This window comes from Mesorhizobium sp. WSM4821 (genome assembly GCF_055901555.1).
The window spans coordinates 1253673-1308663 of record NZ_CM148371.1; the positions used below are offsets into that span (position 1 = coordinate 1253673).

General features: G+C 63.7%; 55 protein-coding genes, 1 tRNA gene and 3 pseudogenes (2 of these 59 only partly in view). 30 read left to right on the forward strand and 29 right to left on the reverse strand.

Annotated elements, in window-relative coordinates; all coding sequences use genetic code 11:
- The 3 genes from AC0NID_RS05800 to AC0NID_RS05810 all read right to left on the reverse strand — a co-directional run.
- Positions 1-652, reverse strand: the 5' portion of a protein-coding gene (locus tag AC0NID_RS05800; protein ID WP_473451730.1) for a glutathione S-transferase family protein. Its footprint begins 2 nt before the window's first position; 652 of the gene's 654 nt are visible here — the first part of the coding sequence; the start codon lies at positions 650-652; its stop codon straddles the left edge of the window (only 1 of its three bases is visible, at position 1).
- A 73-nt stretch (positions 653-725) separates the two neighbouring features.
- Complete coding sequence (locus AC0NID_RS05805) at positions 726-1709, reverse strand: threonine/serine dehydratase (RefSeq protein WP_473451732.1); 984 nt, start codon at positions 1707-1709, stop codon at positions 726-728.
- A gap of 213 nt (positions 1710-1922) precedes the next feature.
- Entirely contained in the window at positions 1923-2246 is a 324-nt protein-coding gene (locus AC0NID_RS05810) for a hypothetical protein (RefSeq protein WP_473451734.1), read from the reverse strand.
- A 178-nt stretch (positions 2247-2424) separates the two neighbouring features.
- On the opposite strand from AC0NID_RS05810, the gene mbfA reads away from it, so the two are divergent.
- Positions 2425-3414 (forward strand): iron exporter MbfA, encoded by a 990-nt coding sequence (gene mbfA, locus AC0NID_RS05815; protein WP_473451735.1) that lies wholly within the window; start codon positions 2425-2427, stop codon positions 3412-3414.
- Positions 3415-3420: 6 nt separating this feature from the next.
- Here the strand turns inward: mbfA and AC0NID_RS05820 are convergent, their stop codons facing one another.
- The 3 genes from AC0NID_RS05820 to AC0NID_RS05830 form a co-directional block, all read right to left on the reverse strand.
- Positions 3421-3765: an antibiotic biosynthesis monooxygenase family protein gene (locus AC0NID_RS05820; protein ID WP_473451737.1), complete on the reverse strand. Its 345-nt coding sequence runs from the start codon at positions 3763-3765 to the stop codon at positions 3421-3423.
- Positions 3762-4094 carry an NIPSNAP family protein gene (locus AC0NID_RS05825; RefSeq protein WP_473451739.1) on the reverse strand — a complete coding sequence of 111 codons (333 nt, stop codon included), beginning with the start codon at positions 4092-4094 and terminating at the stop codon, positions 3762-3764. The genes AC0NID_RS05820 and AC0NID_RS05825 overlap by 4 nt, the downstream gene beginning before the upstream one ends.
- Before the next feature lie 92 nt (positions 4095-4186).
- Entirely contained in the window at positions 4187-4414 is a 228-nt protein-coding gene (locus tag AC0NID_RS05830) for a DUF1127 domain-containing protein (protein WP_473451741.1), read from the reverse strand.
- Between the two features lie 68 nt (positions 4415-4482).
- Here AC0NID_RS05830 and AC0NID_RS05835 point away from each other — a divergent pair, with 68 nt between their 5' ends.
- A complete protein-coding gene (locus AC0NID_RS05835; protein ID WP_473451743.1) occupies positions 4483-5157 on the forward strand; it encodes an ArsR/SmtB family transcription factor in 675 nt (224 codons plus the stop codon).
- Between the two features lie 3 nt (positions 5158-5160).
- On the opposite strand, the gene ligD is transcribed toward AC0NID_RS05835, so the two are convergent.
- Complete coding sequence (ligD, locus tag AC0NID_RS05840; RefSeq protein ID WP_473451744.1) at positions 5161-7695, reverse strand: DNA ligase D; 2535 nt, start codon at positions 7693-7695, stop codon at positions 5161-5163.
- Positions 7696-7827: 132 nt separating this feature from the next.
- On the reverse strand, positions 7828-8334 hold the full coding sequence (locus AC0NID_RS05845) for a YciE/YciF ferroxidase family protein (RefSeq protein ID WP_473451747.1): 507 nt from the start codon (positions 8332-8334) through the stop codon (positions 7828-7830).
- Between the two features lie 406 nt (positions 8335-8740).
- Here AC0NID_RS05845 and AC0NID_RS05850 point away from each other — a divergent pair, with 406 nt between their 5' ends.
- Both AC0NID_RS05850 and AC0NID_RS05855 read left to right on the forward strand, forming a co-directional pair.
- Complete coding sequence (locus AC0NID_RS05850; RefSeq protein ID WP_145721910.1) at positions 8741-8887, forward strand: hypothetical protein; 147 nt, start codon at positions 8741-8743, stop codon at positions 8885-8887.
- A 249-nt stretch (positions 8888-9136) separates the two neighbouring features.
- A complete protein-coding gene (locus AC0NID_RS05855) occupies positions 9137-9523 on the forward strand; it encodes a thiol-disulfide oxidoreductase DCC family protein (protein ID WP_473451749.1) in 387 nt (128 codons plus the stop codon).
- Between the two features lie 35 nt (positions 9524-9558).
- On the opposite strand, the gene AC0NID_RS05860 is transcribed toward AC0NID_RS05855, so the two are convergent.
- From AC0NID_RS05860 to AC0NID_RS05870, 3 genes are all read right to left on the reverse strand, one after another.
- Entirely contained in the window at positions 9559-9945 is a 387-nt protein-coding gene (locus AC0NID_RS05860; protein ID WP_473451751.1) for a DUF1850 domain-containing protein, read from the reverse strand.
- On the reverse strand, positions 9942-12050 hold the full coding sequence (locus AC0NID_RS05865) for a TRAP transporter permease (protein ID WP_473451753.1): 2109 nt from the start codon (positions 12048-12050) through the stop codon (positions 9942-9944). The genes AC0NID_RS05860 and AC0NID_RS05865 overlap by 4 nt, the downstream gene beginning before the upstream one ends.
- Positions 12051-12212: 162 nt before the next feature.
- Positions 12213-13172 carry a TAXI family TRAP transporter solute-binding subunit gene (locus AC0NID_RS05870; RefSeq protein WP_473452631.1) on the reverse strand — a complete coding sequence of 320 codons (960 nt, stop codon included), beginning with the start codon at positions 13170-13172 and terminating at the stop codon, positions 12213-12215.
- A gap of 258 nt (positions 13173-13430) precedes the next feature.
- Between AC0NID_RS05870 and AC0NID_RS05875 the strand changes: the two genes are divergently transcribed.
- Positions 13431-13784, forward strand: coding sequence for a YciI family protein (locus AC0NID_RS05875; protein ID WP_473451755.1), 354 nt, complete (start codon positions 13431-13433; stop codon positions 13782-13784).
- A complete protein-coding gene (locus AC0NID_RS05880; protein WP_473451757.1) occupies positions 13781-15040 on the forward strand; it encodes an RNA polymerase sigma factor in 1260 nt (419 codons plus the stop codon). Before AC0NID_RS05875 ends, AC0NID_RS05880 begins: the two co-directional genes overlap by 4 nt.
- A gap of 14 nt (positions 15041-15054) precedes the next feature.
- Here the strand turns inward: AC0NID_RS05880 and AC0NID_RS05885 are convergent, their stop codons facing one another.
- The 5 genes from AC0NID_RS05885 to hrcA all read right to left on the reverse strand — a co-directional run bounded on the left by AC0NID_RS05885 (position 15055) and on the right by hrcA (position 19249).
- Positions 15055-15681 (reverse strand): glutathione S-transferase family protein, encoded by a 627-nt coding sequence (locus AC0NID_RS05885; RefSeq protein WP_473451759.1) that lies wholly within the window; start codon positions 15679-15681, stop codon positions 15055-15057.
- Positions 15682-15943: 262 nt separating this feature from the next.
- Entirely contained in the window at positions 15944-16924 is a 981-nt protein-coding gene (cysK, locus tag AC0NID_RS05890; protein WP_473451761.1) for a cysteine synthase A, read from the reverse strand.
- Between the two features lie 210 nt (positions 16925-17134).
- Entirely contained in the window at positions 17135-17752 is a 618-nt protein-coding gene (locus tag AC0NID_RS05895) for a LysE family translocator (protein WP_473451763.1), read from the reverse strand.
- A 150-nt stretch (positions 17753-17902) separates the two neighbouring features.
- On the reverse strand, positions 17903-18100 hold the full coding sequence (locus AC0NID_RS05900; RefSeq protein WP_126036330.1) for a hypothetical protein: 198 nt from the start codon (positions 18098-18100) through the stop codon (positions 17903-17905).
- A gap of 63 nt (positions 18101-18163) precedes the next feature.
- On the reverse strand, positions 18164-19249 hold the full coding sequence (hrcA, locus tag AC0NID_RS05905; RefSeq protein WP_473451765.1) for a heat-inducible transcriptional repressor HrcA: 1086 nt from the start codon (positions 19247-19249) through the stop codon (positions 18164-18166).
- 134 nt (positions 19250-19383) lie between these two features.
- Here hrcA and rph point away from each other — a divergent pair, with 134 nt between their 5' ends.
- From rph to AC0NID_RS05930, 5 genes and pseudogenes are all read left to right on the forward strand, one after another.
- The gene (gene rph, locus AC0NID_RS05910) at positions 19384-20100 is read left to right on the forward strand and encodes a ribonuclease PH (protein WP_473451767.1); all 717 of its coding nucleotides are present in this window, start codon (positions 19384-19386) and stop codon (positions 20098-20100) included.
- A 13-nt stretch (positions 20101-20113) separates the two neighbouring features.
- Positions 20114-20524 (forward strand): VOC family protein, encoded by a 411-nt coding sequence (locus AC0NID_RS05915; RefSeq protein WP_473451769.1) that lies wholly within the window; start codon positions 20114-20116, stop codon positions 20522-20524.
- Positions 20524-21186, forward strand: coding sequence for an RdgB/HAM1 family non-canonical purine NTP pyrophosphatase (rdgB, locus tag AC0NID_RS05920; protein WP_473451771.1), 663 nt, complete (start codon positions 20524-20526; stop codon positions 21184-21186). The genes AC0NID_RS05915 and rdgB overlap by 1 nt, the downstream gene beginning before the upstream one ends.
- Positions 21183-22346, forward strand: coding sequence for a radical SAM family heme chaperone HemW (gene hemW, locus AC0NID_RS05925; protein WP_473451773.1), 1164 nt, complete (start codon positions 21183-21185; stop codon positions 22344-22346). Before rdgB ends, hemW begins: the two co-directional genes overlap by 4 nt.
- Positions 22347-22348: 2 nt before the next feature.
- A pseudogene (locus tag AC0NID_RS05930) lies at positions 22349-22582 on the forward strand (low molecular weight protein tyrosine phosphatase family protein); the annotation flags it as partial.
- Between the two features lie 114 nt (positions 22583-22696).
- Here AC0NID_RS05930 and AC0NID_RS05935 read toward each other — a convergent pair.
- Together AC0NID_RS05935 and AC0NID_RS05940 are read right to left on the reverse strand one after the other, a co-directional pair.
- On the reverse strand, positions 22697-22885 hold the full coding sequence (locus AC0NID_RS05935; RefSeq protein ID WP_473451775.1) for a hypothetical protein: 189 nt from the start codon (positions 22883-22885) through the stop codon (positions 22697-22699).
- 7 nt (positions 22886-22892) lie between these two features.
- A complete protein-coding gene (locus AC0NID_RS05940) occupies positions 22893-23090 on the reverse strand; it encodes a hypothetical protein (RefSeq protein ID WP_473451777.1) in 198 nt (65 codons plus the stop codon).
- A 203-nt stretch (positions 23091-23293) separates the two neighbouring features.
- Between AC0NID_RS05940 and rsmI the strand changes: the two genes are divergently transcribed.
- Complete coding sequence (gene rsmI / locus AC0NID_RS05945) at positions 23294-24241, forward strand: 16S rRNA (cytidine(1402)-2'-O)-methyltransferase (RefSeq protein WP_473451779.1); 948 nt, start codon at positions 23294-23296, stop codon at positions 24239-24241.
- Positions 24234-24610: pseudogene (locus AC0NID_RS05950) on the forward strand (YraN family protein). Before rsmI ends, AC0NID_RS05950 begins: the two are co-directional and overlap by 8 nt.
- 32 nt (positions 24611-24642) lie before the next feature.
- Here the strand turns inward: AC0NID_RS05950 and AC0NID_RS05955 are convergent.
- The gene (locus AC0NID_RS05955; RefSeq protein ID WP_473451781.1) at positions 24643-25449 is read right to left on the reverse strand and encodes an undecaprenyl-diphosphate phosphatase; all 807 of its coding nucleotides are present in this window, start codon (positions 25447-25449) and stop codon (positions 24643-24645) included.
- A 162-nt stretch (positions 25450-25611) separates the two neighbouring features.
- Between AC0NID_RS05955 and AC0NID_RS05960 the strand changes: the two genes are divergently transcribed.
- From AC0NID_RS05960 to AC0NID_RS06020, 13 genes are all read left to right on the forward strand, one after another.
- Positions 25612-26304 (forward strand): glutathione S-transferase family protein, encoded by a 693-nt coding sequence (locus AC0NID_RS05960; protein WP_126036306.1) that lies wholly within the window; start codon positions 25612-25614, stop codon positions 26302-26304.
- Entirely contained in the window at positions 26285-27445 is a 1161-nt protein-coding gene (gene queG / locus AC0NID_RS05965; protein ID WP_473451783.1) for a tRNA epoxyqueuosine(34) reductase QueG, read from the forward strand. Before AC0NID_RS05960 ends, queG begins: the two co-directional genes overlap by 20 nt.
- Positions 27442-28347 (forward strand): SDR family oxidoreductase, encoded by a 906-nt coding sequence (locus AC0NID_RS05970; protein WP_473451785.1) that lies wholly within the window; start codon positions 27442-27444, stop codon positions 28345-28347. The genes queG and AC0NID_RS05970 overlap by 4 nt, the downstream gene beginning before the upstream one ends.
- A gap of 80 nt (positions 28348-28427) precedes the next feature.
- A complete protein-coding gene (gene mepA, locus AC0NID_RS05975) occupies positions 28428-29579 on the forward strand; it encodes a penicillin-insensitive murein endopeptidase (RefSeq protein WP_473451787.1) in 1152 nt (383 codons plus the stop codon).
- A gap of 261 nt (positions 29580-29840) precedes the next feature.
- On the forward strand, positions 29841-30860 hold the full coding sequence (locus AC0NID_RS05980; RefSeq protein ID WP_473451789.1) for a glucokinase: 1020 nt from the start codon (positions 29841-29843) through the stop codon (positions 30858-30860).
- Between the two features lie 113 nt (positions 30861-30973).
- Positions 30974-32839: an ABC transporter ATP-binding protein gene (locus tag AC0NID_RS05985; RefSeq protein ID WP_473451790.1), complete on the forward strand. Its 1866-nt coding sequence runs from the start codon at positions 30974-30976 to the stop codon at positions 32837-32839.
- Entirely contained in the window at positions 32836-33672 is an 837-nt protein-coding gene (gene dapB / locus AC0NID_RS05990; protein WP_473451792.1) for a 4-hydroxy-tetrahydrodipicolinate reductase, read from the forward strand. The genes AC0NID_RS05985 and dapB overlap by 4 nt, the downstream gene beginning before the upstream one ends.
- Positions 33673-33704: 32 nt before the next feature.
- Positions 33705-34325 (forward strand): 2,3-bisphosphoglycerate-dependent phosphoglycerate mutase, encoded by a 621-nt coding sequence (locus tag AC0NID_RS05995; RefSeq protein ID WP_473451794.1) that lies wholly within the window; start codon positions 33705-33707, stop codon positions 34323-34325.
- Between the two features lie 172 nt (positions 34326-34497).
- Positions 34498-34582, forward strand: a tRNA-Leu gene (locus AC0NID_RS06000).
- 388 nt (positions 34583-34970) lie between these two features.
- A complete protein-coding gene (locus AC0NID_RS06005) occupies positions 34971-35903 on the forward strand; it encodes an ABC transporter substrate-binding protein (RefSeq protein ID WP_473451796.1) in 933 nt (310 codons plus the stop codon).
- A gap of 11 nt (positions 35904-35914) precedes the next feature.
- Positions 35915-36592 carry a L,D-transpeptidase gene (locus AC0NID_RS06010; RefSeq protein WP_473451798.1) on the forward strand — a complete coding sequence of 226 codons (678 nt, stop codon included), beginning with the start codon at positions 35915-35917 and terminating at the stop codon, positions 36590-36592.
- 136 nt (positions 36593-36728) lie between these two features.
- Entirely contained in the window at positions 36729-36947 is a 219-nt protein-coding gene (locus AC0NID_RS06015; RefSeq protein ID WP_473451800.1) for a hypothetical protein, read from the forward strand.
- 252 nt (positions 36948-37199) lie between these two features.
- Entirely contained in the window at positions 37200-37439 is a 240-nt protein-coding gene (locus tag AC0NID_RS06020; RefSeq protein ID WP_095485099.1) for a hypothetical protein, read from the forward strand.
- 128 nt (positions 37440-37567) lie between these two features.
- On the opposite strand, the gene AC0NID_RS06025 is transcribed toward AC0NID_RS06020, so the two are convergent.
- Positions 37568-39610, reverse strand: coding sequence for a BTAD domain-containing putative transcriptional regulator (locus tag AC0NID_RS06025; RefSeq protein WP_474033417.1), 2043 nt, complete (start codon positions 39608-39610; stop codon positions 37568-37570).
- Positions 39611-39824: 214 nt separating this feature from the next.
- Here AC0NID_RS06025 and AC0NID_RS06030 point away from each other — a divergent pair, with 214 nt between their 5' ends.
- Both AC0NID_RS06030 and AC0NID_RS06035 read left to right on the forward strand, forming a co-directional pair.
- On the forward strand, positions 39825-40913 hold the full coding sequence (locus AC0NID_RS06030) for a PLP-dependent cysteine synthase family protein (protein ID WP_473451804.1): 1089 nt from the start codon (positions 39825-39827) through the stop codon (positions 40911-40913).
- Positions 40914-40935: 22 nt separating this feature from the next.
- Positions 40936-42420, forward strand: a complete 1485-nt coding sequence (locus tag AC0NID_RS06035) for a pyridoxal phosphate-dependent decarboxylase family protein (RefSeq protein ID WP_473451806.1) — start codon at positions 40936-40938, stop codon at positions 42418-42420.
- A 52-nt stretch (positions 42421-42472) separates the two neighbouring features.
- On the opposite strand, the gene AC0NID_RS06040 is transcribed toward AC0NID_RS06035, so the two are convergent.
- From AC0NID_RS06040 to AC0NID_RS06080, 9 genes and pseudogenes are all read right to left on the reverse strand, one after another.
- A complete protein-coding gene (locus AC0NID_RS06040) occupies positions 42473-44116 on the reverse strand; it encodes an ABC transporter substrate-binding protein (protein ID WP_473451808.1) in 1644 nt (547 codons plus the stop codon).
- A 180-nt stretch (positions 44117-44296) separates the two neighbouring features.
- On the reverse strand, positions 44297-45292 hold the full coding sequence (locus AC0NID_RS06045) for an alpha/beta hydrolase (protein WP_473451810.1): 996 nt from the start codon (positions 45290-45292) through the stop codon (positions 44297-44299).
- A gap of 25 nt (positions 45293-45317) precedes the next feature.
- Positions 45318-45998 carry an isochorismatase family protein gene (locus AC0NID_RS06050; protein WP_473451812.1) on the reverse strand — a complete coding sequence of 227 codons (681 nt, stop codon included), beginning with the start codon at positions 45996-45998 and terminating at the stop codon, positions 45318-45320.
- A complete protein-coding gene (locus AC0NID_RS06055) occupies positions 45999-47303 on the reverse strand; it encodes a M24 family metallopeptidase (RefSeq protein ID WP_473451814.1) in 1305 nt (434 codons plus the stop codon).
- A gap of 311 nt (positions 47304-47614) precedes the next feature.
- On the reverse strand, positions 47615-48592 hold the full coding sequence (locus tag AC0NID_RS06060; protein ID WP_473451817.1) for a GlxA family transcriptional regulator: 978 nt from the start codon (positions 48590-48592) through the stop codon (positions 47615-47617).
- Positions 48593-48768: 176 nt separating this feature from the next.
- Positions 48769-49950 (reverse strand): cystathionine gamma-synthase, encoded by a 1182-nt coding sequence (locus tag AC0NID_RS06065; protein WP_473451819.1) that lies wholly within the window; start codon positions 49948-49950, stop codon positions 48769-48771.
- Positions 49947-51389, reverse strand: coding sequence for a pyridoxal-phosphate dependent enzyme (locus AC0NID_RS06070; RefSeq protein ID WP_473451821.1), 1443 nt, complete (start codon positions 51387-51389; stop codon positions 49947-49949). The genes AC0NID_RS06065 and AC0NID_RS06070 overlap by 4 nt, the downstream gene beginning before the upstream one ends.
- A gap of 185 nt (positions 51390-51574) precedes the next feature.
- Positions 51575-52508 (reverse strand): annotated as a pseudogene (locus AC0NID_RS06075) (FAD/NAD(P)-binding protein); the annotation flags it as partial.
- A 193-nt stretch (positions 52509-52701) separates the two neighbouring features.
- Positions 52702-52884 carry a hypothetical protein gene (locus AC0NID_RS06080; protein WP_473451823.1) on the reverse strand — a complete coding sequence of 61 codons (183 nt, stop codon included), beginning with the start codon at positions 52882-52884 and terminating at the stop codon, positions 52702-52704.
- 308 nt (positions 52885-53192) lie between these two features.
- Here AC0NID_RS06080 and AC0NID_RS06085 point away from each other — a divergent pair, with 308 nt between their 5' ends.
- Both AC0NID_RS06085 and AC0NID_RS06090 read left to right on the forward strand, forming a co-directional pair.
- Complete coding sequence (locus AC0NID_RS06085) at positions 53193-53552, forward strand: septal ring lytic transglycosylase RlpA family protein (RefSeq protein WP_473451824.1); 360 nt, start codon at positions 53193-53195, stop codon at positions 53550-53552.
- Between the two features lie 270 nt (positions 53553-53822).
- A protein-coding gene (locus tag AC0NID_RS06090) for a polyhydroxyalkanoate depolymerase (protein WP_473451826.1) crosses the window boundary here: on the forward strand, positions 53823-54991 show its 5' portion. 109 nt of this gene lie beyond the right edge of the window; 1169 of the gene's 1278 nt are visible here — the first part of the coding sequence; its start codon is at positions 53823-53825; its stop codon lies off the right edge, out of view.

Sequence of the window (54991 nt, forward strand, 5' to 3'; positions counted from 1 at the left end):
ACGCGGGGTTGGCCTGACTCGGGACCGGCGGCAATTCAGGCGCAGCCAATCCTTTGAAGGGCGCGCGCCAGGCATCGATTTCTTCAAGCCGACGATACCAGCGGCTGACGGAAGGATAGTCATCGAGCGGCAACCTGGCGATATCGTTGAAGGGTAGAAACGTCGCCATTCGAAAGTCGGCATAGGAAACCGAATTCTCGACCAGCCATTCTCGTTCGGAAAGCTCGGCTTCAAGTGTTGCAGCGGCGGCGCGGAAGTCCCGCAGCCCCTCCTCAACCCGGTCCTCATCTATCGGGCCGAGCCCATACCGCTGTTTGGTCCCGCGTTCGAAATGCACGACGTCGCAAGCTCTTGCGAAGTTCTCTTTGCCCCAACTGAGCCATCGGATCATTTCGGGTTCGTCGTCACCGGTGCGCCAGAAGTCCGAATGCGCGTCGCGTGCAAGCCGGCAGGCTATGGCGTCCGCCTCCCAGAGGCTCTTTCCCGAGCCGACAAGTATGGGCAATGACAGATTGGGATTTAGCGGGCGAAATCGCTCAGCCTGCCCCGGAGCGAAGGGGGAGGCGAATTCAAACTCGACCTTCGCGTTGAGATAACGTGCCGCCGCGACCGCGAGGCGAGGATTGGGATTGCGGCTGAAGAGCAGTTTCATTCCATGATCGACTGGACGCGCACGGCGCGCTTTAGCACATTGCATCGACGCGTGATCCGGAACTGGTCGCCACCTAAGCCGCCGCCATGATCTCGGCATAGGTGCCGAAATCAACATTGCCGCCGGATAGCACTACGGCGACGCACTTGCCTGATAGTTCGATCTCGCCTGACGACAGCGCCGCCAGCGCGACGCTGCCGCCGGGTTCGACCACCAGCTTGAGATGGGCCATGGCGTCACGCATCGCCTGTGCCGCGGCCCTGTCGGAAACGGCAATGCCGCCGGCGAGGTTCTTGCGGTTGATCTCGAAGGTGATCGCGCCCGGCTCGGCGGTTAGAAGCGCGTCGCAGATCGAAGTGTGACCGGGTTCGATCGAAACCCGGACACCTCTGGCCAGGGAACGACAGGTGTCGTCGAAATGCTCGGGTTCCACCGCCCAGACGGCCGTGTCCGGCGAGGCATCCTTCACCGCTATGGAAATGCCGCTGCTCAGGCCGCCGCCGCCGCAGGGAACGACGACCGCATCGAGCCTCACCCCGAGCGCTTTGACCTGCGCCATCAGTTCGAGGCCGATCGTGCCCTGGCCGGCGATGATGGCCGGATCGTCGAATGGCGGGACCAGGACCATGCCCCTTTCGACGTAAGGGCGAACGACCGTCATGCGGTCATCGCGGAAACGGTCGAACGGAACCACTTCCGCTCCCATCTTCCTGACATTGCCGACCTTCATCGCCGGCGCGTCAGTCGGCATGGCGATGACCGCCTTGACGCCGAACATCGCTGCCGACGCGGCGACGCCTTGCGCATGGTTGCCCGATGAAAAGGCGACGACACCGCGGCTGCGCTCCTCGTCGCTCAGCGAAGACAGTTTGTTATAGGCGCCGCGGAACTTGAAGGAGCCGGTGCGCTGCAGCGTTTCCGGCTTGAACAGGATCCTGGCGCCGAAGCGCTTGTTCAGCTCAGGCGATTCGATCAGCGGCGTTTCGACGATCAGGCCGGACAACCGCTCCGCAGCACGGCGGATGTCGGCGATGCCGGGAGGCGTGGTGGCGGTCATGAAGGGGTCCCGTGGCAAGACATGTTGCGTTCATGATGCCCGGAAAGGGAGGCGGCGCACCAATGAAAAAATGTGACCGTTACAAATTCCCGTTGGTAGGAAGAGGGGCGGTGCGCCTGTCATCGACCGCCCCGGCCCTTCGCTATGGCTCCGGGCGTTCGTCGCTTAATCGACAAATCGTTGTCGATTGATCGGCCTGCGGCCGACCGCGCCTCACCCCAAAAGCGTCCGTTGCCGTTTGGCGCCGCCCATCTTACGCCAGGTGTTGAAGCGGTGGGTGGCAGCGGCGAAGGAGATCTTCATCTGCTGGGCAACCGAATAGCGCGATTTGCCCTCGTCGAACATGCGGTAGCAGCACTCGACGCCCTCCTCGGTCAGCTTGCCGTCGGGGGCCTTGTTGTGCGGATTGGCCGGATCGAATTTTTCGACCTGCTGCTCGACCAGGCCTCTGAGGCGCTGCAGATCGGCCTCGATGCTGGCGATAAGGTCTAGAACGGGTTTTGGGTCGAATGCATGGGTGGGCTGTTTTGCCGGCATACACGGGTTCCTTTCTCTCGGCTTAGGTTCAGCTATATAGGTGAACATCCAGCAATAGTTAAGAGGCGACGGAGAATTCCCGGTGCCAATAAATTTGAACGTCCGGGCGACGGGCGCGATTGACCAACGGCGCACCAAACCATAGTTTAGAACTATTCTAAACTTGGGTGAATTTCTCATGCTTTCCCGGGTATTTGGCTTCGGCTTTGGCCGCCGTCCCTTCGAATCGCTCTCGGAGCAAGAGATCCTGGCGCTCGCCATCTCGTCCGAGGAAGATGACGGGCGTATCTACCGTGCCTATGCCGACGGTCTCGCGGATAGCTTTCCGCATTCGGCCAAGGTCTTCGAGGAGATGGCCGAGGAGGAGGACGGCCATCGCGACTCGCTGATCGAGCTTCACCGCAAGCGTTTCGGCGAACGCATTCCGCTGATCCGGCGCGAGCACGTGAAGGGCTACTACGAGCGCAAGCCCGACTGGCTGGTCAGGCCGCTCGGCATCGAGCATGTGCGCAGCCAGGCCGAGGCGATGGAGCGGCAAGCCTATCTATTCTATGTCGAGGCGGCGAAACGCACCAGCGATGCCTCGACGCGAAAGCTGCTCGACGATCTGGCTGTGGCCGAACAGGGCCACGAGACTCTGGCGCAGCGGCTGGAGCAAAAGCATGTGCCGGGCACGGTGAAGGACGAGGAAGCCGCGGCCGAGCAGCGCCAGTTCATCCTGACCTATGTACAGCCCGGACTGGCCGGGCTGATGGACGGGTCGGTGTCGACGCTGGCGCCGATCTTTGCCGCCGCCTTTGCCACGCACGACACGTTCCAGACCTTCCTGGTCGGGCTTGCCGCCTCGATTGGCGCCGGCATCTCGATGGGCTTCACCGAGGTCGCCTCCGACGACGGCAAGCTGTCGGGCCGCGGCTCACCGGTGAAACGTGGCATCACCACAGGCGTCATGACGGCGCTGGGCGGCCTCGGCCATGCACTGCCTTACCTCATCCCGTATTTCTGGACGGCGACGATTGTCGCGGCGGTGGTGGTGTTCTTCGAATTATGGGCGATCGCCTTCGTGCAGAACCGCTACATGCAGACGCCATTCTGGCGCGCCGCCTTCCAGGTGGTGCTGGGCGGCGCGCTCGTTTTTGCGGCGGGGGTGCTGATCGGGAATGCCTAACAATCCCTAACCATTAACTACCCGACTGTCCTGTGGCGCCTCGGCACGTTCTGTCAGACCATAGTCGCGCACAACATGGGCGATGCGCAACCGATAGTCGGCAAAGACACCGCCACGGCCGGCCTTCTGAGCCCGCCTATGTTCCTCCGTGTTGCGCCAGGCTTTCACCGCTTCTTCGTCGCGCCAGAACGACAGCGACAGGATGCGGTTTTCGTCGACAAGGCTCTGGAAGCGTTCGATCGACAGGAAGCCGTCTATGCCGTCGAGCAGCGGGCGCAGGTCGGCTGCGATGCCGAGATAGGCGTCGCGCTTACCCGCCGCCGGTTCGACTTCGAAAATGACGGCGATCATGGCAGCACCAGCGGTGCGTGCGGCCCCGAGGCCGGCTTCAGGAACATGCGATCCTCCTTGAGGATGAATTTCTCACGCCGCGCGAATTCGTAATTCGCCTTGCCGGCCGGATCGGCGGCGAGCCTGATGCGATAGGCTTCGTAGGCCGCAAGGCTGTCGATGTTGTAGGCGGCATAGGCCGTCGTGGCCGAGCCTTCATGCGGCGCAAAATAGCCGATCAGATCAGCACCGCAGCGCGGGATCGCCTGGCCCCAGTTGCGGGCATATTCCTCGAACGCCGTCTTGCCGAACGGATCGATCTCGTAGCGGATGAAGCAGGTAATGGTCATTTTCGTCTCCAGTTGGATGCTTTCTTTCGGCGACAGTTCGAGCAGCATCAAAACGTTCCGCGGTCCGATGTGCTAGGCGATTTCTCCGGTGGTCATGCTTGCCAGAAGGATTTCGCGCATTCGCGGCGAACGTCTTCTGGCGTCAGGCCAAGATCGCGCAAAAGGTGCTCGTCAATCTCGGCGAGGTCGAGGCGCTGCAGATGGCGGTCGTACCACCGCGTCGGGAGCCGCAGCCGCAACCGGCGCAATGTTAAGAACGGGAACGGTAGGCGGCCGAACCGGCTTTCGGATACGGCGTTGGGGGCGGTTCTTGCGGTCATCATCGTCTCCTTGATCTGAGCCGAGAATAATGGTTATCTGACAAGAATGCTTCGATGAGGGACGAACTATGCGCGAAGGACCCGACATAGCCCGTATCGCCAGCCTGGTCGGCGATCCGGCGCGGGCAAACATGCTGACCGCGCTGATGGGCGGCACGGCACTCACGGCGAGCGAACTGGCGCTCGAGGCCGGCGTGTCGCTGCCGACCGCCAGCTCGCATCTGTCGAAACTGATGGAGGGCGGGCTGCTGACGCTGGCAAGCCAGGGGCGCCATCGCTACTACGGGCTCGCCGGGCCGCAGGTGGCTGGCATGATCGAGGCCATCACCGGCGTCGCCGCAGCGGTCGGGCCGCAGCGGGTGCGGCCGGGTCCCCGGGACGCGGCGATGCGCGTGGCGCGGGTCTGCTACGATCACCTCGCTGGAGAACAAGCAGTGGCGATGCTGGATCGCCTTGTCGACAAAAAAGTCCTCATACGCGACGACAAGGAGATCCGGCTTGGGCAGTCGGCCGCCTCGCATTTCGCCGCGCTCGGCATCGAAGTCGAGAGCAAGCCCCGGCGGCCGGTGTGCCGGGCCTGCCTCGACTGGAGCGAGCGGCGCTCGCATCTGGCCGGCACGCTGGGCGCCGCCATCCTCGACAAGATCCTTCTGGAAAAATGGGCGCGGCGCGAGAGAGACAGCCGCGCGGTAGTCTTTTCGCCGATGGGCAAGCAGGCGTTCGAGAGGACGTTTCTCGCCTGATTGTCAGCCGCGCTCGAGCGGCTTGCCTTGCTTGAAAAAATCCGCCCAGGGATCGGCTTCCGCCAACCGCTTCAGCGTCGTCTTGTCGCCGATCGGAAAGGCGTTCGGCGCCAGTCCGGCCTCGATCTCCCCCCAGGTCACCGGCATCGACACGGTGGCGCCTTTCTTGGCGCGCGACGAATAGGGCGCGACCGTGGTCGAGCCGCGGCCGTTGCGCAGATAGTCGACGAAGATTTTTCCGGCGCGGGCCTTCTTCGACAGCGTCGCCGTGTAGCGATCGGGTGCGGCCTGTTCCAGCGCCCGGGCGAAATCATGGGCGAAGCCTTTCACCTCATCCCAATCGGCCGACGGTTTCAGCGGCACGACGACATGGTAGCCCTTGCCACCCGACGTCTTGACGAAATTCGACAGGGACAACTCATCGAGCTGGCCGCGAATTTCGAGCGCCGCCGCACGCACCGCCTTCACGTCGACACCCTCATCCGGATCGAGATCGAAGATGATCTGGTCGGGCTTGTCCAGTTCATCGATGGTGCAGCCCCAGATATGGATCTCGACCACGCCGAGCTGGACCAAGGCAGCGACACCGTCGAAATCGCGAACAAACAAAATCTCCTCGCCGTCTGTCGGATCTTTCATCATGGCAATTTTTTCGTGCATGCCGGCAGACGCATGCTTCTGGAAGAAGCGCTGGCCGCCGATGCCGTCCGGCGCGCGCACCAGGCTCAGCGGCCGATTGACGACGAACTGCTGCATGCGCGGCCAGACCAAAGCGTAGTGATCGAGCAGACTCTGCTTCGAGACCTTCTCCTGCGGCCACAGAAGCTTGTCGGGATTGGAAAGCTTTACCGCGGTTTTTGCCGCCCCGGTGGACTTGACCTTGGTCTGGGCCTTGCCCCCGGCGGGCTTTGCCTTGGTGTCGTCCTTGCCTGCGGGTGCCTTCGGCTTTTCCTGCACGACTTCCTCCGCCGGCTTGTCCTCGCGCAATCCCTGGAACGAGGCGTGGCGTATTATACGGTCCGACGTCCAGCTGCGGAACTCCACTTCGCCGACAAGTTCGGGTTTCACCCAAATCACTCCTTTGCCCAGTCCCTTGCCTTTCGGCACAGCCGTGTCGAAGGGCGACGTCTTCGCCCTCAGGGCGTCGAGTTTTTTCTTCAGGTCAGCGGCGGTATCGATCGAAAACCCGGTGCCGACACCGCCGGCATAGTGCAGCTTGCCACCTTCGAGGTAGCCGACCAGCAAGGAACGCACTCCACGCCTGGCCTTCTCCGACGGCAGATAGCCGCCGATGACGAATTCCTGGCGCAGCGTGCATTTCGACTTCACCCAGGACATGCCGCGGCCGCTGCGATAGGGCGCGTCGGCGCGCTTGGAGACGATGCCTTCCAGCCCCATGCGGCAGGCGTGCTCCAGCATGACCTTGCCGGGCTCGGCAAAATGGTCGCTGAAGCGGACTGCCGGGTTGCCTGGCTGCTTGCCAAGCAGGTCCTGCAAAGCCTGCTTGCGCTCGACTAGCGGCTCCGTGCGCAGGTCTTCGCCGTCGAGACGCATCAGATCGAAGACGTAATAGAGAAACCGGTCCGTGCGACGCGCCGACAGGTCCGCCTGCAGCAGTGCAAAGGACGACACGCCGCTGTCCGCCAACACGACGACCTCACCATCGATGATGGCATCGGTGCATCTCAGACGCCCGAGTTCCGCGACAATCTCGGTGCCGAATTTGTCCGTCCAGTCGAGGCCGGTGCGAGTCAGGAGCCGCGCCTCGGTGCCGGCAAGCTGGGCCTGCATGCGATAGCCATCGAACTTCACCTCATGCAGCCATTCCTTGCCGGGAGGGGCATCCCTCTGCAGGGTGGCGAAACACGGTTGGATGAATTCAAGCCGTTTCGCCGCCCTGGCCTTCTTGCCGGCGACCGGCCTGTTGGAATGCCAGACCCTCGCCTTCTTGCCGTCGGCGGTCTTGCCTTCGGCGACCTCCTCGATCGTCAGGCCGGACTTCACCGATTCGGGCGCCTCCCGCAGAATGTCCTCGCCCGGCCGCGCGGCGGCATCGTCGGACTTGATCAGCAGCCAGTTGTCACGCTTTTCGCCGTGGCGCGGCTTCAGCCGCACCAGATGCCAAATGCCGTGCAATTTATGGCCGTTGAGCTCGAAGCTGATATGGCCCTTCTTCATCGCCTGGGCCGGATCCGTCTCCGGTGTCCATGTGCCCTCGTCCCAGACGATGACCGAGCCGCCGCCATATTCGCCCTTGGGAATGGTACCTTCGAAGGGCGCATAGTCGATCGGGTGGTCCTCAACATGGATGGCAAGCCGCTTTTCGTGCGGGTCGAGGCTCGGACCTCGCGTCACCGCCCAGCTCCATAGTACGCCGCCATGCTCGAGGCGAAGGTCGTAGTGCAGCCTTGTGGCGGCATGCTTGTGAATGACGAAGATGCCACCGGCTTGGACCCTCTTGCCACGAGAGACCTTGCCAACCGGCTCGCCGGTCTTCTTGAAATCGCGCTTGGCGTGATATTGTTCGAGACTGGCCATCGCGCGCGATCCTATGCCGATTTGACATGGCGTCGAAGACTCCGCGACGCCGGCGCATTTGAACGGATAGAAACCGTTTCAGTTCCGGCCCGCGAGAAAGCGAGGCAAGGCCGGGTTTGCCCGGCGTTCGACCTATTCGGCGGCCTGAAGATTGACCTTGGCTTCCGCGATCTCGGTAAGCTTTCGGTCAGTCGCCTGCTCTTCCTTGATGTTGTTGGCCAGGACGTTGGCGCAGTCGCTGCGGCCAAGCTGCTTGGCCCAGGCGATCAACGTGCCGTAACGCGTTATCTCATAGTGCTCGACCGCTTGCGCGGACGCAATCAAGGCGGCGTCGAGAACGTCCTTGTCGTCGATGTCGCCGCTGACTTCGTCGGCCTCCTCGAGGATGCCGTCGATGGCGGGACAGTTCACCGTCTTGGCCTTCACGCCATGCAGTTCGAACACTTTCTCGACCCGCTCGATATGGCCTTTGGTCTGGCCGAGGTGCTTCTCCAGGCCGGCTTTCAATTGCGGATTGGTCGCCTTGTCGATCATCTTCGGCAGCGACTTCTCGATCTGTTTTTCGGCGTAATAGATGTCGCGCAGCGTGTGGACGAAGAGGTCGTCCAGCGTCTTGATGTCTTTCGAAAAGAAACCCATGGCTTTTGCCTTTCCATTGCTCTTGCTGTGTCGAGGTTGCGACGGGCAGTTCCCGCAGAAGCCGCCCGCCGGCTGGGCCGGTTGGCTCCGGCTCCTGCGGTCAACGTGCTTGTGCGGGGAGGGGTTCCTGACTTTCCCACGAGCACGGAAATTTCGCGGCACCGGCCAAGGCTGAAACAGAAGCGCGCCGGAGCGACATCCAAACGAAACATATGTGATGCAAAAGTCACATCGACCGAAATGTCGACGAACTGCATGGAAAGACCCCGAATCAGCCGCATTCCGGCCACGAACCAAGGCATTTTCGACCAGATATTAACATCGCGTTCACCGACTATTCACGCCTCGACGCTATGGTCCTCGCAATTCGGAAGGGACATCCGAAATCGGGACAGGGACAGGTAAAATGAACTTCTGGAATCACATCGCCGGCTATGCTGCCGCCATCCGCGAATTCGTCGCGCCGACCTACCGGCCGGAGCGCTATTACATGCGCGGTCCCGGCCCCGCTTGCGCGCGCCGCGGCAACACGCTTGGTATCAGCGCGCACTGATGACGCCCAGGGAAAGCCGCCACGACAGCCGAATCTGCAGGCCGGCCGCCGATCACCGTGCGACCACCTATCGTGCGGAGCGCCCTGCCCTCGCCGACAGGCGGCGTGCGACAACGCCAACGTCCTGAGGTTCTGGATTTTTGATCTCGCCGCCAACCGGCTTGGCGTCTTTTTGACATTGGACGGCCGGGGCTTGCGTGACTACCCAGCCGGATCCATCCTCCAGAACCCGTCGATACAAGTCATCCGTTGATCTTGTTCGACAGCGTCGGCGTGCTGAACTCGGCCTTCGTGCGCATGCTAGTGAGGCTCGACCCTGCGGGCCGCTTCCATTTTGCCACGGCGCAGTCGCCGCTCGGCGAAGCGCTGTTTCGAAAATACGGGCTGCGGACGGACAGCTACGAGAACAATCCGGTCCTCATCGACGGCATCGCCTTCACCCGCCTGGACAGTTTCGTTGCCGTCATGTCGAACTGGGCTGGCCGCGGCGGGTGGCGAGATCGCTGCTGCTCTTGCCAAGGCCTGTTCGCGACTGGCTCTACGATCGCATTGCAAAAGATCCGCTACGCTTTGCTCGGCAGGAAGGACAGCTGCGAGATCCCTTCCGCCGAATTGAAAGCGCCGCTGATTGGCTAGCCGCCGGACCAGCATGAGGCCGGGACAATCGTCCACTACCGCGGCTGGCTGGAACCTTCCGGCCCGCACGGTTCCAGCACGATCGTGCCGCCTGCCGCCTTGCCCAGTTCGCGGCAGTCTTCAACCGTGCACAGTGTCCAGCCTTCACCGGTGGCGCCGGATGCGGCGAGCACGAGGCGTGGCTGAAGCTTGATCGCGGGCCTATAGACCCACCAGCCGTCCCGCAGCACGGCGCCCTCGGGCGGCTCCATGCCGGCGCCCGAGCCCTTGATCCGTGCCTCGAGGATTTGCAAACCGGAAGGCAGCACCTTCCACTCTTCCTGCCAATGCGTCTTTTCCACCGAATGCGTCCAGGCGAGCGTGAAGGCGGCGACAGTGAGCGTCACCGTCTTGCCGGCGGCGGCCAGGATACAGAGGCTCATGCGGCGCCGATGGTGGGTGCCTGCCGCGCGCGCCAGCAGTGCCAGCCGACCCAGACAAGAGAGAGCGCCCAGCCGGCCTCGTCGGTGAGCGGCAGCGCGGCAACCAGCAGCGCGCCGGCAGCGAAAGCGACGAGGCGTTCCCCCCAGGCCATGCGCCGGGCGAGGAACCCGACAGCGGCCGCGCCCCACAGGACGATGCCCATGCCAGCCTTGGCCACGATATAGGCGACCTCGACGGGATAGCCGAACTGGGCGGCGATCGGCCCGGCGTCCTGCAACATCAGCGCCGGGGTGTAGACCGCCATAAACGGCACGACGAAGCCGGCGACGGCAAGCTTGGTGGCCTGGATGCCGATCTTTAGGCCGCTCTCCTTGGCCATGGGCGCGGCGGCAAAGGCGGCCAGGGCCACCGGCGGGGTGAGGTCGGCCATGATGCCGAAATAGAAAACGAACATATGGCTGACCACCAGCGGCACGCCGAGCGACAGCAGTGCCGGCCCGGCCAGCGACGAGGTGATGATGTAGTTGGGGATCGTCGGTATGCCCATGCCGAGCACCAGGCAGGTGAGCATGGTCAGCACCAGCGACAGGAACAGGTTGTTCTCGCCGATGGATATGATCCAGCCGATGAAGGTGGAGGCGATGCCAGTGAGCGTCAACGTGCCGATGACGATGCCGACGATGGCGCAGGCGATGCCGACCGGCAGCGCGTTCTTTGCTCCCTCGGCAAGCGAATCTATGCATATCTGCAGCGTCTCGCGGCCGCCCTTGAAGGTGAAACAGGCGACAATGAGTGCAGCAATCACAAGACTGAGAATGTTGACGCCGAACTCCATGAACGAGGCGGCGGCGAGCCCCAGCGCCAGCCAGAAGACGACGCGGAAGGCAAGCGGCCCGATCAACGCCGCAAGCGGCGTGCCGAGGATGAGCACGATGGTCAGCGCCAAACCCATGGTGCCGGCGAAGATCGGCGTATAGCCGGCAAACAGCAGATAGATGAGCGCGGCCAGCGGCAGCACCAGCGGCCAGTGCCTTCTCACCGCGTCCCACGGATTGGGCAGCCCGGCCTTGGCCATGCCCCGCAGGCCGGCCTTGCCGGCTTCCAGGTACACCTGCCAGAAGCAGGCGCCGAAATAGAGCAGCGCCGGGATGATCGCCGCCTTGACCACCTCGGCATAGGGAATGTTCAGCGTCTCGGCCATGATGAAGGCGACCGCGCCCATCACCGGCGGCATGATCTGACCGCCCATCGAAGAGGTCGCCTCGACGGCGCCGGCGAAGGCCGAACGGAAGCCGAAGCGCTTCATCAGTGGAATGGTGAACTGGCCCGAGGCCACCACATTGGCGACGCCGGAGCCGGAAATGGTGCCCATCAGCGCCGAGGACAGAACGCAGACCTGGGCCGGGCCGCCGCGCCACGAGCCGACCAGGCCAAGCGCGAAATCGTTGAACAGTGCGATCATGCCGGCGCGTTCGAGAAAGGCGGCGAAGACGACGAAGATGAAGATGTAGGCGGCCGAGACGTAGACCGGCGTGCCGTATATGCCTTCGGTGCCAAAGGCGAAAGTGTCGACGAGCTGGGCGAAATCATAGCCGCGATGGATGAAGGGCGGCGGCAAGTGATTGCCGAAGAATGCGTAGGCGAGGAAGATCAAGGCGATCAGGGCAAGCGGCAGGCCCATCAGCCGGCGCGCAGCCTCGAAAACCAGCACGACCAGCACCGCGCCGATGATCAGGTCCGGCGTGGTGAGGAAGCCGGAGCGCCGGATGAGGTCGGCATAGAACACCCAATTGTAGAGACCGGTGGCGAAACCGAGCACGCCGAACCCCCAGAACGCGGCTTTCGCCGGCCTGCTTTTGGCGCGCAGATTGGCGATCAGGGCAAAGCCGAGCAGCAGCAGGAAACCGACATGCATGGCGCGCACCACCTGGCTCGGAAGGCTGCCATAGGCGGCGATGTAGATCTGGAAGACGGAAAAGGCGATGGCGATGAGGAAGGCCGCCTTGCCGGCAATGCCTTCGCCGAAGCCCGGCGGCAGGCCTTCGATCGCGACTTCGGCGGTGGGGGAAAGAACGGTCGTGGTTTCGGGATGGGCGTCGGTCATTGGCGGGTTCCTGACGGGCGGTTCCCCTCCCGCTTGAAGGGAGGGCGGACAGCCGCCGAAGGCGGATAGACGGATGGGGTTCGTTGCGGCAGTGCGCGGCCTGAACCGACCCCACCCGCCTCGCTCGCTCAGCACCCCCTCAAGGGGAAGGGAAACAGCGCCTTACTTCACCAGCCCCTTCTCCTTGTAATACCGCTCGGCGCCGGGATGCAGCGGCACCGGCATGCCGTCGAGCGCCTTGGCCAGGTCGATCGCCTTGGCGGCGGCGTGGGCGGCGGCGACCTGGTCGAGATTTTCGAACAGCAGCCTGGTCATCTGATAGGCGGTCTCGTCGGAAACGTCGGCGTGGGTGATGAGAAAATTGCCGACGGCAGCGGTCGCGACATCCTCGGTCTGGCCCTCATAGGTTCCCTTGGGAATGGCCACTGAAAAGTATGGCGAGCCGATCTTGGCGACGTCCTCCGCCGGGACGGCGACGACGTTGATCGGCACCGACGTGGCGAGGTCGCGGATCGAGGCGACGCCGAGGCCGGCCGATTGCAGCGTGGCGTCAAGCTGGCGGTTCTTGATGAGCTCGACCGATTCGGCGAAGGGCAGATACTCGACCCGTCCGAGATCCTCGTATTTCAGCCCGGCGGCGGCGAAGATGGCGCGGGCGTTGAGCTCGGTGCCAGAGGCCGGCGCGCCGACCGACAGGCTCTTGCCCTTGAGGTCGGCGAGCGTCTCGATGCCGGACTCCTTGCTGGCGACGATCTGGATGTAGTTGGGATAGATGGCGGCAATGCCGCGCAGCTTGTCGAGCTTGCCCGGGTAGCCGGCTTCGGTGTTGCCCTCGGCGGCCAGTTTGACGGCATCGCCGAGCGCGAAGGCGATCTCGCCCTTGCCCTGCTGCAACAGGTTGAGGTTCTCGACCGAAGCTTTCGTCGCCTGCACCTGGGTGCGGGCGCCTTCGATGCCCTTGCCGTAAAGTTCCGACAGCGCGACGCCGAGCGGATAGTAGACGCCGGAGGTGCCGCCGGTCAGCACGTTGATGAATTCCTGCGCCTTGGCCGACACCGCGCCAAGACCCAGCGACAGCGCCAGCGCGCCGGCGGCAACAGACTTCGTCCTGAAATTGAGCATCATGATTTCCTCCCTGAATATTTGCCGCCGCACTGTCACTTCAGCACGACCCGAGGCGAGTTTAGACAGCGGGCGGGAAATGCCAACCCGCAATTGCCCTGATTAGACCAACGGTTGAGTGGGCGCGAATCATATGCCCGCTTGCACAAGACACCACCGCGGACGAAAGATTTTTCCAACGGATGTCGAAATCGAACGAGGCCACACGACATACGTCCGGCTCGCAACGACGCAGCCTTCGAGATATGGGAGAAGATCATGCGATACATGCTTTTGATCTACGGAAACGAAGCTGGGATGGCAGCGGCGCCAGCGGATGCGGTGACCCAGATGTCGAGCGCCTATGTCAGCTACACGGAAGCGTTGAAGAAATCCGGCGCCTGGCTCGCGGGCGACCGGTTGAAACCGACGCAATCCGCCACATCGGTGCGGATAACCGATGGCAAGACCAACGTGCTCGACGGCCCTTATGCCGACACCAAGGAACAGCTTGCCGGTTTCTACATGATCGAGGCGGAGGACGTCGACGCGGCGATTGCCTGGGCAGCGCGCTGCCCGGGTGCCAGCACCGGCACGGTCGAGGTTCGACCGGTCTGGGAATTGACCATGTGACCGGGCAAGAGTCCGACACAGCGCGGGCGGCGGCGGCGGCGGCTGCCCGCCGGAGTTACGGCAAGCTGGTCGCCTATCTTGCCGCGCGCACACGTGACGTGGCCGGCGCCGAGGACGCGCTGGCTGACGCCTTTGCGGCGGCGCTGGAGCGCTGGCCGCTAAACGGCGTGCCCGAGAAGCCGGAAGCCTGGCTGCTGGCGGTGGCGCGCAAACGCCGCGTCGACGCCGTCAGACGGCGGCTGACCGGCGAAGCGGCCCGCGACCATCTCAGGCTGATCGCCGAGGAGATGGAGGCCGGCATGGTCGATGAAGACCTACCCGACGAGCGGCTCAGGCTGATGTTTGCCTGCGCCCATCCAACAATCGAGGCGGGGGTGCGCGCGCCGTTGATCCTGCAGACCATTTTAGGCTTCGACGCTGCAACGATCGCCTCGGCTTTCCTGGTGTCGCCGGCGACGATGGGTCAGCGCCTGGTACGCGCCAAGGCCCGTATCCGCGAGACCGGCATTCCGTTGCGCGTGCCTGAAAGAGCCGAGCTCGGCGAGCGGTTGGATGCGGTGCTGGAAGCGATCTACGCCGCGTTCGCCGAAGGCTGGTCCGACCCGGCCGGCACCGAAACCCGGCGCCGCAATCTCGCGACCGAAGGCATCTGGCTCGGCCGGCTGGTGGCCTCGCTGATGCCGGATGAGCCGGAAGCGCTTGGCCTGCTGGCCCTGATGCTGTTTGCCGAGGCGCGGCGCGCGGCGCGGCGCAATGCCGCCGGAGACTATGTGCCATTGGCCGAGCAGGAGCTTGCGCTGTGGGACGGCGCTTTGATCGACGAAGCCGAGACATTGCTGAGGCGCGCCGCGACCAAGGGCCTTGTCGCCCGCTACCAGCTCGAGGCAGCCGTGCAATCCGCCCATACGGCGCGGCGGCTCACCGGCCGGACCGACTGGGCCGCGATCAGACAACTCTACGACGCGCTGTCGGTGATTGCCGGCTCGCCGGTGGTATCGGTCAACCGCGCGGTAGCCATTGCCGAGGCCGAGGGTGCGGCGGCAGGTTTGAGTGCACTTGATGGGCTTGGCGATGACAAACGGCTGCATGATTATCAGCCTTATTGGGCCGCCCGCGCGGGTCTTCTGGCCAGGCTCGGCAAAACTCAGGAGGCTACCGAGGCCTATGACCGGGCGATCGGCCTCGAACGCGATCCGGCCGTGCGCCGGTTTCTGCAGGAACGACGGGCGGGGCTCGGCCGCGCGGAGAAAGCCTGAGACAGGCGATCGGTTCAGGCCGGCCACATATTGTGGGAGGCGTTCAGTTTCCTCATCACCTGATGCTCCCGCAATCCGGCCCACAGGCGTTCGATGTTTGGCCAGGCGCTGGGGACCTTTTCAATCTCGGGATGCCAGGCCACTAACATGACGAGGTAGATGTCGGCCAGCGAGAGCCGGTCGCCGACCAGCCAGTCCCGGCCTTCGAGGGCGGTATCGAGAATGGCAAAACCGCGATCCATTTCGGCGACCGCGGCCTTCTTCACCGCTTCCATGCCGTTGGGTTCGGCCGTGTAGCGATGGGCGTAATAGAACCGCAGGTCGGCCGCATAGATGACCGCCGACATGAAGGCCAGCCAACGCAGGAAGCCGGCGCGGGCGGGTGAACTCGCCGCCGGGGCCAAACCCGCCTCTGGATGGCGCTCGGCAAGCAGGATGCAGATTGCCGCCGATTCGGTCATCGAGCTTCCGTCCGGCAAGATCAGGACCGGGACTTGATTCAACGGGCTGATGTCGAGAAAGGCCTGATCAGGCGAGGCCGACTTCGGAACGTCGATCTGGTCGAAAGGCACGCCCGCCAAAGCGAGGGCCGCCTCGACGACAAAGCCGCCGGTGTTGGGGCGCGTATAGAGCTTGTACATGAAATCCTCCGCCAGCCTGCAAGGTCGGTGACGATCTGAACCGCAAACGCCGCTCTGCTCAAGCACGTGGCGGCCCGCCACAGGTGTTTTTCCAGCAGTCCAGCGCTGTCATCCAGGTCCGCGGCGCACAAGTTGGAGCCTGTCGCGCCATAGGGGACTCGCGCAAACCTTCGAGATTGGCTGAAGCTACCCGCCTTCGTGCTCCAGGGCGGAGCAGGAACGAAGCGTAGCGCAGACCCTGCGATGACGAAGTGTCGAGAACCTAAGCCCCCAGCCCTTCGAACAGGATCGTCGACAGATAGCGCTCGGCGAAGGACGGGATGATCACCACCAGGTTCTTGCCCTTGTTCTCCGGCCGCGAGCCGACGACGATCGCCGCCTGCAGGGCAGCGCCCGACGAGATGCCGACCGGCACGCCTTCGAGGCGGGCGACGAGCCGCGCATTGGCGACCGAATCCTCGTTGGAGACCTTGACGATCTCGTCGTAGATCGTCGTGTCGAGGATTTTTGGCGCGAAGCCGGCGCCAATGCCCTGGATCTTGTGCGGCCCGGGCTGGCCGCCCGACAGCACCGGCGAGGCTTCCGGCTCGACGGCGACGACATGCACGGAAGGCTTGCGCTGCTTCAGCACCTGGCCGACGCCGGTGATGGTGCCGCCGGTGCCGATGCCGGCGACGAAGATGTCGACTTCGCCATGGGTGTCGTTCCAGATTTCCTCAGCCGTGGTGCGGCGGTGGATTTCCGGGTTGGCCGGATTCTCGAACTGCTGCGGAATGACGGCGTCGGGTAGCGTCGCCGCCAGTTCGTCGGCCTTGGCGATGGCGCCCTTCATGCCCTTCGGCCCTTCGGTCAGCACCAGCTCGGCGCCGAGCAGCGCCAGCATTTTCCTGCGTTCGACCGACATGGTTTCCGGCATGGTCAGGATCAATTTATAGCCCTTGGCCGCGGCGGCGAAAGCGAGCGCGATGCCGGTGTTGCCCGAGGTCGGCTCGATCAGCGTGGTCCTGCCGGGTGCAATCCTGCCCGATGCCTCCAGCGCCTCGATCATGGAGACGCCGATGCGATCCTTAACCGAGGCGATCGGGTTGAAGAATTCGAGCTTGGCCAGCAGGTTGGCAACGACGCCTTTTTCTCCGGCGAACTTGTCGAGCCGGACCAGCGGCGTGTCGCCGATCGTCTCGGTGATCGAATTGTAGATTCGGCCGCGGCCGGGCGTGTGCGCGGTGGTGGCGGGCTTGTTCATTGGTTTCGCTCCCCAGAGGTCAGATAGGCCAGAGTCAGATAGGGCATAGTCCGTCAGCCAAAGTCAGGCGGCATAAGATAGGGCCGTCCGCCGCGCAAGATAGTCTGTCGGTTGAAAATATCCGAGTGGGGCGCATGCTGAAAACAGCTTCGCCCCGGAAAAGCATTTCAGGCAGTAGCCTGTTTTCAGAATGGCTTGGCCGCGAAATGCCTATTGCCGGGCGGCGATTGCAGCCGCCGCTCCCACCATGAAGCCGGCGGCGGTGCGGTTCAGCGCCCTCAGCGCGCGCGGCGACTTCAGAAGCCCGCGCGCCTTGGCCGCCAGCGCCAGATAGGGCACCAGCACCATCAGGAGCACGACCAGCGTCAGCGCGACGAGGATGCCGTAGTCGGCCAGCTTGATGGTCTTCAGATCGACGATGGTCGGCGTGATGGCGAGATAGAAGATCATCGTCTTCGGATTGCCGAGCGTGACGGCGAGGCCGGCAATAAAGCTCGAAACCAGCCCGCCCTTGCCTTTCTTCGCCTCGACCGTTTCCGGCGTGATGCCGCTGGTCCAGAAACGCCAGCCAAGGAAGGCGAGATAAGTGACACCCAGCCATTTGATCACCAGGAAAACCATGCCGAAGGTCTGCGCGACGAATGCGAGGCCGAGCAGCACGGCGGTGAGATAGGTGAGATCGCCAACCATCAGCCCGAAGGACATGGCAAGGGCCGCGCGAAAGCCGGAACCAAGCGCTCGCGCAATAAGCGCGGTGAGCCCTGGGCCAGGGATGGCGACGGCGATACCGAGGGCCGCGCTATAGGCGAGGAATCCGGTGAGGGTCATGATTTCGGCCTTGGCGCATGACCCCGAAAATTCGGAATCGGCTTATAAGACTGCATCTTGTCGCACGGAGGCGGGCAGGCGTGTACCCCCCTGAAGCCGGATTCGATTGCACCAGCGCGGCGCCGGGTGAACCCGCTCCGTTTCCGGGGCTTAGTTCCCGGCCGCGTAAAAATCGTCGTCGAGGCGCTTTTCCAGTTCGACGAGATCGGCCGGCAGCGGCAGCCCCATGGCGCGCATTTCCCTCAGCTTCTCGCGGAGCTGTTCCTGCACTTCATGCTGATCCTCGGGCTGGTTGATCATCTGCTCGAGCAACAGGCTGATCTGAGCCTTGAATGATTCCAGCGCCATCTTCTTCTCCTTGATGTGCATCTCGTTATCCCAAAACCGCTGCGCAGTTCGGGCGACATGCATTTACCGCAGCATGCGGGAAATCAGCTGCGCGGTATAGTCGACCATCGGCACGATGCGAGCGTAGTTCAGCCGAGTCGGGCCGATGACGCCGAGCGCGCCGACGACGCGGGCATCCTTGTCGCGATAGGGCGCCACGACCAGCGACGAGCCCGAAAGCGAAAACAGCTTGTTTTCGGAGCCGATGAAGATGCGCACGCCGGGCCCTTCCTCGGCAAGGTCGAGAAGCTGGATCAGCCCGTCCTGCGTCTCCAGATCCTCGAACAAGTGCCGCAATAGCTCAATGTCGGCCTGGGCGGTGACGTTTTCCAGCAGATTGGCGCGGCCGCGCACGATGAGACGCGCCGGCAAGCCACTTTCGGCGCCCGCCCAGACCGCGAGACCCTTCTCGACCAGCTCCTGCGACAGTGTGTCGAGGGCCGCCCTGGTCTCTTCCTTGATGCGAGCGATCTCGATCCGCGCCTCGGCCAGCGTGCGGTTGCGGATGTGGGCATTGAGAAAGTTCGAGGCTTCGTGCAATTGCGAGACGGTGACGCCGGCGGGCAGATCGATGACGCGATTTTCGACGTCGCCGTTCTGCGACACCAGCACGGCCAGCGCTTTGGTCGGCTCGAGTTGGATGAATTCGATGTGCTTGAGCGCCGCCTCGTTCTTGGCGGCGAGCACGAGGCCTGCGCCGCGCGACATGCCGGACAGCATCTGGCTGGCTTCGGTGAGCATGTGTTCCAGCGTTGCGCCCGAGCCGGACGCGCGCACCTGCGCCTCGATGATACGGCGCTCCTCGTCGGAGAGGTCGCCAAGCTCCATGAAGGCGTCGACGAAGAAGCGCAGGCCGGCCTGGGTCGGCAGCCTGCCGGCCGAGATATGCGGAGCGTAGATCAGGCCGAGATGCTCGAGATCGCTCATCACGTTGCGGATGGTGGCTGGCGACAACGACGACGGCAGGATGCGCGACAGGCTGCGTGAGCCGACCGGTTCGCCGTCCTTAAGGTAGGAATCAACGATGCGTCGAAAGATGTCGCGCGAACGCATGTCGAGCGACTGGAGCGCGGACGACTGCGGACTGGGATCAGCGACTGCTTTGGTCATGCGGGCCAAAAACCTCCGGCCCAAAGATATAGACTTCGGCCGCGCCCGCGCAACCGGCCATTTTCCTTTGCGCCATGCGCTCCATACCGCTACAAGCCGGCCACGATTCCGAGAAAGATAGGAAAAAAGCCTGAATGCGCCCTTCCAAACGCCAATTCGACGAAATGCGCGCCATCTCCTTCGAGCGTGGCGTCTCCAAGCACGCGGAAGGCTCGTGCCTGGTGAAGTTCGGCGACACGCACGTGCTGTGTACGGCCAGCCTCGAAGAGAAAGTGCCGGGCTGGATGCGCAATTCCGGCAAGGGCTGGGTGACGGCGGAATACGGCATGCTGCCGCGCTCGACCGGCGAGCGCATGCGCCGCGAGGCTTCGGCCGGCAAGCAAGGCGGCCGCACGCTGGAAATCCAGCGGCTGATCGGCCGTTCCCTGCGTGCCGTGGTCGATCTGCAGGCGCTCGGCGAGCAGCAGATCACCGTCGACTGCGACGTGATCCAGGCCGATGGCGGCACGCGTACCGCCTCGATCACCGGCGGCTGGGTGGCGCTTTACGATTGCCTGCGCTGGATGGAAGCCCGGCAGATGGCCAGCGTCACCAAGGTGTTGAAGGACCATGTCGCGGCTATTTCCTGTGGCATCCATGACGGCCAGCCGGTCATCGACCTCGACTATCTCGAGGATTCCTCGGCCGGCACCGACGCCAATTTCGTTATGACCGGTAAGGGCGGCATCGTCGAGATCCAAGGCACGGCCGAGGGCGAGCCTTTCTCGGAGGAGCAGTTCACGGCGCTGATGGAATTGGCCAAGAAGGGCATCCAGCGACTGGTCAGCCTGCAGCAGATGGCTGTAGGGTAACCTGCGGTCTGCCATGACACCCTCAGCTATCCTCGAATCAGCCCTCTACGTGACCGACCTCGATGCCGCGCAAGACTTCTATTCCGGCGTCCTCGGGCTCGATCTGCTGGGCAAGGTCGAGGGCAGGCATCTTTTCTTCCGCTGCGGAGGCGGCGTGCTGCTCATCTTCAACGCCGAGGCGACCAAGATGCCGCCGGCGTCCGATGCCAGTCTGAAAGTGCCCCCGCACGGGACCGTTGGCAACGGCCATCTGTGCTTTGCGGCAGGCGCAGACGAGATCGTGCGCTGGAGAGCGCATCTGGAAGCGAGTAAAATCGTCATCGAAAGCGAGTTCGAATGGCCGCAGGGCGGCCGCTCGATCTATATTCGCGACCCCTCCGGCAATTCGATTGAATTCGCCGAGCCACGAATCTGGGGCATCTGATGCATTCGCTTGATGGACACGAGATTGTCGTCGCCAGCCACAATGCCGGCAAATTGCGCGAATTTGCCGATCTGATGGCGCCATTCGGCATAGAAGCGAAGTCGGCTAGGGAATACGGGCTGCCGGAGCCGGACGAGACCGGCACCACCTTCGAGGAGAACGCCTACATCAAGGCTTTTACCGCCGCCAAGGCGACAGGCCTGCCGGCATTGTCGGATGATTCCGGCCTGTGTGTCGATGCGCTGGGCGGAGCGCCCGGAGTCTACACCGCCAACTGGGCCGAGGCGCCGGACGGTTCGCGCGACTTCGGGATGGCGATGCAGCGGACGGAAGCGTCGCTGCAGGATGTCGGCGCGGTCGCGCCTGCGCAACGCAAGGGCCGCTTCGTCGCCGTCATCTGCCTGGCCTTTCCCGACGGCGCGGCCGAATTTTTCCGCGGCGAGGTCGAGGGCAAGCTGATATGGCCGCCCCGCGGCGAACTCGGCTTCGGCTACGACCCGGTGTTCGTGCCGGACGGTTTCCAAAAGACCTTCGGCGAGATGACTGCAGAGGAAAAACATGGCTGGAAGCCCGGCCAGCCGACGGCATTGTCACACCGCGCCCGCGCCTTCCAGAAATTTGCACAGGCCAGACTGGATCTGTCACGATCGGGCTCGGCATGACCGTGCTGCTCGAGCGCAGCCCCGGCTTCGGTGTCTACATCCACTGGCCGTTCTGCGCGGCCAAGTGCCCCTATTGCGACTTCAACAGCCATGTCCGCCACCAGCCGGTCGACCAGGAGCGTTTTGCGCGCGCCTTCGAGACCGAGCTCGCGACGATGCGCGGCCGTACCGGACCGCGCGAGGTGACCAGCATTTTTCTCGGCGGCGGGACACCGTCACTGATGAAGCCGCAAACCGTGGCGACTGTGCTGGAGGCGGTGGCGAAGAACTGGACGGTGCCTGCCGGCATCGAGGTGACGCTGGAAGCCAACCCCTCCTCGGTCGAGGCCGAGCGCTTTCGCGGCTATCGCGCGGCGGGCGTCAACCGCGTGTCGCTGGGCGTGCAGGCGCTGAACGACAAGGACCTGCGCTTCCTGGGCCGCTTGCACAATGTCGATGAGGCGCTGCATGCGATCGGACTCGCGCGTGAGATCTTCCCACGCCTCTCCTTCGACCTGATCTACGCGCGACCTGGCCAGACGCCGGAAGCATGGCAGGCGGAGCTCGAGCAGGCGATCAGCCACGCCGCCGACCATCTGTCGCTCTACCAGCTGACCATCGAGGAAGGCACGCCGTTCCATGCGCTGCATGCGGCCAAGAAATTCAGCGTTCCCGACAACGACCACGCCGCCGATCTCTACGCATTGACGCAGGAGATTACCGCGGCGCGCGGTTTGCCGGCTTACGAGATTTCCAACCACGCCAGGGCCGGTGCCGAAAGCCGGCACAACCTCACCTATTGGCGCTATGGCGAATATGTCGGCGTCGGTCCGGGCGCACATGGCCGTTTCGTCGAAAACGGCCGCCGCACAGTGACGATCGCAGAGAGAATGCCGGAAATCTGGGCCAATCTGGTCGAGGCCAAGGGCCATGGCATCACCGGCGGTGAAACCCTGACGCGCTCGGAAGAGGCGGACGAGTTCCTCTTAATGGGGCTGCGGCTGGCCGAGGGCATCGATCTTTCGCGCTACGAAGCGTTTTCCGGGCGAGGCCTGTCGACAGCACGGCTGTCGGTGCTGCAGGGCGAGGGGCTGGTGGCGCCGATCGGCAATGCCCGCCTGCGCGCCACGCCGGCCGGCATGATCGTGCTCGATGCCGTGGTGGCGGACCTTGCGCGGTAGGCGCATCGGCCGACACCAACCATGATGCCAACGACCCGTTGACGCACGAACTCGTCTCTTGGGCGGACATAAGCTTCGTCATGGAAAAAGCGCACCGCGCCAAGCTGCAGAAGACATTCAAGGCAAGCCTGAAGAATGCTCGCGTGATCTGCCTCGATATTTCGGACAATTATGAATTCATGGATCCGGAGCTGGTTCGCCTTCTGGAGACACGTGTTTCGAAGTATCTGCGTTGAAGTGGCGGACCTTCCGCGCCCTCGTCCTGGCGTCTGCGCTGCGTCGCTTGGCTCCTTGCTTCGCCTGAGATGGCGAAGGGAGAGCCGTCTCGGCCAGCTGCGAAGGTGCGCTAATCAAGCGTCGTGCTTGTGACGGCGCTTGGCGTGGTCTTTCTCGGCGATCACCCCACCGGAGCGAGCCGGCTTGGCATCGCCCTTGGCGCGGCGGACGCGGTGCTGATCGCTTGTAGGGTACGATGGTGCGCCATTGCGGGCGCTTTTCGTTTCAAGGCGGGTGATGAAAATGTCGAAGCGATTGGGCATCGTCTGGTCAGTGCTCCATCGTGCTGCCGGTGTCTGTCGAGCGTTCGATTTCCAGATTGGTCGCCTTTGATGGACGACGCTTTGGCGGCTTTTTCGCCAAGCTGACCTCGGTGTCTGCAGGCCGGCTCATATCCTTCCGCGCGGCGAAGCGCCTGCGGCCGGCATAATACGGTTCAAAGACGTCCTGTATCTTAAGGCTGTCCATCCTGCTCCTCCCGAGATCAGGGATAAAACCCGCCGGGCATGGTTTCGTTCCGTACTATGGCAAGGGCATGGCGGCCATCTCACTTTGGCATGGGGGTTTTGCAACCCGGCACGAGCCGTGCCAAACAGGGGTCGAACGCATTCAAAATGTTAGAACGTCCCTCGCGCGTCCATAAACGCTCGGCGCTCTAACGAGGGACATCAGTGACCGGTGAGTTGGCAAAACGTAGCTATGTGATCGGCCAGACCGAGATATCAGCCCGGCCGCTCGCGCCGGCGCTCTATCTGGTGGCGACGCCGATCGGCAATCTCGCCGACATCACGCTACGAGCGCTGGAAACGCTCGCCGCCGCCGATATCGTCGCCTGCGAAGACACGCGCGTCTCCCGCGTGCTGCTCGACCGCTACGGCATACGCCGCCGCACCACCGCTTACCACGAGCACAATGCCGGCGAGGCAGGGCCGAAGCTGACCGCGGCTTTGCTCGCCGGACAGAGCGTCGCGCTGATCTCGGACGCCGGCACGCCGCTCATCTCCGATCCCGGCTACCGGCTGGTCGGAGAAGCCCTCGACCAGGGCATTCGCGTCGTGCCGATCCCCGGCCCATCGGCTCCACTTGCCGCGCTGACGGCGTCCGGCCTGCCCTCCGACGCCTTCCTGTTCGCAGGCTTCCTGCCGGTAAAGACCGGGCAGCGGCTGACACGGCTGGAAGCGCTGAAACCCGTGCCGGCGACGCTGATCTTCTTCGAGTCACCGCGCCGGCTGTCAGAGACGCTCAGGGCCATGGTCGAGGCGCTGGGCGGCGTGCGCAAGGCGGCGATCGGCCGCGAGCTGACCAAGACCTTCGAGGAGATGCGGGCCGGTACCTTGCAGTCGCTTGCCGATCACTACGCGGCGGCCGATACGCCGAAGGGCGAAATCGTCATCTGCGTCGGTCCGTCGGAAGCAACGGCCAACGAGCCGGCGGACATCGATCGGCTGTTGCTTTCGCTTGCCGCCGAAATGCCGGCCTCCAAGGCGGCGGCGGAAGCCGCCAAGATGACCGGTGGCCAGAAGCAGACGCTTTACCGGCGATTGCTCGAACTCAAGGATAGTGGGAAGAATCGCGATGCCGGGAAGGATGGCGACACCGGGAAACACGACGATGGCTGAGCGCCCGGTCGCCAGCCGCCAGCAGGCCTATCGGCGCGGCCACCGCAGCGAGTGGCTGGCGGCTGCGGCATTGATGGTGAAAGGCTACCGGATCCTGGCGCGCCGCCACCGAACGCGGTTCGGCGAGATCGACCTGATCGCGCGGCGCGGCGACCTGGTGCTGATCGTCGAGGTGAAGGCGCGGCGCACGCTGATGGAAGCGATGGAGGCTATCGCCTATGAATCGGAGCGCCGCATCGAAGCGCCGCCGATCTCTGGCTGTCGCGCCAGTCCGACTATGGACGATTGTCGGTAAGCTTCGACATGATCACGGTTCTGCCGTGGCGCTGGCCAGTGCATGTCGAGAATGTTTTCTACGGGCGAAACTGAACGGCAACCCCGCAGTCAGACCTGCCCCGCAATCACCCCCAGATGAACAGCGCCGCCAGACCGACGGTGCCGATGACCAGCCGCCACCAGCCGAACAGCGAATAGCCGTGGCGCGAGACGTAGTTGAGCAGGAAGCGCACGACGATAATCGCGGCGACGAAGGCGGCGATGAAACCGGCGGCGATGACCGGCAGATCAGCGCTGGTCAGCACATTGCGGTTCTTGAAGAGGTCGAAGGCAAAGGCGCCGACCATCGTCGGCATGGCGAGGAAGAAGGAGAATTCCGCGGCCGCCCGTTTGTCGACGCCCAGTAGCAGCGCGCCGACGATCGTCGAGCCGGAGCGCGAAGTGCCGGGGATCAGTGAAAGGCATTGGAACAGTCCGATCTGCAGATAGAGCCTGAGCGGAAACCGCTCGACATCGTGGTAGAGCGGCTTCGGCTTGAGGCGATCCACCCACAGCAGGACCACGCCACCGATGATCAGCATGATGCAGATCAGTCTCGGTGATTCAAACAGCACCGTCTTGATGAAACCATGCGCCAGCGCGCCGATGACGGCCGCCGGCAGAAAGGCGATGAGTATGCCGAGGACGAAATGCTGAGTCCCCCGATCACGCGGCAGATCGATCAGCATCTGCCACAAACGATGGAAATAGACACTGAGGATCGCCAGTATGGCGCCGAGTTGGATCAGGATCTCGAAGGCCTTGCCGGTCGAGTGGAAGCCGAGAAAATGGCCGGCAAGCAGGATATGGCCGGTCGACGAGACCGGAATGAATTCGGTCAGGCCCTCGATCATGCCGAGCAGCAGCGCTTCGACGATGGTCTGGGTTTCCATGGCAACCTCGGCGTTCGAGTGAAGGCTTGCAGAACGGCTTGCTTGTCATGGCGCGGAACTCCTCTTATAGGTCGCAGCACCCTGACGGCCCAGTGGATCGGGGCGGTCAAGACTTACCGGCGCAGCCGGCGATTTGCCAGTGCGCTCTATTATCGCGGGACCATGCTGACGCTTTTCCACCACCCGATGTTCGCCTCCTGCCGGTTCGTGCGCCTCGCTTTCGGCGAATATGGCGAGGAGTTGGCGCTGATCGAGGAAAAACCGTGGATGCGGCGCAAGGAGTTCCTGGCCCTGAACCCGGCCGGCACGCTGCCGATCCTGCTTGCCGAAGGGGACGTGCCGATCGTCGGCGCCATGGTCATCGCCGAATATCTCGACGAGACGCGCGGCGTCCTCAAGCGAGACAAGCGGCTGTTCGCCGAGGACCCGATGGGGCGCGCCGAAATCCGCCGGCTGACCGACTGGTATCTCAACAAGGCCGATAGCGAGGTGACGCGGCACCTCGTGCGCGAGCGCGTGCTGAAGCCGGTCATGCCGGAAACGGCGGGCGGCGGTTCGCCCGATTCGGCGGCGATCCGCGCCGCGCGCGCCAATATCCGCCAGCACATGAAATACACCAACTGGCTGGCTGGCACCCGCCATTGGCTGGCCGGCAACAAGGTCACCTATGCCGACCTCGCGGCAGCGGCTGCGCTGTCGGTGCTCGACTATCTCGGCGAGATCGACTGGCGCGAACACGCTGCCGCGCGCGAATGGTATGCAAGGGTGAAATCACGGCCATCGTTCCGGCCGCTTTTGTCCGACCGGGTGCGCGGCCTGTCGCCGGTGTCACATTATGCGGACCTCGATTTCTAGAGCGGAAAACCTGCGCGCGCTGATCGACCGCGAGGCGCAGCGCGCCGGTTTCGATGCCATTGCCGTCACCACGCCCGATGCCATCCCGCAGGCGCCGGCCCGGCTTGCCGAATTCGTCGCCGACGGCTTTCATGGCTCGATGGGCTGGATCGCCGAGACGCTCGAACGCCGGGGCGAGCCGACAGCACTTTGGCCTGAGGTTCGCTCCGTCATCGTGCTGGCCATGAACTACGGCCCCGACCACGACCCGAGCGCCGTGCTGGCAAAGCGCGACCGCGGCGCGATCTCCGTTTACGCGCAGAACCGCGATTACCACGATGTGATGAAAGGCCGGCTGAAAGAGATCGCCGGCAAGATCGTGGCGCGATCGGGGAGCGACGTAAAAGTGTTCGTCGACACCGCCCCGGTGATGGAAAAGCCGCTGGCCGAGGCCGCCGGCCTCGGCTGGCAAGGCAAGCACACCAATTTGGTCAGCCGCGAGCACGGCTCCTGGCTGTTCCTCGGCACTATTTTCACGACGGCCGAGCTTGCACCCGATACGGCCGAGGACGACCATTGCGGTTCGTGCCGCGCCTGTCTCGACGTTTGTCCGACCGACGCCTTTCCCGCACCTTACCGGCTCGATGCACGGCGCTGCATCTCCTATCTCACCATCGAGAACAAGGGGCCGATCCCGCATGAGTTCCGGGAAAAGATCGGCAACCGCATCTATGGCTGCGACGACTGCCTCGCCGCCTGCCCGTGGAACAAGTTTGCCCAGGTTGCGTCCGAGGTGAAGCTTGCCGCGCGCGACGATTTGCGCGAACCGCGCCTCGCCGGTCTCTTGGCGCTGGACGACAATGCTTTCCGATCCTTCTTTAGCGGTTCGCCGATCAAGCGCATCGGCCGCGACCGCTTTGTCCGTAATGTGCTGATCGCCGCCGGCAATTCCGGCGATTCCTCGCTCGACAATGCCGTGCGCGCGCTGCTCAGCGATGCCTCGCCCCTGGTGCGCGGGGCGGCGGTATGGGCGCTGTCCCGGCTTGTGCCCGCTTCGGAATTTGCCAAACGTGCCGCCGCCGCGGTCAAAGCGGAAAGTGACGAGGCCGTGCAACGTGAATGGCGCCTGGCGCTGGCAAAGCAAATCGAGGCGCACGCATGAGCGAGAAGCAGATCTTCATTTTCGGCGCCGGCTATTCGGGCAAGGCGTTTGCCCGCGCCAACGAGGATGCCGGCACAATCCTTGGCACGACACGCGCGCCGGAGAAATTCGAAGCGCTGCGGCAGGCCGGAATCACGCCGCTGCTTTTCGATGACGCGCTGACGCCCGAAATCGGCGATGCGCTCGAGAAAACAACCCATCTCGTCGTCTCAGTGGCGCCGCACGAGGCGGGCGACCCGGTGCTGAATGCAGCGCGTGGAACAATCGCGGCGAAGATGCCGGCGCTCGAATGGATCGGCTATCTCTCCACAGTCGGCGTCTATGGCGACCATGGCGGCGGCTGGGTGGACGAGACCTCCGAATGCCGGCCGGTGTCGAAGCGCTCGGCGATGCGTGTCGCCGCCGAGCAGGACTGGCTGAAACTGGGTCGGGAGATCGGCCGGCCGGTAGCGATCCTGCGGCTGTCCGGGATTTACGGACCGGGACGCAATGCCCTGGTCAATCTGGAAAACGGCACCGCCCGGCGGCTGGTCAAGCCGGACCAGGTATTCAACCGCATCCATTGCGACGACATTGCGGGGGCGCTCTTGCATCTGGCCAGAGTCAATCGCGGCGGCATCTTCAACGTCACCGACGATCTGCCAGCACCGCCGCAGGATGTCGTCGCCTACGCCGCAGGGCTGATGGGCGTCACGCCGCCGCCCGAGATTCCGTTCGAAACCGCCCAACTTTCGCCCATGGCGCGGTCCTTCTATGGCGAGAACAAGCGTGTCGCCAATACCGCGATCAAGGCGGCCGGCTATCGTTTTCGCTTTCCCGACTACCGGTCGGCCTTAGATCGAATGTGGGCTGACGACAACTGGCGTGACGGCGAGCCGCGCAGCCCGATGAAGCGGTCGTGATCGAAACCTTGAGCCGGGCGTGATATGATTCGACTTAAATCGCAGAGGGGTTCTGCTTCATGAAAACGTTGAAGCAATCAATGCCCGGCAGAGCAATGCTGCTAAAGCGCGTCGCGACGCGCTTTAAATTTCTGTTTAGGCATGTCGTTGTCCCAAAACCGCTGCGCACTTTTGGGCGACATCCATTAGCAGCGCTCGTCGTCCTCACCCTGGCGGGGCTTGCGGCGCAACCTACAGCGGCCGAGGAACTGGCGAAAAACCTGTTCGGCGCCAAAAAGCTGCCGGCCGTGGCCGCGCCGCAATCCATCGGCTTTTATTCCAAGGGCTGTTTTGCGGGTGGCGTCGCCATTCCCCTGGACGGCCCGAAATGGGAGGTGATGCGGCCTTCGCGCAATCGCCGCTGGGGCCATCCGACGATGATCGCGCTGATCGAAAAACTGTCGCGCGACGCCGCGGCCGACGGTTGGCCCGGCCTGCTGGTTGGCGACATTTCGCAGCCGCGCGGCGGGCCGATGCTGACCGGCCACGCCTCGCATCAGATCGGCCTCGACGCCGACATCTGGCTGACGCCGATGCCCGACCGCAAGCTTTCGATCAACCAGCGCGAAAACATGAGCGCCACCCTGCTTGTCGACGAAAAGACCCATTTGGTGAAGGATGCGTTCTGGGTACCGGCACATATGCGGCTCCTGAGGCGGGCGGCAAGCTATCCCGACGTCGAGCGTATCCTGGTCAATCCCGGCATCAAGAAGAAGCTCTGCGATACGGTGAAAGGCGACCGCGCATGGCTGCGCAAGGTCAGGCCGTTCTGGGGCCACGACTATCACTTCCACATCCGCATTGGCTGTCAGCCCGGCTCGCCCAACTGCAAGCGACAGGACGCCACGGCGCCCGGCGAGGGCTGCGACAAATCGCTGGCCTGGTGGTTCACCGAGGAACCATGGCGCCCCAACAAGAACCCGGACAGGCCGAAAGCGCGCGACGTGATGACGATGGCGAGCCTGCCCGCCGAATGCCAGGCGGTGCTCGACGGGCCAGATCCGGCTTCGGCTGAGGTGGTCACCTATTATGGCGACGGCGTGCCGGTCGCGGCTGCACCCGTTCTCGAGACGGCGCCGGCGCCGGCACGGGCAACCGCAAGCGGCGCGATAACGCTTCCGGCCTCCGTCAACGCCTTCGCGGCAACGCCCGAGATGGGCATTCCGCTACCACGACCGCGACCGGGGAACTGACGCGATATCTTGGAAAGGCGGACGATCGAGCCTATGGCCCTGCCTGCGGCAGGTCCACGCCGCGAGGGACGGTTGTGCTGCCGTGCCGTTGCAGTGGTCGGGAAGCGCAGCGATCTAGCGGTTGCCTGCGCGCCCGTATGCGCCACATCTGACCTCCCCTCGCTCCGCTCTGTATGTCGAAAACCGATTTCCCTTTCCAAGGTCATGCGGTAGTCAACAAAAAACGGCGGAACGCAACTGGGAACCGGGACGGACAAGAGCATGCCAGGCGACGACGACACCGTGTTGCGGTTTCCGATCCTGATCGGCGACATAGGCGGCACCAATGCGCGCTTCTCGGTCGTGCTCGACGCGAACTCGGAACCAACCGAACCGCAGATCGTCCAGACAGCCAATTTCAACACCATTGACGAGGCGATCCAGGCGGCGGCGCTGGACCGTTCGTCGGCCCGGCCCAACTCCGCCGTGCTGGCGGTGGCCGGCCCGGTCGACAGCGACGAGATCCCGCTCACCAACTGCCCGTGGATCGTCAAGCCGAAAAAGATGTTTGCGAGCCTCGGCCTCAGCGACATCGTGGTGCTCAATGATTTCGAGGCGCAGGCGCTGGCCGTCGTGGCGCTCGGCGAAGAGCATATGGAAAAGATCGGCGGCGATGCGCCCGAGCCCAATGCGGGACGGGTGGTGCTCGGTCCCGGAACCGGACTTGGCGTCGCCGGCCTGGTCTATGCGCTGAACCACTGGATACCGGTGCCGGGCGAGGGAGGGCACATGGACATCGGGCCGCGCTCGCCGCGCGATTTCCAGGTCTTCCCGCATATCGAGAAGCTCGAGGGCAGAATCTCCGGCGAACAGATTTTGTCCGGGCGCGGCCTTGTCAATACGTACCGGGCGGTGGCCAAGGCGGACGGCAAGCCGGCGCCTTTCACCACGCCGGCCGAGGTTACCGCCGCGGCGCTGGCGAAGTCGGAGCCGGTGGCCGAGGAAGCGCTCGAGATGTTCGTCACCTGCCTGGGGCGCACCGCCGGCGACCTCGCGATGGTGTTCATGAGCCGCGGCGGCGTCTTCCTGACCGGCGGCATCGCCCAGAAGATCCTGCCGGCGCTGAAAGCGGGCAATTTCCGCGCTGCGTTCGAGGACAAGGCGCCGCACAGCGAGCTGATGCGCACCATGCCCGTCTATGTGATCACCCATCCGCTGGCAGCGCTGTCCGGCCTTGCGGCCTATGCCAGAAACCCTTCGCTGTTCGGCGTCCAGACGGCGGGGCGGCGCTGGCGGGCCTGATCCCATGAAGTTTTGCCGGCCTCGGCCATAGGCAAGCCGCCACCGGAGCGCTAAGAGGATTGCCGAGTTAGCCCGGCCGCGAGGCCGAACCGACATCACGGAACGATCCCGGCTTGAAACCGTCGCCCAACCACCAAGCGAAAGCCCGGCCCGGCGAGATCGTGGCGGTGATCCGCCGCATCCTCGCCGAGAACGGCCGCGAATACCGCTGGTATTATGTTCTGGCGGTTCTGTGCCTGGTTACGGTCGCGGCTACGACCGCCTTCACCGCCTGGATCATGAAGGATGTCGTCGACCAGATCTTCTACGAGCAGCGCGGCGATCTCATTGCGCTGATCTGTGTATCGATCCTGGGCGCCTTCATGCTGCGCGGGCTGGCCAGCTACGGTCAGGCGGTGACGCTGGCCAGGATCGGCAACAATCTGGTGGCGCGTTACCAGCGCCGCATCTTCGCTCATCTGATGAAGCTCGGCGTCGGTTTCTTCAACGACACGCGCTCGGGGCGGCTGGCTGCTCAGATCAACGAGAACGTCAACGGCATCCGCGACCTGCTCTCGATGACGCTGACATCCCTGGCACGCGACGCCGTATCGCTGCTCGCGCTGATCGGCGTCATGGTCTGGCAAGATCCGGCGCTTTCCTTGATGTCACTGCTGATCGGGCCGCCGCTGATCTACACGGTCGTCTATCTGAGCCGCAGAATAAGACGCGCCACACGCGAAGCGGTGCAGATCAACTCGCGGCTGATCGGCGCCATGCAGGAAGCCACCCAAGGCATCGCCATCGTCAAGGCTTTTACGCTTGAGGACGAGCTGTCGCGCCGTATCAGCGATCTTGTCGTCAGCGCCGAGCGGCGGGCAAACCGCATCGCCCGCGTGTCGGAACGATTGACGCCGATCTCCGAAATTCTGGCCGGCTTCGCCGTCGCCGGCGTCATCGCCTATTCCGGCTACCGGGCAACCGTGGGCGGCCAGCCGCCTGGCGCCGTCTTTGCCTTTATCACCGCACTGCTGCTCGCCTACGATCCGGCCCGCCGGCTGGCGCGCATGCAGGTCGGCATGGAACGCGCGCTGGTCAACGCACGCATGATCTACGAACTGCTCGACCTCGAGCCGCAGCAAGGCGACGCACCTGGAGCGGCCGAAGCGAAGATCACCAAGGGCGAGGTGCGCTTCAACAATGTGTCGTTCGGCTATGTCGCCGACGCGCCGGTCCTGCAGGACCTCAGCTTCGTTGCAGCAGCCGGCAAGATGACGGCCATCGTCGGCGCCTCGGGCGCCGGCAAGTCGACGCTGGTGGCGCTGCTGCAGCGTTTCCATGATGTCGAGGCGGGCAGCATCGAGGTCGACGGTCAGGACATTTCGAACGTCACCAAGCGGTCGCTGCGCAGTTCCATCGCCTATGTCTCGCAGCAGCCCTACCTGTTCGAAGGCACCATTCGCGACAACATCCGCTATGGGCGACTCTCCGCCAGCGACGCCGAGATCGAACTGGCCGCGCAACAGGCCGAGGCCGACAGCTTCATCCGCCGGCAGCCGCAAGGCTATGACACACCTGTCGGTGAAGGCGGCGTGACGCTGTCGGGCGGCCAGCGCCAGCGCGTGTCGATCGCCCGCGCCATCGTTCGGCAGGCGCCGATCTTGCTGCTCGACGAGGCGACCTCGGCGCTCGACAACGAGGCGGAAGCGCGTGTCCAGCAAGCACTGACCCATGTGATGGACGGGCGCACGACCATCGTCATCGCGCACCGGCTGTCGACGGTGGTCAACGCCGACCACATCGTCGTGCTGGAACAGGGGCGGCTGGTCGAACAAGGCACGCATGCCTCGCTGATGGCCGACCCGCACAGCGTCTATGCCCGTTTCCATCGGGTGCAGGGCAACAAGGGGCTGGGACTTGTCGACGACGGCAAGCCAATCCAAACTCCAGTGCGGAAACCGGTGCGACGCACAAAGAAGGCGGTTGGGAGAATCTTATGAGCGGCATGTCTCCTAATGATACAAACGATATGAGCCTGGTGGTGGTGGGTGCGGCCGGCCGCATGGGCCAGGCGCTGATCCGCGCCGTCCACACGATACCGGGCGCACGCGTCGCCGGCGCGATCGAGCGGGCCGGTTCGCCGCATCTCGGCAAGGACGCCGGGGAGCTTGCCGGCATAGGCAATATCGACGTGTCGATTGGCGACGACCCGCTACCGGCCTTCGCCAAGGCCGACGGCGTGCTTGATTTCACGAGCCCGGCAGCGACAGTCGAGTTCGCCGGCTATGCCGCGCAGGCGCGCATCGCCCATGTCATCGGCACCACTGGCTGCTCGACGGACGACAATGCGAAGATCCTGGCTGCGGCGCGCCACGCGACTGTGGTCAAGTCAGGCAATATGAGCCTCGGCGTCAATCTGCTGGCGGTTCTGGTGGAGCAGGCGGCGCGCGCGCTCGACGCCGACGATTTCGACATCGAGATCCTGGAAATGCATCACCGGCACAAGGTCGACGCACCCTCGGGTACGGCGCTGCTGCTCGGCGAAGCCGCGGCCGTCGGACGCGGCATCGATCTTGACGGGAACAGCGTGCGGGTGCGCGACGGCCACACCGGCGTGCGAAAAACCGGCTCGATCGGCTTTGCCACGCTGCGCGGCGGCTCGGTGGTCGGCGACCATTCCGTGGTGCTTGCCGGCACCGGCGAGCGCATCACGCTCACCCACCATGCCGAGGACCGGGCGATCTTCGCCCGCGGCGCGGTCAAGGCCGCACTTTGGGCGCGCGGCAGGAAGCCGGGGCTATATTCAATGCGGGACGTGCTCGGATTGAGCTGAGGCGATCCTATTCACAAGCTGAAGGAGCAAAAATGTCGGGAACTCTCGTGCTCGTGCGCCATGGCCAGAGCGAATGGAACCTGAAGAACCTTTTCACCGGCTGGCGCGACGTCGATCTGACCGAACTGGGCCACGCCGAGGCCAAGGAGGCGGGCGCGAAGCTGAAGGCGCGCGGCATGAAATTCGACATCGCCTTCACTTCGTCGCTGATCAGGGCGCAGAAGACCTGCCAGCATATTCTCGACGCGGTCGGCCAGGGCGATCTCGAGACTATCCGCGACCAGGCGCTGAACGAGCGCGACTATGGCGACCTCTCCGGCCTCAACAAGGATGACGCGCGCCAGAAATGGGGCGAGGAGCAGGTGCATATCTGGCGCCGCTCCTATGACGTGCCGCCGCCCGGCGGCGAAAGCCTGAAAGACACCGGCGCGCGCGTCTGGCCCTACTACCTGCACGACATGCAGCCGCATGTGCTGCGCGGCGGCACCGTGCTGGTGGCGGCGCACGGCAACTCGCTGCGCGCGCTGATCATGGCGCTGGACGGCAAGTCGGGCGAGGAGATCGTCAGACTGGAGCTCGGCACCGGCGTGCCGGTCATCTACAAGCTCAACGCCGATTCGACCGTGGCATCCAAGGAAGTGCTGGAGGGCTGAGACGGCGAGCGGGAATGTGTTTCTTTATTGAGCATGATCTTTTCCGAACCGCAGGTCCGCGAAAGCAAAATCCGGTTCCCACTTTTCTCTGACGTGGACCTTCGGTTCGGGATCATGCTCTCAAAAAAGCGCGTTGACACTCACCCTTTGCCCGCCTAAAGAGCCCGCACCAGCCCAGATGGCGGAATTGGTAGACGCGCACGGTTCAGGTCCGTGTTCCGCAAGGAGTGGAGGTTCGAGTCCTCTTCTGGGCACCAAATCCCTTTGTAAATTCTTGATTTCCCGGAAACCTGAGGTTTCCGGGGCATCGGCTGTGCGTGGCCTTGCGAATGACCTCACTGCAAGGTGTTCTAGCTAATGCGGCCCCCACAGGTCGTAGGGCGTGTGCCCGCGAACATTTGAAAGTGGGCGCGGCGGTCGCGTTGCGAGCATCTTCCCAGACGGAGTGTCATCGGGTAGCGTGCAGGGCGGCACGGCGCTTCTTTGCCGAATGCGCAGCCGCACCTTCAGCAGCTGCCGTCAGGAGATGGCACTGGTGTCACAACCCGGTGCTTGCCGCGACGGATTGTTCCCGTCCCGGTTCATTTAAGCACCGACGCGAGGGGAAAGAAAATGCACAACCGATTTCAGCAGTGTCTGCGGAAAATGTCGCTGGCGGCATTGACGATGCTGGCGGTCCCGGCCCACGCGACTGATCTCGTCATTGCAATGCCGAACTGGCCGTCGGGCCAGGCTACGGCAAACATTCTCAAGGTCAGCCTGAAGGAACAGTTCGGGCTGGATGCCGATGTGCGCGAGATGGGGACGCTTATCGCCTTTGCCGGCCTCGATTCGGGCGAGGTGGATATTCATCCCGAAATCTGGCTGCCCAACCTGGACAATCTGGTGAAGAAGTATGTCGACGGTGCCGGCACGGTAGCCATCAGCCCCATCGGGGTGCCGGCATGGCAAGGCATATGCGCTACCCGCGAAACTGCCGACAAATTTGACATTCGTGACATTTCGGATCTCACCGACCCGCGCAAAACTGCCGCGTTGGATACTGATCGGGACGGACATGGGGAACTCTGGATTGGCGCTGAGGGTTGGTCCTCAACAGCTATCGAGCGTGTCCGCGCCAACAGCTATGGCTATGCCAAGACAATGACATTGCTGGAGACGCCGGAGGATGTCGGAATGGCGGCTGTCGATGCCGCGGTCGCCACGGATCATCCGATGGTGTTTGCTTGCTACGCACCGCATCACGTGTTTGAACTGCACGACATTGTCCGGCTTACCGAACCGCCCTTTGACCCGGCAAAGTGGAAGATCGTGCTGCCTTCCGAGGATCCGCTCTGGGTCTCGAAGTCCAGCGCACCAGTGTCATGGGATACCGCACATTTTCATATCGCCTACGCCAGTTCACTGCGCAAAAGATATCCGAAGGTGGTCGAGTTCCTGGAACAGGTCGACCTCAAGCCCGAGGACGCCACGAAGATGAGTTATGCGCTCCAAGTGGAGCGTCAGGATCCTTACGAGTACGCCAAACAATGGGTTGCCGCGCAGGGCGCCCGGGTGCACGGGTGGGCAAGCCCATGAGCGGAAAGCTGATGACCGTAAGACGCGCCACTCTCCAGCGGCGCTCCTTTACTGCAATTGTCGCGGTAGCGCTCGGTCTTGTCGCGGTGGCGGCGCTGGCTGCGGGGACACAGGTTTTCGATCCGAAATCCCGCAAATGGGTGGACTACGACCGCACCAAGGCGCGCAAATACTATGCCGCGCACAATGAAGTACCCGAGGCGTTTCGCCCGCAGATGGTCAAGTTCCGCACCGCGGAAGTGCCCGGTACGATCATCATCGATGGCAACCAGCATTTTCTCTACCTTGTGCAGCCGGGTCAGCGGGCCATGCGCTACGGTATCGGCGTGGGCCGCGAAGGGTTTGGATGGGCCGGAATCGTGCGCGTCGGCCGCATGGCGGAATGGCCTACCTGGACACCTCCGGCAGAAATGATCGCTCGTGATCCGAATGCGGTCAAACATGCGGGAGGCATGCCGGGAGGGCCTGACAATCCGCTCGGCGCCAGGGCGCTTTATCTGTACGAGCGCGACCAGGACACGATCTACCGGATACACGGCACGCCAGAGCCCTGGACGATCGGGCTCGACGTGTCCTCAGGGTGCATCCGGATGAGGAACGACGACATCACCGATTTGGCATCGCGCGTCAAGGTTGGCGCCAAGGTCATCGTTCTCATGCAGGGGGCGGCACTTTACAAGGGTGTGTGAAGCGGCATTCGGAGAGGGACAAGCAATGTCGGCAAAACGTGCAGCGAGAACTTTGATCCAGGCAACAGCAATTGGATTCTTGGTGGGAGCCCTGAGCGCTTGCGTCAGCGCCCCGCCGCCGCCTCCTCAGGACCAGATGTCCAGGACCCAGGTCGAGACGGCCCCTGCGGACCTTCAGCTTCTTTGCGCCAGCGCGGCCGCCAAGGCGAGCGGGGTCGACAGCACGAAGATCCTTCCGGTTTCATCGAGCAAGCTCGATCCCGAAACCTATCAGGTCGAGCTCGATGCCAGCGGCAGGAAGACACGCTGCCTTGTGGATACCGAAGGCAATGTCAAATCCGTTGAGCCCGCCTGATCCGCTCGAGTCGAGGCATTTTGCGACGACCTGACGATTGCCGTGAACCTGGCGTCGGCTTCCGAGCGTGACGATGCTGGTGTCACGGACCCGTGATGAAAGCTTCGGAAACCCCGAGAAAGCCCCGGCCGACCGCACCTGCCTCCAACCTAGCGGCATCATCGTGGTTGGCACGTCCAGGGATTACCTGTACCATCCCTTTGCCGGTCGTCGACGCGGCGCGCTCCGCGAGCCGGCAAGGGAGAAACGTCCATGTTACGATCAATTTCGCTTGCGGTTTTCCTGGCGGTCGTTCCTGCGACAGCCTTTGCAAATTCATGCCCGACCATCATGGCCGCGATCGACGCGGCGCTGCCGACCGCGACCCTCTCCGAGGCCGATATGACTAAAGTCAAAGAACTGCGCGCCCAAGGCGAAACATTGCACGCGGCCGGCGATCATGCAGGGTCAGAGGCTGCGCTCAACCAAGCCAAGACGATGCTCGGCATATAGTTGCGACGAACGCCGCTTTCCTGGCCGATTGCGCGGCTTTCCGTTCGGTCTCGGACCTGCCGATTCGTTTAAGTCGACCATCACTGAACTGATAGGTTGAAGCCGCGTCGGGCCTGAGTTGAGTTGCCTCAACCCAGCCCGATCCGCTTGGCGCCCTGCCGGAACAGGGCCTCGGCGTCCGGCTCGAACCGGAAGGTGCCGATGAAGTCGTCGGCGCAGTAGTTCGGCAGCGTCTTGCGGATCGTGGCCGTGAAAGTGCGTGCCTCGTCAAAACGTTCCGCCAGCGCAAGACAGTGCGCTGCGATCGCCAGGATGATGGCATGGGCGTTGGGACGGGCGGCCGCCTTCAGCGCCCATTCGGCGGCCTCGTCGAACTGGCCGAGGCGGACATGGGCCATCGCCCGAGCGCCCAGCATGCCGAACAGCAGCGGATCGAAGGGGCTCAGATGCCGCGAATGGTCGGAGCAACCGATCGCGGCTTTCGGGTCGCCCGACTGCGAGTGCACGAACGACAGGGCATAGTGGCCGAGCGCGAAGTTCGGGCTAAGGTCCACCGCTCGCTCCAGCTCGATGAGGGACCCGTCCTGCTCGCCGCGCAGCCATAGCGCCCGGCCCATTGCCCAGTGGGCGGCCGGATTGTGATCATCGACCAAAAGACTCTGGCCGGCGGTCTCGAAGGCAAGCGCGCATTCCCGGTCGCGGTCTCCCCAGCGCTGAAACGCGTTTTGCCAATGGGTGAAGGACAGGCCGGCATAGGCACGGGCAAAGGTCGGATCAAGCTTCAGCGCTATCCCGAAGAAATGCCGCGCCAGTTCGTTTTCCGGGCGGGTGAAGCGATACATGTGCCAGAGGCCGCGATGGTAGGCCTCCCAGGCATTCAGCGAGTTCGGCGCTTTCAGCATGGCGCGGTTGCGCTCGACCATCTCGATCTCGGCCGAGATCGACGAGACGATGCTGTTGCCGATATCGTCGAGGACAGCAAAGATGTCGTCGGGTTTGCGTTCGAATGTCTCGGCCCACACGATCCTGGCCGTGCGCACCTCGACAAGCTCCACGCTGACGACGACGCGGCCTGTCTGGCTGCGCACGGTGCCGGTGGCGACATAATCGACATTGAGCCGCCGGCCGGCATCGTCCGGCGCGATGTTTTTTTCCGCCAGCGCAAAAACGGAGCCGCGGGCGATGACGAAGAAGTCCCTAAGCTTCGCCAGGCGGGTGATGATGTCGTGGGTGAGGCCGTCGGCCAATCCACCGCGAGGGCCGCCGCGAACGCCGCCGATGCCGGCTTCTTCGACAAACGGCATCACGGCAAGCGAAGCCTTGCACAAGGGGGCAATACTGGAATCGGGAAGCATAATTGCCGACTGGGGGGCGGCGGGTACGAGCGCCGGTCGCGCCCAGCGCGTCACGCCCGGTCGTTCGCCGCGGATCGTCCGCCATGCCTCACGAACGGGTCCAAAATCCAGGTCCTCCGAAGCAAACAGCTCCGCCGCGGAGGCGAGATGTTCCTCGCACTCGCCGATCTGGCCGCGCCGTGCAAGCCCTGCCAGAAGAGCCGCATGCGCGCGACCGTCGAACGGAGCAAGTTCCACCCAATTTTCCAGATGCGAGGACGTTTCGTCAGCACCTGCGGGGAGATTGTTGACGAGATGTTCCAGAATGGCGGCATGGCATGATCTGAAGCGGCGGCGCTGCGCGGTCAGCCAGCTGTTGAAGTGCGGGCTGCGATCGATCTCCAGCCCGTCGAGGAAATCGCCGACGAACAGTCCGGATAGAGCCTGCAACCGCTCCAGATCGAGCGTCTCGATTCCTGTAGAGGCGGCCGAGGCGATGTCGATCACGTCGACGAAACTGTCGTTCAGATCGAGCGCGATCGTGTCGCCTGACGTTTCGATCCTGCGGCGATCCGGTTCGTCGAGAACGCCTCTGAGCTTGCTAAGGCACCAGCGAAGCTCGCCCCTCGGATCGTTCGGCACATCCCAGAGCAGCTCGCACAGCCGGCTGCGGCCGACGGCATGCGGCGCGAGCGCCAGATAGGCGAAGAGCGCGCGCAGCTTGCGTGATGCCGGCAATTGCACCGTGGCGCGGTCACGGATGACCGTCAGCGGTCCGAGCAGCCGCACGCAAAGCCCGGCCGCCTCGCCGTCCAGGCTCGATCGAGCGGATTCCACGTGCGTTTCCACGCTTGCTCCCACGCTGGCCTATCGCCCTCTGTTTTATCACTGAAGGCGACAGAGTGCATCCGGCAACGAATTTCCGCGCCGGATATCGGCATTGCCGGCAAGGAACCGTACCGCGGCAAGGTCTCGAAACCTCGCCGCCCAATCAGCCGGTTTGTAACCGGCCCGTGACAACAACCACGACGACAAACAGGAGGAGATCAACATGTTGCAGCAACAGAAAATCAGAACCACGGCCGGGCGAGGCCGCCTGTTCGGCAGCATTCTCGACACCGTCGGCGATACGCCGGTGATCCGGATCAACAATCTCGGCCCCGACCACGTGACGATCTATGTGAAGGCCGAGTTCTTCAATCCGGCGGCGTCGGTGAAGGACCGGCTGGCGCTCAACATCATCGAGGAGGGCGAGCGCAACGGCGCCTTGAAGCCGGGCCAGACCGTCGTCGAGGCAACCAGCGGCAACACCGGCATCGGGCTGGCCATGGTCTGCGCGCAGAAGGGTTATCCGCTGGTGGTGACGATGGCCGACAGTTTCTCCATCGAGCGCCGCAAGCTGATGCGCATGCTGGGCGCCAAGGTGGTGCTGACGCCGCGTGCCCAGAAGGGCTTCGGCATGTACAACAAGGCGGTGGAACTGGCTGAAGCCAATGGCTGGTTCCTGGCCCGCCAGTTCGAGACCAAGGCCAATGCCGCCATTCACGAAGCGACCACGGCGCGCGAGATCATCAACGACTTCGCCGGATCCCGGCTCGACTGCTTCGTTACCGGCTACGGAACCGGCGGCACCGTGGTCGGTGTCGGGCGCGTGCTGCGCCGGGAGCGTCCGGAGACCAGGATCGTGCTGGCCGAGCCGGCCAACGCCCAGCTCATCGGCAGCGGCAAGGCGCAGGAGCGCGGCGCCGACGGTGCGCCGGCCGCCAGCCATCCGGCCTTCGAGCCGCACCCGATCCAGGGCTGGACCCCGGATTTTATCCCCAACGTGCTGCAGGAGGCGGTCGGCGCCGGCCTCTATGACAAGGTCGTACCTGTTCCCGGGCCGGAGGGTATCAAATGGGCCAAGGCGCTGGCGCAAAAGGAAGGGATTTTCACCGGCATCTCCGGCGGAGCCACGTTTGCCGTGGCACGCCAGATCGCGGAAAAAGCCGCACCCGGCTCGGTGATCCTGTGCATGCTTCCCGACACCGGCGAACGTTACATGACGACGCCGCTGTTCGACGGCATCGAAGCCGAGATGGACGCGGAGGAAACAGCCCTTTCCCGCTCGACGCCGGGCTGCCAGTTCCCGGCTGAGTAACGGCGTATCGGGAGTAACGGGGATGGACGCAATGCTGAAAGCCGCCGGCACGGCCGAAGAAACGCTCGATCCGGCGGACTGGGCCGAGGTGCAGGCGCTGTCGCACCGGATCGTCGACGATGCCGTCGACTATCTGCGCGATGTCCGGGAGCGTCCGGTGTGGCAGGACATGCCCGCTGAGGTGAAAGCCTTCTTCGCGGAACCCCTGCCGCGCTCGCCGCAGCCCCTTGCCCAGGTCTATGGCGAGGTTGCGCGGAACGTGATGGCCTATCCGATGGGCAACATCCATCCGCGCTTCTGGTCCTGGTATATGGGGTCGAGCAATTTCACCGGGGCGCTCGGCGATTTCCTGGCGGCGATCCAGGGCTCCAACCTCGGCGGCGGCAACCATGCCGCCGCGCTGATGGACAGCCAGGTCGTCGAATGGTGCAAGCAGATGATGGGCTTTCCCCAATCGGCCAGCGGCACACTGGTCAGCGGCGGCTCGATGGCCAACATCATAGGACTGACCGTGGCGCGCAACGCCAAGGCCGGCATCGACGTGCGCGAGCATGGCGTTGCCGCCATCGAGAAGCCGCTGCGTTTCTATGGCTCGGATCAGCTCCACTCCTGCCACCGCAAGGCGATGGAGGCGCTCGGCCTTGGCAACCAGGCGCTGCGACGCATCCCCACCGATGCCGGATTGCGGATCGACATCGACGCCTTGCGGGCGGCGATCGCCGAGGACCGCAAGGCAGGTTTTCGGCCTGCCTGCGTGATCGGCACGGCAGGCACGGTGAACACCGGGGCGATCGACGACCTGCAGGCGCTTGCAAGTCTGGCGGCGCGAGAGGACCTCTGGTTCCATGTCGACGGCTGCATCGGCGCCCTGATCGCCATTGCGCCGGAAAATTCCTACCGCGTTGCCGGTATCGAACATGCCCACTCCATCGCGCTCGATCCGCACAAATGGCTGCACGCCCCGTTCGAGGTCGGCTGCGCCCTGATCAGGGACGCCTCGGCCCATCGCAGCACGTTCGCGGTGACGCCGGAATATCTGGAGTCGACGCCACGCGGCCTCGCATCCGGACAATGGCTGCATGATTTTGGCCTGCAAACGTCACGCGGTTTCAGGGCGCTCAAGGTGTGGATGGCGCTGAAGGAGCACGGCATCGAGAAATTCGGCCGCCTGGTCGATCAGAACATCGCACAGGGCCACACCCTCGGCAGGCTGATCGAGGCCGAGTCGCTGCTGGAACTGATCGCGCTACCGAACATCAACATCGTCTGCTTTCGCTACCGCGGCGACGGGCTGACGGGCGAGCAGCAGAAGGCGCTCAACACCGAGATCATGCTGAGGCTGCAGGAGGAGGGCACCGCAGCCCTTTCGGATACGACGGTGCACGGCCAGCATTGCCTGCGTGTGGCGATCAACAATCACCGCACCCGGCGCGAGGACCTGGACCTGCTGGTGCGGGAAACAGTGCGCCTCGGACGAGAGATTTCAAGGTTTGGCGTCGCCGACTGAATGTCGGCATTCCGTTATCTTGGCCGTCGGCGTTCCGATCCGGCGGCAAGGACTACGCGTCGAGCCAGACCTTCTCGAAATGCTGCTCCAGCGACTGGTGTTGCTCGCAGCCGTGCACGCCTTTGCGGAACGTGCGGTAGACGGAGCGCCAATAGGGCTGGATGATGATGCCGGAGTCGCGCAGATTCTGTTCAATCTTGGCCATGATCTCCTTGCGTGCACCGGCATCCGGCGTGGCCAGCGCCTTGTCGAGCAAAGCGTCGAACTCCGGATTGGCATAGGCGCTCTCGTTCCAGGCGGCGCCGGTTCTGTAGGCCAGAGCCAGCACCTGGACGCCCAGCGGCCGGCCGAGCCACTCGGTGCAGGAGAAGGGATATTTGCTCCAGTCGTTCCAGAACGTCGCCGCCGGCAGCACGGTCCGTTTGACCTTCAGCCCGGCGTCGCGCATCTGCGCGGCGATGGCGTCGCCGGTGTTCTTCTGCCAGTCGACATCGACGGAGATCAGGTCGTATTCGTGGTCGGACTTGCCGGCCTCGGCAAGCAGGGCCTTGGCTTGATCGACGTCGCGCACCGCCGGCCCGATATCGGCGTATTCGGCATGCATCGGCCCGACATGATGGTTCTCGGCCGGCTTGCCCCGGTCGTCCATGCCGATCTTCAGGATCGCGCTATTATCGACCGCGAGTTGGGCGGCGCGCCGCACCTTGATATCGTCGTAAGGCGGATTGCCGACGTTGAAGCGCGCGACGAGCGTCGAGCCGGTGGCAAGCTCCGAATTGCTCAGATCCATGGCGTCCGTCTGCGACAGCGTATCGGCGGCGGTCTCGTGGTTGGTGTCGATCTCGCCCGATTCAAAAGCCGAGAACATCGCATTGGGATCGGAGCCGTAGTCGATCCATTGTATGCCGTCGAGGTAGAAGTCGTCTTTCCACCATGGCTTGTCCTTGCGGCGGACCTCGGCGCCGACCTCGGCGTCCCATGCCACTAGTTCGCAAGGTCCAGTGGTGATCGCCAGCGCCTTCAGCGGATCGCCGTCGCCATCGTAGCTGCGATGCATGATCAGCGCCGGATAGTCGGTCATGCCGGCAATCAGCGAAATGTCGGGCTTTGGCAGATTGAGCCGGACGGTAAAGTCGTCGACACGCTCGATGCCGCCGTCGACCGGTTTCTTGGTGGCGGCGTCGACCAGCGCGCCCATGCGCTCGGCGACCGAGTTGCCGGCGACGCCGGCATCGCACCAGCGCGTGAGGTTGTGGACGACATCGTCGGCGTTGAAGGTGTCGCCGTTCGACCAGGTAACGCCCTTCCGGACATGCAGCGTCACCACGCGGGCGTCGTCGCTGGTCTCCCAGCTCTCGAGCAGCCACGGCTCGAAGGTGAAATCGCGGTTCCAGCGCACCAGATATTCGTTGCACTGGCGGGCAATGTTGGACATCTCGACACCGTCGAAGGTGCGCGGATCCTTCCAGCCCTTGACGTTCATGGCAACGCGCAAGACGCCGCCGCGCTTCGGCTCCTCGGCCGCACTGGCCGGGGAGGGCGCAAGGCCGCCAAGGGCCAGCGCGCCGGCCGCGCTGACGCCGAGCGCGGCCATGGTGGCGAGATATTCGCGCCGGTTCATGCTGCCTTTCTTGAAGCCGTCGGCGACGGGTTCAGCCTGCGGATGCAACGCTCTGTCGGTCAACATGAACTTCATTGTCGATCCCTCCTTGTCGGTGCCCCGCCAACCGCTTCGCGGGGGCGGATGCGGTCGGCGGAGTGCCATTGTCTCAGGGATGATAGGGCGAGCTTTCGCGGGGAAATGTTCGGACTTCCGCAGTTCTTGTGCGCCGTTCCGCAGGGATGGAAGGTCCTCCTCATCCGGCCCTTCGCGACGTCAGTACGGCCAGTCGCCTTTGCCGAGCACGGCGATGGCGTCGACGATGCGCGTGAACGCCTCGCGGGCACGGGGCACGGTCTTGCGGGCGCGCAGGAAACTGTGCACGAGGCGCGGTTCCTCGTACAACCAGGCGCGGCCGCCGGCGGCAAGGATGCAGTCGCGGTAGGCCTCGCCGTCGGAGGACAGCGGATCGCATTGCGCTGATATGACGACCGTCGGCGGCAGACCGGTGAAATCTCCGTCGCGCAGCGGTGAGAAGGTCGGGTCGTCTGGTGACTGCGCCTTGCCGGAGCGGACTTGGCGGTAGAATTCGATGTCGCTGACCGTCAGCAGCGGCGCCTCGGCGTGCTCGACATAGGAACCGGCGCTCTGTTTGCCGCCTAGCTCCGGACCGCCCAACTCGGGATAGACCAGCACCTGGCCGACTGCGGGGCGATCGTGGCGGCGCGCCGCGTGCGCGATCGCGGCGGCAAGATTGCCGCCGGCGCTCTCACCGCACAGCACGATCGGCATGCCGGTTGTTGCCGCCGCCCACTCGAACACGGCCAGAGCATCGTCGAAGGCGGCCGGGTGCAGATGTTCGGGCGCCAGCCGGTAGTCGGCGGACAGCACGGCAAAGCCTGTGCCGGCGCAGATCTCGGCACAGATGTCGTCATGGCTGTCGAGCCCGCCAAGCACGAAGCCGCCGCCGTGATAATAGACGACCATCGCCTGCGGCGCCCTGCCCGCCAGTTGGTAGCGCCGGATCGGGATCGCATGATCGCCGGCCGCAACCATGCCGTCGCTGGCTTCGACACCTGCGGGATAGCCTTGGTGGAACGACCGGCACATCGCGTCATAGACCGCCCGCTGCTGGTCGACCGGCAAGTCCATGTCGGGCGGATACCATGCATTGACCCGGTCGATATAGGCCCACAGCGCCGGCTCGAGCAGAGTCGAGTATTTTCCACGTTTTGCTGACTCGGGCGTGTCGGCGTCACTGACCATCGCCATCCGGTCCCACCAAATCCCCGTAGCGTCAGAGTTCGTCGTAGAGGCGGGCGGCATTTTCATAGGTGAACCGCAAAGGCACCGAGCCTACGACTTGCCATGCATCGACCGTCTCGCCTGCCATCAGCCGGCACGCGCCGTCGGTGGTGGTGACGGCGCCGCCATAGAGCCGGTTGGCAAGGTTGAGGATGGCGGTCTGGTGCATCGCCGTGCTGCCGCTGCCGCACGCATCCTTGACCAGCAGCACCCGAAAGCCAGATGACACCGCATCTCTGACAGTGGCGTCAATGCAGGCCTCTGTCCACACACCGGCAACGACCAGCCACTCGATCCCTTCTGCCTTGAGCCGCCCTGCTGCGGGGCCTGCACCGAAGGCGCTGGCCTCAGTCTTGACCAGCATCATCTCGCCGGCGACCGGGGCCACTTCCGGACAGATCGCCGTCAGCGGATCATCCTTGTCAGAGAAAACCGACCTGCCATTCGCATCGACCGGATGGAACCGCCGCGCCTCCTTGGTGAGATCGACGATATAGGCGGAGTGGTAGAGCAGCACATCGTTGGCCCGCGCCGTTGCCTGCAGCCGCTGAACGTTGGCGAGAATGTCGCCAAAACCCTCGACCAGATAGCGCCTGTCCTGCCGATGCTCCTCCTGGAGGTCGACGAAGACCGCCGCCGCCGTGCCGTGCTCGATCGAGACCGGGCCCTTCATTCAAACCTGCCTGTCAAGGAAATCGTCCTCATAGGGAAAGCGCGACAGAAGCTCGGTGCCGGTCTCGGTGACCAGTATCTCGTCCTCGAGCTTGACACCTTCGCGTCCGCCTTTCTCGCCGATATAGCTCTCGACGCTGACCACCATGCCGGGCACGACAAAACCGTCGCGGCCATAGGTCTCATAGTCCATGGCGTGCGCGATGAACGGCGTCTCGCCATGCATGCCGACGCCGTGCATGACAGACGTATAGCGCTGGTCGACGAAGCGGTCCGGGATCTTCCAGGCCTTTTCGGCAATCTCACGAAACGCCATGCCGGGCTTGACGATCGAGATGTTGTGCTGAACCTGCTCGTGGGCCATTCGGTAGAGCGATTTCTGATAATCCGTCGGCTTGCCCGGCCCACAGCGGAAGGTGCGCGAGAAGTCCGAGTAATAGCCGTAGCAGCCGATCGTATCGGTATCCAGCGCCAAAAGTTCGCCCGGCCTGAGCTTGCGGCCGCTCGCTTCGTTGAACCACGGATTGGTGCGCTGGCCCGAGGTCAGCAGGCGGGTTTCGATGAACTCGCCGCCCTGCCGGATCACCTCGTGATACATGATGGCGAAGAGATCGTTTTCGGAAACGCCGGGCTTGATCGCCTCGCGCACCGCATAAACGGCGGCTTCGGCGCCGGCCATCGACACCTGCAGGCATTTTACTTCCTCCGGCGTCTTCACTGCGCGCACGGCGAGGATCTCGCCCTGGCAATCCCTGACCTCGCAGCCGCGCTTTTCCAGCGCCAGCGCCTGCAGATGACCACAGCGGTCGAGGCCGAGCTTCATCGAGCAGCCGCCATGAGTTTTCAACAATTCGGCGATCTCGTCAGCGAACGGACCTGCGGTTTCGTCGTCACGGCCCGACACCGATGACCACACCAGCTTGGACGGGCGCGCCTCGTCGATCGTGTCGAGCACCATCGAGACATGGTAGCTCTGCGGATATTCGAACAGCACGATCGGCCCTTCGGTGGGTATGAAGAAGTAGCGGGTCGAGTTGCGCAGGAAATAGCCGAACATGTTGCGCGACCCGGTGGCGTAGCGCTGGTTATAGGGATCGAACAGCACCACGGCGCCATAACCGGCCTCGCGCATCCAGGCGCGCAGCCTGGCGAGCCGTCCCTTGCGCAGCGCGTCCGCGTCGATGAAGGAGGGCTCGGTGTCGGACAGCCACATGCCGCCGGCCGGATCGGACGCCGCCGGATGGCGCATGCGGTCCTTGAAATCAACATCCTCGGTGCTGTCGGGATCAAAAACGACGATGCTCATGGGCGCCTCCTGGAGGCGGGGAAGATGAGCCATGCGCTGCGCAAAGGCTGTGCGAGATACCGCAGGTGTTGTGCCGGATGCCGCTCGAAGTCGTTCCATGGCGCTCTACGCGCGCCCCTCTGTCCCGCCGGACATCTCCCCCACAACGAGGGAGATTGGCGGCTTCGGCGCTCCGCTCATTCCTGCAACGTTGGCGATTGGTGAAATCAGCGGTGACAGCCGATCTCCCCCCGTGTGGGGGAGATGGCCGGCAGGCCAGAGGGGGGCGCTGTCCCGCCGGCATCAAAAGCTTCTGCCTTGGTGCAGACGTCCTAATGCCTGCGCATCACCTTCGGCGCGTGCCCATGCTCCTCCCTGAACGCCCGCGCAAAACTCGACATCGATGCAAAACCGCAGGCCAGCGCCACGTCGCGCACCATCAGCGTGGAATGCGCCAGGAGATCGGCGGCGCGCTTCAGCCGCAGGCGGCGGTAATAGCCGTTGGGCGAGATGCTGAGCTCGGAGCGGAAGTTGCGTTCGAGCTTATCGGAGGAGACGCCGAGCTTTTCCGCCAGCTCCGCCATGCCGAGCCGCTCCTCCACCGCATCCTCCATGATGGCGATGGCCGACAGCACCAGCTCGTTCTGGACGCCGGTGCGCAGGCGCAGCGGCATCAGCTTGCGATCGACGCTGGAGCGCAGCGGGCTGTGCACGAACCATTCGGCGACGCCGGCCGCGAGTTCGGCGCCAAAATCGTTGGTGATGATCTCCAGCATCATGTCGAGGCTGCCGACGCCGCCGGCCGAAGTAAAACGCTTGCGGTCGATGACGTAGAGATCGCGCCTCAGCTCGATATTGGGAAAGGCTTCGGTGAAGGCGGCCTGGCTGGTCCAGTGCAAGGTGCAGGCGTGGCCGTCGAGCAGGCCCGCCCGGGCGAGAAAGAACGCGGCATCGGCCACCGCGCCGATATGGGCGCCGCCGCGTAGGCTCTTGCGGATCCAGCTCACGGCATCGTCGGCGACAAGATGATCGGCATTGCCGCCCGAGCAGACGACGATGCGGTCGACCTTCGGCGCATCGCCGGCGAAAAAGCCGGGTTGGATGACGACGCCATTCGAGGCCCCGACCGGGCCTGCGGCAGCGCCGACGATGATCCAGCGGTAGCATTCTTTTTTCGCCAGCACATTGGCGGCGCGCAGCGGCTCGATGACCGAACTGAACGCCATCATCGGAAAGCCGGGGAAGACCAGCACGGCAAAGGTGAGCGGAGCGTCGGTGGGTTTTGGTTGGTCGAGGGCGTGAATGGTCATGCTTCAGCCGTGCCTGTTGGCAATTGCGGGGAGGGCCACAATTCCGTCAGACGCAGCGGAGGTCAACGGCCATCGCACAGGTCCCAAGTTAATCGCTTCAGGATTGTGTTGTCGGCATCGATGATTGATCGCCTCAACATCGGTTGAGCGATTTCAGTTCCCCAACACAGGCCCCCTCAACCCCTCAGCGCCTGATCCAGATCCGCGATCAGATCATCGCCGTCCTCGATGCCCGCCGACAGCCGCACCAGCGAATCCGAAATGCCGATCTCCGCCCGCTTCCCGGCCGGGATCGAGCCATGCGTCATCAGCGCCGGGTGCTCGATCAGGCTTTCGACGCCGCCGAGGCTTTCGGCCAGCGTGAACAGTTGGGTGTGTTCGAGGAAGCGCTTGGTGCCGGCAAGGTCGCGGTCGAGCTCGATCGTGATCATGCCGCCGAAGGCATGCATCTGCCGCCTGGCGATGGCGTGCTGCGGGTGGCTGGCGAGACCAGGATAGATGACCCGGCGTATGTCGGGGCGGCTTTCCAGCCAATGGGCGATCTTCTGACCGTTCGACGAATGGCGCTCCATCCTCAGCGCCAGCGTCTTGAGGCCGCGCAGCGCCAGAAAACTGTCGAACGGCCCGGAAATGGCGCCGATAGCGTTCTGCAGGAATTTCAGCCGGTCGGCCAGATCCTTGTTGTCGCCGACCACGGCGACGCCACCGACCATGTCGGAATGGCCGTTGAGGTATTTGGTCGTCGAGTGGACTGATATGTCGATGCCGAGTTCCAGCGGCCGCTGCAGATAGGGGCTGCAGAAGGTGTTGTCGGCGACCGAGAGCACGCCTTTGCGCTTGGCCAACCCTGCGACCGCTTCGAGATCGACAACGCGCAGCAGCGGGTTGGTCGGCGTCTCGACCCAGAGCAGTTTGGTTTCCGGGCGGATCGCCGCCTCGACCGCAGCAAGATCGGTGAAGTCGACGAAGTCGACCTGGAGGTTGGCCGAGCGCTTGCGGACCCGTTCCAGCAGCCGGAAGGTGCCGCCATAGATGTCGTCGGTGGCGACGATGTGGGCGCCGGAATCGAGCAGCTCGAAAATGGTGGCGATCGCCGCCAACCCCGAAGCGAAAGCGAAGGCAGCGGAGCCGCTTTCGAGATCGGCCACCGCGCGCTCGAAGGCAAAGCGGGTCGGGTTCTGGCTGCGGGCATATTCAAAACCCTTGTGCACGCCCGGGCTCTGCTGGCCATAGGTCGAGGTGGCATAGATCGGCACCATCACTGCGCCCGTCGTCGGGTCGTGGCTCTGGCCGCCATGGATGGTGCGCGTCGAGAAGGCCAGACGGTTCCTGCCCTCAACAGTTGCTTTGATGGTCATCTTGCGCGGCGCCTCAGATGGTTGATCAGGTCGATGCGGGTTATCAGTCCGATGAATTCGTCGCCGTCGAAGACGATGGCGACTTCGTTGCGGTCGAACACCGGCAGCAGCGCGTCCAGCGTCTGGCTGGCCTGCAGCGTGTGCAGGGTGGAGGTCATCGCCGTGCGCACCGGGGCCTTGAAGCGGTCCCAGCGGCTGTCATAGGGGCCTTCGACATGGGCGAGAATATCGCTTTCGTCGACAATGCCTACCAGTCTGCCCTCGTCCAGCACCGGCAGCTGCGAGACGTCCGAACGGCGCATGCGGCCATAGGCGTTGAGCAGGCTTTCCTCCGGACCGACATACACCGTGTCGCCGGTGCGGTGCGAGCGCATCACCAGGTCGCGCAGGTCGCCATGCTGCTCCTGCTCGGCAAGACCCTGCTCGGCCAGCCAGAAGTCGTCGAAGACTTTCGACAAATATTTGTTGCCGCTGTCGCAGACGAAGGTGACGACCCGTTTCGGCACGGTCTGCTCGCGGCAATAGCGAAGGGCTGTCGAAAGCAGCGTGCCGGAAGACGAGCCTGCTAGGATGCCCTCCCTCGAAAGCAGGTCGCGCACCGCGAGCATGCTCTGTTTGTCGGGGATGGAGTAGGCCTTCTTGACCAGCGACAGATCGGCATTGGGTGGGACGAAATCCTCGCCGATGCCTTCCACGGTCCAGCTCCCGGCCTCTATCATCTTGCCGGTTTTGATCAGCGGCGCCAGTACCGAGCCGACCGGATCGGCGAGAATCATCTCGGTCTTCGGCGAGACGTCAGCGAAGTAGCGGCCAAGCCCGGTCAGCGTGCCGCCGGAGCCGACGCCAACGACCACCGCATCGACGTCGCCGTCGAGTTGCTGAAAGATTTCAGGACCGGTCGTGGTTTCGTGGGCTAATGGGTTGGCCGGATTGGCGAACTGGTTGGCATAGAAGGCCCCAGGCAATTCGGCGGCGATCTTTTCGGCCATGTCCTGATAATATTCGGCGTGACCCTTGCCGACATCGGAACGGGTCATGCGCACTTCGGCGCCGAGCGCGCGCAGATGCTGGATCTTTTCGCGCGACATCTTGTCGGGCACGACCAGGATGATGCGATAGCCCTTGGGGATGCCGACCTGGGCGAGACCAAGACCGGTGTTGCCGGCGGTTGCCTCGACGATGGTGCCGCCACGCTTCAGCTTGTCCTGTTCTTCGGCGGCGGCGATCATCGACAGCGCGATGCGGTCCTTGATCGAGCCGCCGGGATTCTGACTTTCGAGCTTGACGAACAGCCGGCACTTGCCGATGTCGAATTTGGTCAGCTCGACGACCGGCGTCTGCCCGATCAGGTCGAGAACCGATGCATAGGGCGGACGCAGGCGGGACATTGCCCTGTCCGAGGGGGCGCTGTCGGGTGCGGCGATCTTGTGCTTGCTCATATCAGATGCTCCATGGTCAAGCGACCGCCTTGGGCAGGCCGTCAGCCTATCGTCTTTTCCAGCCGTTTGCAGTCTGAAAGAAGATAGATCGTGCCAATCCGTTGGCCAGACGGGGAATGGGATTCCAGTTGCTGGCACATAGGACCGCTCGCAAAAGGCTGTGGGACAGCGCCCCCCTCAACAGTCTACCCCAGCAGCCGCTTGCTCAGCCGCGTGCATTGGACGCGGATATCCGGAATGGCGTCGATCTCGAAGAAGGTGCCACGCGTCAGCGGCCCGACCGCGAGGATCTCTTGGCTGTTACGGTGTCGTCGCTGGCGATGACCTCGCAATTATCTGATACGTCGAGGCCAAGGCGCAGCGGATCCGGCCGGGCCAGCCCGCCGTCGACCAGCGAGCGCACCACGCTGTTTGACGTGGTCGAGATGTCCTTGGCGATGCCGGTGCAATCGTAAATGCGGGCGATATCGACCGTTTTGAGACGCTGCGTATGCGCGACTGGACCTGCACGGTGAATTCGTCGCTCGCCGCGATGCCGACGACGCGCCCGGCGACAACCCGGATGTGGCCCGGTTGAACCGCCTCGGTGACGCGGGCGTAGACCTGTGGCGCCATGCGATGGCGGTGGATATCCCACCACGCCTTGTTGTGCTCGACAAAGCCGCACTTGGCCGAAGACGGCCAGTTTTGCCAGATTTTCTGGTTGAACGGCGGGAGACCGTCGACGACGTCGCGCCAGTCGATGCCGGCCTTCTGGTTTTCCCGGATCAGGTCGCGGAACCAGCCGACAAAATAAGAAAGCTGGGTGCCGAGCGGAATGTCGGCGACGTCAAGCTTGATCGGGTTGCTCTTGCGATGCGGCGACGGGAGCAGACCGCGCCGCGACACGGCGACGATCTCGCCGCGATGGCCGCATTGTTCGAGCGACAGGAAGGCATCGATGATGCTCAAGCCGGTGCCCAGCACCAGGACTCGGGCTTTGGGATCGAGCGCGGTGTCGGCCTCCGATCCCATCCTGATCGCGTGGCCCTGGCCGGCGCCAGGCTCCTCGTCATGACCGGTCGCCAGCACGGCAAGGTGGACGATGCTGGTGCCGTTCGCCAGCGCTAGAAATTCTCCTATACTTAACTTCGAATACAGGGACCAATTTTCAAATCCTCGGCCATCCGCAGCATGGATTTGCCCAAGGAGGGGCGCAAAACGGGATATGCTTGTTTCGGCCTGAGCATTCGCCGGTCGCCCGAAAATCGCGGCGAAACACCGGCGGTGCTACCTGGGACAGGACCGGATCAGCGCCGTCCCGATGTGACTCTCAGCCGCGCCGGTTCGCCCAGGCCAGTCCCACCAGCCCGACCAGCGCGGCGACGATACCGATATAGAGCCATTGCGACTGCCCGGTCATAAAGCTGCCACCGACAAGGCCGAGGCCTTGCAGCGACCAAAGCGCACCGATGGCGATGGCAATCAACGCCAGCAGATTCTTGATCAATCTCATCGCCGGAATCCTTTTCCCAAGTCGATCGTCAATTCAGCCATGACCCCGATCACAAAGCGATAGGAAGCGTACCGACCGCTCTCGCATCTACTTGCAGAGTAAGGCCTGATCTTGCCGGGGTTCCCCCGGTGCTGCTGCGAAGACCACCAGAGATACATCGGCGCGACTCCAGGCGCTCCCTTACAAACTGTTTCCCGCCGACTCCAAACGTGTACTGTGGTCATGGAACCGCCCGATGGTTGCCGCATTTCGTGCCACATTCGGTCCGTAACGGCTGGGGTCTGTCAAACGGAGACATTTCCCCGCAGATGAAGAAAACAAACCAGACCGCGCTTGTCGCGGTGGCGATCGCGGCTGGCCTGATGGTCGGCGCATCCGCCTCCCCTGCCGCCGCTCAATGCGGCCGCGCCTCCTGGTACGCCCTGCACTCGAAGACCGCTTCCGGCGAGCGCATGAACCCGTCGGCATTGACAGCGGCGCACCGCACCTTGCCCTTCGGCACCAAGTTGAAAGTGACCAACCGCAACAACGGCCGCAGCGTCGTCGTGCGGATCAACGACCGCGGCCCGTTCATCAAGGGGCGCGTGATCGACCTGTCGAAGGGCGCCGCCAGGCGGCTCGGCTTCATCAGCTCGGGCCATACGTCGGTGTGCACAGATCGCATTTGACATAGCGCTTCTGATTCCCGACCTGCATTCACCCGGGCAATTGCTTAAGATCCGAGGCGATCGCCCGTCGTGCCTTCTCGGCAGCTTCGCAACCGCAAACTGAGCCGGCTCCCACCGTTCGAAGCGAATTTTCAACGCCTTGGACGAAAGGATGAGCATAAATCACGTCCCGTGAAGTATTGCATCGCAGCAATTTGTTGTTAACCTCCCCCCGAGATTCTAAGGCTCGGCGCTGCCGTCGTCCCTTCGGTCGCAGCAGCGGGGTTCTCGATGTTCTACCAGTTATACGAATTGAACCACGCCGCCGTGCAGCCGGCCCGCCTCTATGCCGATGCGGTGCGGATGTTCTACACCAACCCGCTCAATCCATTCACGCACACGTCCTGGGGCCGATCGGTCGCGGCAACGGCCGAGTTGTTCGAGCGCACCACGCGTCGCTACAGCAAGCCGCATTTTGGCATGACGTCGACCGTGGTCGACTGGAAAAACGTCGATGTCACCGAAAAGACGGTGTGGTCGCGGCCCTTTTGCAATTTGCTCCGTTTCGAGCGGGCGGTTCCCGCCGGCCGCCGGCCTGATCCGAAGCTGCTGATCGTGGCGCCGATGTCCGGCCACTATGCGACGCTGCTGCGCGGCACGGTCGAGGCGATGCTGCCCCATGCCGACGTGTACATCACCGACTGGGTCGATGCCCGCATGGTGCCGCTCAGCGACGGCAGCTTCGACCTCGACGACTATATCGACTACATTGTCGATATGCTGCATGCGCTAGGCCCCGATACCCACGTCATGGCGGTGTGCCAGCCTTCCGTGCCGGTGCTGGCGGCGGTGGCGCTGATGGAAACGCGGGGCGACCCTTTCGTTCCCTCGACGATGACCCTGATGGGCGGGCCGATCGACACCCGCCGCAATCCGACCGCGGTCAACCTTCTGGCCGAGGAAAAGGGCATCGACTGGTTCCGCGACAACGTCATCATGCAGGCGCCCTGGCCGGTGCCGGGTTTCGGTCGCGAGGTCTATCCCGGCTTCCTGCAGCTTTCGGGCTTCATGAGCATGAATCTCGACCGCCACATCATCGCCCACAAGGACTTCTTCATGCATCTGATAAAGCATGATGGCGACAGTGCCGAAAAGCACCGTGATTTCTATGACGAATATCTGGCGGTGATGGATCTGACGGCGGAGTTCTATCTGCAGACGGTCGACACCGTGTTTGTCCGCCACGCACTGCCCAAGGGCGAGATGATGCATCGCGGCGTGGCCATCGATCCCTCCGATATCCGCAATGTCGCCCTGTTCACGGTCGAGGGCGAGAACGACGACATTTCCGGCCTCGGCCAGACCCAGGCCGCACACGATTTGTGCGTCAACATCCCGGCGGACAGGCACGCCCACTATGTGCAGCCGGCGGTCGGCCATTACGGCGTCTTCAACGGCTC

Bases quoted from the DNA above. Each gene is read 5' to 3' on its own strand.
- AC0NID_RS05900 (WP_126036330.1), bottom strand. From the start codon at position 18,100: ATGGCGCTGGAATCATTCAAGGCTCAGATCAGCCTGTTGCTCGAGCAG.
- AC0NID_RS05895 (WP_473451763.1), bottom strand. From the start codon at position 17,752: ATGACCCTCACCGGATTCCTCGCCTATAGCGCGGCCCTCGGTATCGCC.
- AC0NID_RS06020 (WP_095485099.1), top strand. From the start codon at position 37,200: ATGTTACGATCAATTTCGCTTGCGGTTTTCCTGGCGGTCGTTCCTGCG.
- AC0NID_RS05810 (WP_473451734.1), bottom strand. From the start codon at position 2,246: ATGCCGGCAAAACAGCCCACCCATGCATTCGACCCAAAACCCGTTCTA.
- AC0NID_RS06055 (WP_473451814.1), bottom strand. From the start codon at position 47,303: ATGAGCATCGTCGTTTTTGATCCCGACAGCACCGAGGATGTTGATTTC.
- AC0NID_RS05960 (WP_126036306.1), top strand. From the start codon at position 25,612: ATGCTGACGCTTTTCCACCACCCGATGTTCGCCTCCTGCCGGTTCGTG.
- mepA (WP_473451787.1), top strand. From the start codon at position 28,428: ATGCCCGGCAGAGCAATGCTGCTAAAGCGCGTCGCGACGCGCTTTAAA.
- AC0NID_RS06065 (WP_473451819.1), bottom strand. From the start codon at position 49,950: ATGACCATCAAAGCAACTGTTGAGGGCAGGAACCGTCTGGCCTTCTCG.
- AC0NID_RS05980 (WP_473451789.1), top strand. From the start codon at position 29,841: ATGCCAGGCGACGACGACACCGTGTTGCGGTTTCCGATCCTGATCGGC.
- AC0NID_RS05995 (WP_473451794.1), top strand. From the start codon at position 33,705: ATGTCGGGAACTCTCGTGCTCGTGCGCCATGGCCAGAGCGAATGGAAC.
- ligD (WP_473451744.1), bottom strand. From the start codon at position 7,695: ATGGCCAGTCTCGAACAATATCACGCCAAGCGCGATTTCAAGAAGACC.
- AC0NID_RS06080 (WP_473451823.1), bottom strand. From the start codon at position 52,884: ATGAGATTGATCAAGAATCTGCTGGCGTTGATTGCCATCGCCATCGGT.
- AC0NID_RS06070 (WP_473451821.1), bottom strand. From the start codon at position 51,389: ATGAGCAAGCACAAGATCGCCGCACCCGACAGCGCCCCCTCGGACAGG.
- AC0NID_RS05805 (WP_473451732.1), bottom strand. From the start codon at position 1,709: ATGACCGCCACCACGCCTCCCGGCATCGCCGACATCCGCCGTGCTGCG.
- AC0NID_RS06035 (WP_473451806.1), top strand. From the start codon at position 40,936: ATGGACGCAATGCTGAAAGCCGCCGGCACGGCCGAAGAAACGCTCGAT.
- AC0NID_RS06005 (WP_473451796.1), top strand. From the start codon at position 34,971: ATGTCGCTGGCGGCATTGACGATGCTGGCGGTCCCGGCCCACGCGACT.
- AC0NID_RS05955 (WP_473451781.1), bottom strand. From the start codon at position 25,449: ATGGAAACCCAGACCATCGTCGAAGCGCTGCTGCTCGGCATGATCGAG.
- AC0NID_RS05820 (WP_473451737.1), bottom strand. From the start codon at position 3,765: ATGATCGCCGTCATTTTCGAAGTCGAACCGGCGGCGGGTAAGCGCGAC.
- AC0NID_RS06030 (WP_473451804.1), top strand. From the start codon at position 39,825: ATGTTGCAGCAACAGAAAATCAGAACCACGGCCGGGCGAGGCCGCCTG.
- hrcA (WP_473451765.1), bottom strand. From the start codon at position 19,249: ATGACCAAAGCAGTCGCTGATCCCAGTCCGCAGTCGTCCGCGCTCCAG.
- AC0NID_RS05935 (WP_473451775.1), bottom strand. From the start codon at position 22,885: ATGCCCAATCGCTTCGACATTTTCATCACCCGCCTTGAAACGAAAAGC.
- AC0NID_RS05940 (WP_473451777.1), bottom strand. From the start codon at position 23,090: ATGGACAGCCTTAAGATACAGGACGTCTTTGAACCGTATTATGCCGGC.
- AC0NID_RS05850 (WP_145721910.1), top strand. From the start codon at position 8,741: ATGAACTTCTGGAATCACATCGCCGGCTATGCTGCCGCCATCCGCGAA.
- AC0NID_RS05870 (WP_473452631.1), bottom strand. From the start codon at position 13,172: ATGCTCAATTTCAGGACGAAGTCTGTTGCCGCCGGCGCGCTGGCGCTG.
- AC0NID_RS05885 (WP_473451759.1), bottom strand. From the start codon at position 15,681: ATGTACAAGCTCTATACGCGCCCCAACACCGGCGGCTTTGTCGTCGAG.
- AC0NID_RS05865 (WP_473451753.1), bottom strand. From the start codon at position 12,050: ATGACCGACGCCCATCCCGAAACCACGACCGTTCTTTCCCCCACCGCC.
- hemW (WP_473451773.1), top strand. From the start codon at position 21,183: ATGACCGTGCTGCTCGAGCGCAGCCCCGGCTTCGGTGTCTACATCCAC.
- AC0NID_RS05825 (WP_473451739.1), bottom strand. From the start codon at position 4,094: ATGACCATTACCTGCTTCATCCGCTACGAGATCGATCCGTTCGGCAAG.
- AC0NID_RS05835 (WP_473451743.1), top strand. From the start codon at position 4,483: ATGCGCGAAGGACCCGACATAGCCCGTATCGCCAGCCTGGTCGGCGAT.
- AC0NID_RS06010 (WP_473451798.1), top strand. From the start codon at position 35,915: ATGACCGTAAGACGCGCCACTCTCCAGCGGCGCTCCTTTACTGCAATT.
- rph (WP_473451767.1), top strand. From the start codon at position 19,384: ATGCGCCCTTCCAAACGCCAATTCGACGAAATGCGCGCCATCTCCTTC.
- AC0NID_RS06045 (WP_473451810.1), bottom strand. From the start codon at position 45,292: ATGGCGATGGTCAGTGACGCCGACACGCCCGAGTCAGCAAAACGTGGA.
- AC0NID_RS05970 (WP_473451785.1), top strand. From the start codon at position 27,442: ATGAGCGAGAAGCAGATCTTCATTTTCGGCGCCGGCTATTCGGGCAAG.
- cysK (WP_473451761.1), bottom strand. From the start codon at position 16,924: ATGAACAAGCCCGCCACCACCGCGCACACGCCCGGCCGCGGCCGAATC.
- AC0NID_RS05875 (WP_473451755.1), top strand. From the start codon at position 13,431: ATGCGATACATGCTTTTGATCTACGGAAACGAAGCTGGGATGGCAGCG.
- AC0NID_RS05830 (WP_473451741.1), bottom strand. From the start codon at position 4,414: ATGACCGCAAGAACCGCCCCCAACGCCGTATCCGAAAGCCGGTTCGGC.
- AC0NID_RS05845 (WP_473451747.1), bottom strand. From the start codon at position 8,334: ATGGGTTTCTTTTCGAAAGACATCAAGACGCTGGACGACCTCTTCGTC.
- AC0NID_RS05860 (WP_473451751.1), bottom strand. From the start codon at position 9,945: ATGAGCCTCTGTATCCTGGCCGCCGCCGGCAAGACGGTGACGCTCACT.
- AC0NID_RS06050 (WP_473451812.1), bottom strand. From the start codon at position 45,998: ATGAAGGGCCCGGTCTCGATCGAGCACGGCACGGCGGCGGCGGTCTTC.
- dapB (WP_473451792.1), top strand. From the start codon at position 32,836: ATGAGCGGCATGTCTCCTAATGATACAAACGATATGAGCCTGGTGGTG.
- rdgB (WP_473451771.1), top strand. From the start codon at position 20,524: ATGCATTCGCTTGATGGACACGAGATTGTCGTCGCCAGCCACAATGCC.
- AC0NID_RS06085 (WP_473451824.1), top strand. From the start codon at position 53,193: ATGAAGAAAACAAACCAGACCGCGCTTGTCGCGGTGGCGATCGCGGCT.
- AC0NID_RS06040 (WP_473451808.1), bottom strand. From the start codon at position 44,116: ATGAAGTTCATGTTGACCGACAGAGCGTTGCATCCGCAGGCTGAACCC.
- AC0NID_RS06015 (WP_473451800.1), top strand. From the start codon at position 36,729: ATGTCCAGGACCCAGGTCGAGACGGCCCCTGCGGACCTTCAGCTTCTT.
- queG (WP_473451783.1), top strand. From the start codon at position 26,285: ATGCGGACCTCGATTTCTAGAGCGGAAAACCTGCGCGCGCTGATCGAC.
- mbfA (WP_473451735.1), top strand. From the start codon at position 2,425: ATGCTTTCCCGGGTATTTGGCTTCGGCTTTGGCCGCCGTCCCTTCGAA.
- AC0NID_RS06060 (WP_473451817.1), bottom strand. From the start codon at position 48,592: ATGACCATTCACGCCCTCGACCAACCAAAACCCACCGACGCTCCGCTC.
- AC0NID_RS05915 (WP_473451769.1), top strand. From the start codon at position 20,114: ATGACACCCTCAGCTATCCTCGAATCAGCCCTCTACGTGACCGACCTC.